The organism is Paraburkholderia sp. EG286A (genome assembly GCF_040965375.1).
Lineage (GTDB): Bacteria > Pseudomonadota > Gammaproteobacteria > Burkholderiales > Burkholderiaceae > Paraburkholderia.
The window spans coordinates 55930-112264 of sequence record NZ_JBFRCB010000002.1; the positions used below are offsets into that span (position 1 = coordinate 55930).

Genomic DNA, 56335 nt, shown 5'->3' on the forward strand with positions numbered 1-56335 from the left:
GCGGATGAAGGCGACGAGTTCCGACGCGTAGCGCAGTTCGCCCACCGCGCCCATGCCCGAGGGCAGGTCGCCGCGCAGCGCCACGATGTGGCGGATGCCGTGCGAGCGGTACTCGCCGAGAATCGCGCGCAGGCTCTCTTTCGAGGAGCCGATGCACGAGAGGTGCGGCGCCGCCTCGATGCCCGCCTTCGCGATATCGACGACGGTGTCGAGCGTGCCCTGTTGCGTCGAGCCGCCCGCGCCGAACGTCACCGAGAAGAACTTCGGCTTGAGCGTGGCAAGTTCCGCCCGCGTCGCGCGCAGCTTTTCCAGGCCGTCCGGCGTCTTCGGCGGGAAGAATTCGAATGAGAGTTCGATCGGTTTCATGTTGATGAGGCCAGTGAGGCCGGGCCGCGCACGTGGGCGGCCCGGGCCCGCGTCAGCCGAGGCTGCGGTTGCCGAAAATCAGCGCCGACAGCAGCCACGACACGATGCTGTACAGGATCGAGCCGAAAAATGCCGACCAGAAGCCCGACACCTCGAAGCCCTTGAGGAGCGACGCCGCCAGCCAGAAGCACAGCGCGTTCACCACGAGGATGAAGAGGCCGAGTGTGAGGATGGTCACGGGCAGCGTGAGCACGATCAGCAGCGGGCGCAGCACGGCATTGATGAGGCCGAGCACGATCGCGACGATGAGCGCGGTGCCGAAGCTGCGAATATGGATCGACGGAACGAGCCAGGTGATGATCAGGAGCGCGAGCGCGTTGATCAGCCAGGTCAGCAGCACGGTCATAAGGACTCCTTTTGCGTCGTTGCTTTTGTATCGCCAGGTGCCGGCGGCGGATGCCGCCCGCGGTCCCCACGCGTTGTGCGCGCAGGGATTGGGGTCAGCATCCGCTTGACCGCTTAAAGCGGGCTTAAAACGGCAGCCCGCTTTGTATCGCGTTGTATCGGCTTAGTAGCGATAGTGGTTCGGCTTGAACGGACCGTTCTTGTCGACGCCGATGTACGAAGCCTGGTCGTCCGACAGCACGGTCAGGTTCGCGCCGATGCGCGCGAGGTGCAGGCGTGCAACCTTCTCATCGAGGTGCTTCGGCAGCACGTACACCTTGTTCTCGTACTTCTTGCCCTGCGTGAACAGTTCGATCTGCGCGAGCGTCTGGTTCGTGAACGAGTTCGACATCACGAACGACGGGTGGCCCGTGGCGCAGCCCAGGTTCACGAGGCGGCCTTCGGCCAGCAGGATCACGCGCTTGCCGTCCGGGAAGATGATGTGGTCGACTTGCGGCTTGATGTTTTCCCACTGGTACTGGCGCGTCGACGCCACGTCGATTTCCGAGTCGAAGTGGCCGATGTTGCAGACGATGGCGTTGTGGCGCATCGCCTTCAGGTGCTCGTGGTTCAGCACGTGGTAGTTGCCCGTGGCCGTCACGAAGATGTCGGCCTTGTCGGCGGCGTATTCCATCGTCACGACGCGGTAGCCTTCCATCGCGGCCTGCAGCGCGCAGATCGGATCGATTTCCGTGACCCACACCGTGGCGCCCAGACCGCGCAGCGATTGCGCGCAGCCCTTGCCCACGTCGCCGTAACCGGCCACGACCGCGATCTTGCCCGCGATCATCACGTCGGTCGCGCGCTTGATGCCGTCCACGAGCGACTCGCGGCAGCCGTACAGGTTGTCGAACTTCGACTTCGTGACCGAGTCGTTGACGTTGATGGCCGGGAACGGCAGACGGCCTTCCTTCTCCATCTGGTACAGGCGGTGCACGCCCGTCGTGGTTTCTTCGGTCACGCCCTGGATGTGCGAAAGGCGCTTCGAGTACCACTGCGGATCGACGTCGAGGTGCGCGGCGATCGACTTGTACAGCGCGACTTCTTCTTCGTTCGTCGGCTTGGCGATGACCGAGCGGTCCTTTTCAGCCTTCGAGCCGAGGATCAGCAGCAACGTGGCGTCGCCGCCGTCGTCGAGGATCATGTTGGCGAACTCGCCGTTCGGCCATTCGAAGATGCGGTGCGAGAACTCCCAGTATTCGTCGAGCGATTCGCCCTTGAACGCGAACACCGGCACGCCGCCCTGCGCGATTGCGGCGGCGGCGTGGTCCTGCGTCGAGAAGATGTTGCACGAGGCCCAGCGGACGTCGGCGCCGAGCGCGGTGAGCGTCTCGATCAGCACGCCCGTCTGGATCGTCATGTGCAGCGAACCGGCGATGCGCGCGCCCTTGAGCGGCTGCTGCGCCTTGTACTCTTCGCGCGTTTGCACGAGGCCCGGCATTTCGGTCTCGGCGATATTGAGTTCCTTGCGGCCCCAGGCGGCAAGCGACATATCGGCGACGATGAAATCTTTGGCTTGATCTTGCGGAACTGCGGCGTTCATCACGCCCTCCTTTCTAAAAGTGACTAGAAATTAAAGACGTGAGCGCCGTTTCAGTGCGGTTGATTCAGTGGAGTCAACCGGATTGAAGCACTTTCGAGCCTGGCGGGTCACAGAAAACCCGTCGCAACGCTCCTCGAAAGCGAGCCGAGATTGTAGCAAATCGGGATGGCGTCCGCGCGCGTGCGCATAGGCCAAAAAAGCGGGCGCGAACGCGCCCGCGGGACTTCAAACCGGCAGGAATCCGAGCGCCGGCGCGAGCAGCACCATCACCACGCCCGCGATCATCATCGTGAGGCTCGCCACCACGCCTTCTTCGCTGCCCAGCTCGCGCGCCTTCGCCGTGCCCACGCCGTGCGCCGCCGCACCGAACAGCGCGCCGCGCGCCAGCCGCGTGCGCAGCGGCACGAGGCCGAGCACCAGTTCGCCGAACAGCATGCCGCATACGCCCGTGGCGATCACGAACAGCGCGGTGAGGTCGCGCGGCGCGTGGATCTTGTCCGATACCGCGAGCGCGAACGGCGTGGAGATCGAGCGCGTCATCAGGCTGCGCTGCAGATCGGGCGAAAGGTGCAGGAGTTTGGCCAGCGCGAGCGAGCCGCCCACCGCCACAATGATGCCGACCGTCACGCCCACGGTGAGCGAGATCCAGTGGCGTTTGAGCAGGTCGCGGTACTCGTAGATCGGCACTGCGAAGGCCACGGTGGCCGGGCCGAGCAGCCACATGAGCCAGCGCGTGTCCTGGAAGTACACGGGGTACGGAATATGGAGCACCAGCACGAACACGCCGAGCACCGCGGGCACCGCAACGAGCGGCGTGAGCCACGGCGAGCGAAAGCGCGCATAGAGCGCCTTCGAGGCGAAATAGAGCGCAACGGTGAGGATGAAGCAGCCGGCGGCGATGAGCCGCGCCGCGTCGTCGGCGAACAGGGACGAATAAAACGTGTTCATGACGGAATCAGCCTCACTCTATTCAGGACGTTGCAGCCTCAAGCCCGCGCCAGATGGCGCGAGTGCCGCGAATCGCGCACGCGGCGCAGCGCGAGGCGCCGCTCGAGCTTGGCGGCCTGTTCGACCGCGAACGCCACGGCCACCATCACCATCAGCGTGCCGCCGACCACGACGAGCGCGAGACGCCAGCCGTCGGCGCGAAACAGGCCGCCATATTTCACGGCGGCCACGGCAGCCGGAATGAAGAACAGCAGCATGTCGGAGAGCAGCCAGTCGGCGCCCGCCTTCACCCAGCGCGGCGTGACGCCGCCGCAAAAAAGCAGCGCGAGCAGCAGCACGAGGCCGACCACGCCGCCCGGCACCGGCAGGTGCGTGAAGCGCGTAAGGGCGTCGGCGGCGTACCAGACGCCCGCGAGCAGCGCCGATTGCACGGTAATGCGGCCGATACGGCGCCCGAAGCTCGCCATGCCGCCCGCTTTGCGCTCGGCGTTTTCGGAGACTTTCGCGGTCGCGGTGGTGGTAGTCATGGCAAACCCTAAGTGACACTGGAATGGAAGTCAGTATAGGGTGCAGCGCAGCATAAACATAATGACTTAAGATCATCTTCTACATTCCATATTGGAATGCACCAACTCCGCGCCCCGCTGAGCGTGCTTCCTGCACATTTGTGGAGTCCCGATCGTGGAACTGCGCGCGCTTCGCTATTTCATCGAGGTGGTGCGGCAACAGAGCTTCACCGCCGCGGCCGAAAAACTGCATGTCACCCAGCCGACCATCAGCAAGATGGTGAAGGCGCTCGAAGACGAGACCGGCACCCAGCTCCTGCTGCGCGACGCGCGCCAGATGGTGCTCACCGACGCCGGGCGCATCGTCTACCAGCGCGGCCAGGACGTGCTCGCCGCGCAAGCGCAGCTGCAGGCCGAACTCGCCGATCTCGGCACGCTCGGGCGCGGCGAGCTCACCATCGGCATCCCGCCGATGGGCGGCTCGCTCTTCACGCCCGCCATCGCCACCTTCCGCCAGCGCTATCCGAAGATCGAGCTGAAGCTTTTCGAGCAAGGCTCGCGCGCCATCGAAGCCGCGCTGATCTCGGGCGAGCTGGAGCTGGGCGGCGTGCTGCTGCCCGTCGATCCCGCACTGATCGACGTCTTGCCGATTTCGCACGAGCTGCTGTGGCTCGTCGCGCGGCGCGGCTCGCGCTGGGACAACAAGCTCGCCGTGCCGCTCGGGGAACTGGCCGGCGAACCGTTCGTGTTCTACGGCGAAAGCCTCGCGCTCAACGACGTGGTGCTGAACGCGTGCCGAACGGCCGGGTTCGTGCCGCAGGTGGTGGGGCGCAGCGGCCACTGGGACCTGATGGCCGCGCTCGTGCTCGCGGGTGTGGGCATTGCGCTGCTGCCCGCGCCGTATGTGCGCCGGCTCGACGCCGAACGCTTCACCTGCCTGCCCGTGAGCGAGCCGCAGATCACCTGGGACATGGCGATCGGCTGGAAGCGCAGCGGCTATCTCTCGCATGCGGCGCGCGCCTGGCTCGACGTCGCGCGCTCGGAATACGGCAAGCCCTTCACGTTTCTCGACGACTTCGTGCATCCGCCGGGGATGGAGAAACAGCCTGGCAAGCCAGGCTGAAACCTGCGATCAGCAAAAGCACCGAAACAGGAAACGCGCAACGTCAGGCGTCGACGCGCTGGGCCGCCATATCGGGCGCGTACTGCGCCTGTGCGATGAAGTCGGCCGCACGCTCGCCGATCATCACGCTCGGCGCGTTCGTGTTGCCGCCGATGAGTGTCGGCATGACCGAGGCGTCGGCGATGCGCAGCCCCGTCACGCCGCGCACGCGCAACTGCGGATCGACGACGGAGCGCGCGTCGCCGCCCATGCGGCAGGTCGCGACGGGGTGATAGATCGTGTCGGCGTGGCGGGCGATCGTCTCGCGCAATTGCGCGTCGCTCTGCTCGCCATGTGTGTAGAGTTCGCGGCCGCCCAGCTGCGCCAGCGCGGGCGCGTCGAGTATGCGCCGCGCGAGGCGCGCGCCCTGCGCGAGGGCGTCGAGATCGCGCGGATCGGAGAGAAAGCGTGGGTCGATCACGGGCGCCACGCGCGCGTCGGCGCTCGCGAGCGTGACCGTGCCGCGGCTCGCCGGGCGCAGCACGCACACGTGCAGCGAATAGCCGTGGCCCCAATGCAGGCGGCGGCTGTGATCGTCGACGAGCGCCGTGCAGAAGTGCAACTGCAGGTCGGGCCGGTCGAGTTCGGGGCGGCTCTTCAGAAAGCCGCCCGCCTCCGCCACGTTGGTCGTGAGCATGCCGCGCCGCCCCCGCAGATACCGCACGAAGCCCGCAGTCATGCGCGCCGCGCCGCGCAGCGAGTAGCCCACGGTGTCGCTCGAATGCACACGCTTGTTGAAGGTGAAATCGATATGGTCGATCAGGTTGCGGCCGACCTCGGGCGCATCGTGGCGCACCGCAATGCCGAGCGCGCGCAGTGCGTCGGCGGGGCCGATGCCCGAACACATCAGCAGCTGCGGCGAGTTGAACGCGCCCGCCGCGAGGATCACCTCGGCGCGCGCCTGCAGGGTCTCGATCGCGCCGCCGCGCGCAAGCTCCACGCCGCTCGCGCGCGCGCCGTCGAAGCGCACGCGCAGGACGGTCGCATCGGCGATCAGATGCAGGTTCGGCCGCTCGCGCCCATACAGATACGCGCGCGCCACGGTGCAGCGTTCGCCGCCGCGCTGCGTCACCTGATAGAAGCCGACGCCCTCCTGTTCCTCGCCGTTGAAGTCGTCGTTCAGGCGAAAGCCCGCCTCGCGCGCGGCCTCGACGAAGCGCGCGGCGACCGGATTGCGCTCGCGCAGGTCGGCTACGCCCAGCGGGCCGCCCGCGCCATGCCAGGCGCTCGCACCGCGCTCGTTGTCCTCGGCGCGCAGGAAGTACGGCAGCACGTCGCGCCACGCCCAGCCCGTGCAGCCGAGCTGGGCCCATTCGTCGTAATCGAGCGGATGGCCGCGCGTGTAGATCATCGCGTTGATGGTGCTCGAGCCGCCGAAGCCGCGGCCGCGTGGCTGGTAACCGCGCCGGCCGGCGAGTCCCGGCTGCGGCACGGTTTCATAGGCGTAGTTGTTTTTCGTGCGAAACGGGACGAGCGCGGCGACGCCGAGCGGCATGTTGACGAACGGATTGCGCGCCGTGTGCGGCCCGGCTTCGACGAGCGCGATGCTCGCCTGCGGGCAACGGTCGGCCAGCCGGCCCGCCAGCGACGCGCCGCCCGAGCCGCCGCCTACGATGATGTAGTCGTATTGCATCGTCTCCGTCCTGTCGGCTTGCCTCTTGCGAGGCCCCGGCGCGCTATTTGCACGCTCGTTCGTTTTCGGCTTCAATGGCGCATTGTAGGAAGCGTCTGATTCCGAGGTCAGCTTTTATGTCAGAGCATCCCCTCTAAACCTGACGGCGGATCGACGCCTATGATGGAAGGCGGTTCAGCCGCCAGCGCTGAAACCGCAAGATTCCAGCGAGCGGCAAAGGGAGCGCTGGAGCGCACAAGAATCACTCACCTCACGGACGCTTCCCATGGAGCGGCCGCTGCGCACGCCTCCCCGTCACGACAGCGAACACAACACGAACGGCCGCGCGTGAGGCACGCCGCGCACCGCAAGCCTTGCATCGGAGACAGGCAGATGAACTCGACGGAAGTCACGCATCGCCCCGGCACGAGCCACGAAGTCACGAACCAGGCGCCGCCGCTCGCCGACTACAACCTCTTCACCACCGACGCGGCGCTCGGCGAGGCCCTCGCGCGCGCAGGCGCGGACTGGCATCGCGAAACGCTCGCGCGCCATGGCGAGACGCTCGGCAAGGCGCAAACGCTCGCGCTCGCCGACCTCGCCAACCGCCACGAGCCCGAACTGCACACGCACAGCCCGCGCGGCGAGCGTATCGACGCGATCGAATTCCACCCCGCCTGGCACGAGCTGCTCGCGCTGCTGCGCGAGCAGGGATTGCACGCGCTGCCCTATTCGGACCCGCAGCCTGGCGCGATGGCCGCGCGCTGCGCAGGCTACTTCCTGCACGCGCAGCTCGAATCGGGGTCGTTGTGCCCGCTGACGATGACGTTCGCGAGCATCGCCGTGCTGCAGCGCGAGCCGGCGCTGTTCGAAACGTTGCGCGCGCCGCTCTACACGCGCGAGCACGACGCGCGCGACCTGCCGCTCGCGCAGAAGCGTTCGATGATGATCGGTATGGGCATGACGGAGAAGCAAGGCGGCTCGGACGTGCGCAGCAACCGCACCGAGGCGCGCCCCGCGGGCATCGAAGCCGGCCGCGGCGCGGCGTATCTGCTGACCGGCCACAAGTGGTTTTTCTCGGCGCCGCAGTGCGACGCGCATCTCGTGCTCGCGCGCACCACGGAGCACGACGGACTCTCCTGCTTCTTCGTGCCGCGCTACCGGCCGGACGGCACCAAAAACGCGGTCAACGTGCAGCGCCTGAAGAACAAGCTCGGCAACCGCTCGAACGCAAGCAGCGAAGTGGAGTTCTTCGATGCGTACGGCGTGATGATCGGCGACGAAGGCCGCGGCGTGCCGACCATCATCGAGATGGCGAACTACACGCGGCTCGACTGCGTGATCGGCAGCGCGGCGCTCATGCGCGCCGCGCTCGTGCAGGCGATCCACCACGCGCGCCACCGCAGCGCGTTCGGCCGCGTGCTCGCCGAGCAGCCGCTCATGCAAAACGTGCTCGCCGATCTCGCGCTCGAATCTGAAGCGGCGACGGCGCTCTTCATGCGTCTTGCGCGCGCCTTCGAAGACAGCGCCGACGCGAAACCCGGCGATACGGACGACCAGTCGCTCGAAGCGCGCGCCTGGCGGCGCATCGTCACGCCCGCGGCGAAGTTCTGGGTCTGCAAGCGCGCGCTCGCGTTCACGGGCGAGGCCATGGAAGTCTGGGGCGGCAACGGCTACGTCGAGGAAGGGCCGATGGCGCGCTTCTATCGCGAAGCGCCCGTCAACTCGATCTGGGAAGGCTCGGGCAACGTGATGTGCCTCGACGTGCTGCGCGCGCTGGAGCGCGAGGCCGACGCCGCCCAGGCGCTGTTTCTCGCGTGGCGGCGCGACGCGCAGACTCACCCGGTTCTGAACGCCGCGCTCGATCGCCTCTCGGTGCTGCTCAACGGCGCGCCGGGCACGCGCGAGGCGAGCGCGCGGCGCATCGCGCAGCAGATCGTGCTGATCGCGCAGGCCATGCTGCTGCGCGACGGCCCGCCGGAGATCGCCGAAGCGTTCATCGCCACGCGCCTCGACGAGCACGACGCCGATTGCGACCGCGTATTCGGCACGCTGCCTGCGCGCTTCGATCACGCCGCGATCATCGAGCGGGCGTTTCCGTCGCGCCCCGTGTGACCCTCTGCGTCACCCGATACGACTAGCCGATTTTTCCGTTCGCCCCCGCGCCACAGCGAGTGCGAACCCCACGAGGAACGACCATGAAGCAGGACCTGCCCGAAGACTTCGCCCGCAACGCCCCCGACGACCCGCGCGCCGCGCTCGACACGCTGCTCGCCGCGCAGCGCGAAGCCTTCCTGCGCGACCCGTTCCCGTCCTGGGACGCGCGTGCGCGCCATCTCAAGGCGCTGCGCGACGTGCTGTTCTCGAATCGCGACGCGCTCGCCGAGGCGATGAACGCCGACTTCGGCCAGCGTTCGAAGGCGGAGGTCGCGCTCGCGGAATTCGTCGTCCTCAAGCAGGAGATCGATGCGGCGCTCAGGCACGGCGCACGCTGGATGAAGCCGCGCCGCAGACCGGTCGGCAAATGGCTGCTGCCCGGGCGCGCGAAGCTGGTGCCGCAGCCGCTCGGCGTGGCGGGGATCGTCGTGCCGTGGAACTATCCGCTGCAGCTGGCCGCGAGCCCGCTCGTGTGCGCGCTCGCGGCGGGCAACCGCGCCATGATCAAGATGTCGGAGCTGACGCCGCGCACGTCCGCGCTGTTCGAGGAACTGATCGGCAAGACCTTCGCGCGCGACCATGTGGCGGTCGTCAACGGCGACGCGTCGGTGGGCGCCGCCTTCAGCGCGCTGCCGTTCGACCATTTGCTCTTCACCGGCTCGACGCGCGTGGGGCACGAGGTCATGCGCGCGGCGGCCGCGAACCTCACGCCGGTCACGCTCGAACTGGGCGGCAAGTCGCCCGTGATCATCGGCGAAACCGCGCGCCTGAACTACGCCGTCGACAGCCTGCTGCTCGGCAAAACGCTGAACGCGGGGCAAACCTGCATCGCGCCCGACTACGTGCTGCTGCCGCGCGGCCAGGAAGAGGCGTTCATCGCCCGCGCGCGCACGCGCTTCGCGCAGCTCTATCCGGACTTCGCGAACAACCGCGACTACACGTCGATCATCTCGGCGCGTCACTTCGAGCGCCTGCAACGCCTCGCCGATGAAGCGCAGGCGAGCGGCGCGCAGCTGCACGCGCTCGGCCCGCACGACGCCGCCACGCGGCGCTTCGCGCCCGTCATCGTGACGAACGCCGGCGCGCAGACGGCGCTCATGCAGGAGGAAATCTTCGGGCCGCTCCTGCCGCTCGTGCCCTACGACACGCTCGACGAAGCGCTGCGCTACGTGAATGCGCGCCCTCGCCCGCTGTCGCTCTACCTCTATGCCGACGACCCGCGCACGATCGAGCGCGTGACGCATGAAACGGTGGCGGGCGGAATGTCGGTGAACGAGACGCTCATGCATATCGCCGCCGAGGGACTGCCGTTCGGCGGCGTCGGCCCGAGCGGCATGGGCGCGTATCACGGCTACGAGGGCTTCGTCACGTTCTCGAAGATGAAGCCCGTCTTCACCCAGGCGCGGCTGAATGCGCGCGGGCTCATCGCGCCGCCCTACGGCAAGCGCGTCGCCTGGCTGATCAGGTTGATGTTGAGGGGTTGAAGGGCAGCGCGGGGCGCGTGCCGCCGATCCTGCGAATGTCGCTGATCTCGCGCGGGGCGCCGCCGCCTGCGCCGCCGGCCGGTGTGGCGGCTTGCGCTTGCGCGGCCGCTTTGGCCTTCGCGTCGTTGTCCGCTTCGAGGCGGTGCAGCCAGGCAAGCAGTTCGGCCACCGCCTGATAGAGCTGCGGCGGAATCTTCGCGTCGAGGTCCACGCGCATGAGCAGCGAGACCATCTCCGGCGCCTCGTGCACGTAGAGGCCCGCTTCCTTCGCGCGTTGCACGATCATCTCCGCGACGAGGCCGTAGCCCTTCGCGACCACGCGCGGCGCGCCGTCGCCTTCGGGCGCGTCGTAGGCGAGCGCGGCGGCGCTCTTGCGGTGCGTGCGGCTCATCACAACTCCCAGTCGTGGTCGTGGCGGTGGTTGCGCTGGTCGGTCGCGTCGGCGCCCGGTCGCGCGGCGGACGCATCCGCGGCGGCGCCAGCCTGCGCCGTCTGCGTGGCGGATGCGGCGGAAGTGGTTTGTGCGGCGTAGGCACTCGCGGCGCTCGCGGCCCTTGCCGCCTCGGCGGGGCTCGCCGCAGCGCCGCTGCCGATCTCGCGGATCGAGAGCCCCGCGAGCGTGAGCCCGAGCGCTTCGAGCCGCCCGCGCAGCGACTCGCTTTCTGCCGTGAGGCGCGCGGCGCCACCCGCGTTCGCCTGCACGCGCACGGCGAGCGTCGAACCTGTGAGCGTGAGTTCCGCGTCGACGGTGCCGAGCTTCGGCAGCGCGAGCGTGAGCCGCGTGCGCCATGGAATGTCGTCGGCGTCCACACCGCCTGCGCCCGGGTGCGGGTCGCGGGCATCGTAGTCGTCCTGCTGGATGCTCCAGTCCACCCGCACGCCCGGCCAGGCCTCGCCGTTCCAGCGAAACTCACCGGTCGCGAGCAGATCGAGCTGCTGGCGCACGAGCGGGATCACGGCCGGATGGACTGTCGGGCCGGCGGCCTGCGCGGCTGCCTCGTGCATGGCGGGCAACAGGGTGTCGGCCAGCGTCGCGCGCGCCTGGGCCTGGCTCGCGGCCGTTTCGCCGTGCAGATCGGCCAGCCCGGGGAAGGCGCGTGCCAGTGCGGCATTGAGCGCGTTTGCCGCGTTCTGGGCATTGCCCGCTTCGCCGCGCGCGGCGCCCGGCGCGGCGGAGAACGTCTCGGTCCACTGCACGTCGTCGATCTCGTCATCTGCCGGGCTCCAGTCGAGCGGCAGTTGCGAGTGCGCGCCGAGCAGACGGTTCTGCGGCTCGTCGGCCAGTTCGGCGGGCGAGAGCTGGCCGCGCAACCATTGCGCGAGGTGGGCTTCGTAGAAGAGTCCGCTCGAGCTCACCGTCTGCGCGAGCGACGCCGCGAGCGCGGCGACCGGGCCGGCCTGTGCGGCGGCGGCGGTTTGCGCTGTTTGAGCCGTTTGGGTGGTTTGTCCGGCCTGCGGGTTTTGCGAGGACGCCGTCTGCGCGGAAGCATCGGTTCCGGCGTCGGCCGCTCCGGCCAGCGCCGCTCCGGCCAGACCCTGGGCCGCGAGCGCCACGTCCGCGAGCAACGCCGCTTGCGCTGCCTGCGCCTGCTCACCGGCGAGACCCGGCAGCGGCAAGGTGGCCGCGCCGCCGGGCGCCGCGTCGGCATCGGGGCTGGCCCAGAGCGGCGCGCGGCCCACCACGGCGGGCGTCGCTTCGCCGCCCGAGCGGATGATGGCGTCGAGCGCCAGCGCGACCGCCGAAAGCACGGTCTCGGTCGAGTCCTGCGTACTGCTGGTGCTGGTTGCGGCGTCGGCGAGCGCGGCGGTGCCCGTGGCGAGCGCGGAGACGCCCGTCTGCGCCGCGCCGGAGGCGCTCTGCGGCCCGACCGGCGTGAGCGCCGCGATGCGGCTCGCGAGGAGCGCGGCGGCTCCGGTGTCGATTCCGTTCATGGTGTTCCGGATCTGCGCACGGCGCTGAGCTGCCGGTTCATGGGGCGTTGCGCGCCGTTGCGTCGCGAGGCGCCACGCGCCGCGCTAGCGGGCTCCGTAGATTTCCTGCAAGACCCGCGCGGGCTGCACGGTGCCGTAAAAGAGCGCCGAAAGCCGTGCCATGCAAGGGCTTGCGAGATCGCGAATGGCGGCGTCGTCGGCGAGAATCTGGCGGATCAGCTCGTACTTGCGCGCCCGTTCGGAAACCGTGAGCCGCACCACGGCTTCGGCGTCCTTCAAGGCATCGACGAGGATCCGGTACTCCTCCTGCAAGCCGATCAGATCGTTCCAGTGCGCATCGCGCGCCGCATGGAGCATCTGCTCCGACACGGCCGCTATCGCTTCGTAGCGGGCGAAGTAGTCTGCTTTTGAACTCATCTCATCAATGAGCCGGACGCTGACGCGGATGCCTGTTCGGCCATCCTCGCCACTTCCGGCGCTATCCCCAACCAGGCTTCTTCGAGCGTAGCCAGCAGTCTGTCGACCTCGACCAGCATGGTCTCGCTCTGTTTAATATTGGCTTCCAGCAGGCGCTTCGTCATGTAGCTGTACAGCGCATTCAGGCGTTGAGCGATCTCGCCGCCCGCCTCGACGTTCAACGCGAGCTGAAGTCCGCTCTCGACAATCCGGATCGCCTTGGCGATCGCCTCGCAACGCGGGCCGACGTTGCCGGCCTGCAAGTGCATACGTGCCTGCGCGATGGCCTGGCGCGCGCCCTGGTACAGGAGCACGATCAGCTTGTGCGGGCTCGCACCCATGACCCCCGTTTCGACGCCCACGCGTGCATAGGCGTTAGCTCCAGATTGGGCAGGGGAAAACATCGGCGCTTCTCCTTGATACGTTTGGCTTGAATGCGGTCGTCCGGCGCGCTGTGCAAGCACGAGCGACGGACTCTTCTAGCCGGGTTATCGGATCGTAGGGGAAGAAGCTTTAGCGCGTCGAGCGGGCGAAGGCTTCGGGCACCGTCACACCTGGATCTGCATGATGTCGGTGTAGGCGGCCACGAGCTTGTTGCGCACCTGCAGGCCGAACTGGAAGCCGATGTTGGCTTTCTGCATGTCGACCATGACGTCGTTGAGCGACACGTTGTTCGCGCCCAGTTCGAACGCCTGCGACTCGCCAACGGCCTTCTGCTGGGCGTCGCTGATCTGGTCGAGCGACGACTTGAGCGCCGCCGCGAACCCGCCGGCCGTGGCCGCGCCCGACTTTTCGTCGGCTGCGGTGGGGCCGCCGGCCGCCTGGGTCGCCATCGACTGCATTTGCGCCAAGGCGGACGTGAGCGGGGATACTGGCACGGTCATGTTTGCTCCACGAAAAGGGGACAGCAGGGTATTCCGGGGACGAGCCCCAGGGCCGGAGTGGCAGCGTTTGCGCAGCAATCCTGCGGGCCCGGCGAGACGGCTCACTGACAGGATGCCGAATCTGGAGGAGAGCATAGCAGCGGGTCTGTTTCGGCAGCCCCGAAACTAGGGGGAAAACCCGGCTCTATTCGCGCAATCGGCTTGTCAGTGGCCCCGGATAATGCGTCTCGTGAAAGTCTCCGCCATGCAAGGCGAGACCTGGAAGCCTCCGGAGATACCCGTCGCATGGATTCGACTGCCAATTCTTTGATCAACCCCGACGCCCGCATGGGCCTCGCCACCTCTGGCGCGGGCGCCGCGCCCGGCGCTGGCGCGGGCGCAGGCCTGGGCGGCGCGGATGACCTCGGCGGCGGCTTCGCGCAACGCCTCGGCTCGCTCTCGTCGCTGCGCAACGTGCGCGGCAACCCGCGCGCGCCGCTCATTTTTGCCGTGGCGGTGCTCGTGGCCGTGGTCGCGGGTCTCGTGCTGTGGTCGCGCGCGCCCGACTACAAGGTGCTGTACAGCAACCTGTCGGACCGCGATGGCGGCGCCATCATTACTGCGCTCCAGGCCGCAAACGTTCCCTACAAGTTCTCGGACGCCGGCGGCGCCATTCTCGTGCCCGCCGAGCAGGTCAACGAAATGCGCCTGCGCCTCGCCTCCCAGGGCCTGCCGAAGAACGGTTCGGTCGGCTTCGAGCTGATGGACAACCAGAAGTTCGGCATCAGCCAGTTCGCCGAGCAGGTCAACTACCAGCGCGCGCTCGAAGGCGAGCTCGAGCAAACGATCCAGTCGATTGCGAGCGTGAAGTCGGCGCGCGTGCATCTGGCCATTCCGAAGCCTTCGGTGTTCGTGCGCGAGCGCGAAGCGCCGTCCGCCTCGGTGCTCGTGAACCTGTATCCGGGCCGCATTCTCGACGACGGCCAGGTCGCCGCGATCACGCACATGGTGGCTTCGGCCGTGCCGGACCTGCCGGTGCGCAACGTGACGGTGGTCGACCAGGACGGCAACCTGCTCACCCAGAGCGCCACGGGCGTGGGCCTCGACGCCTCGCAGCTCAAGTACGTGCGTCAGGTCGAGCACGACACCCAGGCGCGTATCGACGCGATCCTCGCGCCCCTGTTCGGCGCCGGCAACGCGCGCTCGCAGGTGAGCGCCGATCTCGACTTCTCGAAGCTCGAGCAGACCTCCGAAGCCTACGGTCCGAACGCCAATCCGCAGGCTGCCGCGATCCGCAGCCAGCAGCAGAACATTTCGACGGAAATGCAGCAAAGCGGCGCGGGCGGCGTGCCCGGCGCGCTCACGAACCAGCCGCCGCAGCCGGCCTCGGCGCCCGTCAGCGCGCCCGCGGGTGCGAACGGCGCGTCGGCTCCGGTGCCGGTCTCCGATCATCGCGACACCACCACGAACTACGAGCTCGACAAGACCGTGCGCCACTATCAACAGGCGCCGGGCGACGTGAAGCGCCTGTCGGTCGCCGTGATCGTGAACTATCAGCCGAAGCTGGACGCCAAGGGCCACGCCACCATGCAGCCGCTCGACGCGCAGAAGCTCGCGCAGGTCGAGCAGCTCGTGAAGGACGCCATGGGCTACGACGCCAAGCGAGGCGACTCGGTGAACGTGGTGAACGCCGCGTTCCAGACCGAAGTCGACCCGAACGCGAACCTGCCGTGGTGGCGTCAGCCCGACATCCTCGCCCTTGCCAAGCAGATTGCGACGTGGCTCGGCATTGGCGCGGTGGCCCTCTTCCTCTACTTCGTGATGGTGAAGCCGGCGCTGCGCCGCGCGTTCCCGCCGCCCGAGCCGGTTGCGCCCGCGCTGCCCGGTATGGCCGACGGCGAGCCGCTGCTGCTCGACGGTCTCCCCGAAGCGGTGCGCATTGGCGGCACCGGCGCGGAAGGCGAAGACAACGCGGAAAGCGAAGCCGCCCTGCTCGCCTTCGAAAACGAGAAGAACAAGTTCGAACGCAACCTGGAATACGCGCGCAACATCGCGCGCCAGGATCCGAAGATCGTCGCAACCGTCGTGAAAAGCTGGGTGAACGATGAACGCTGAAGGCGCAACCAAGAGCGCGCTGCTGCTCATGTCGATCGGCGAGCAAGAGGCCTCCGAGGTCTTCAAGTTCCTCGGTCCGCGCGAAGTGCAGAAAATCGGCGCCGCCATGGCGGCGCTCAAGAACGTCAAGCGCGAAGAGATCGAAGTCGTGCTGCAGGAATTCGTCAAGGAAGCCGAGCAGCACACCGCCTTCTCGCTCGACTCGAACGACTACATCCGCAACGTGCTCAACAAGGCGCTGGGCGAGGACAAGGCCGGCGCGATCATCGACCGCATTCTGCAAGGCGGCGACACGAGCGGCATCGAAGGCCTCAAGTGGATGGATTCGGGGTCGGTGGCCGAGCTCATCAAGAACGAGCACCCGCAGATCATCGCGACGATTCTCGTGCACCTCGACCGCGACCAGGCCTCGGAAATCGCTTCGTGCTTCACCGAGCGCCTGCGCAACGACGTGCTGCTGCGCATCGCGACGCTCGACGGCATCCAGCCGCAGGCGCTGCGCGAACTCGACGACGTGCTCACGAACCTCCTCTCGGGCAGCGACAACCTCAAGCGCAGCCCGATGGGCGGCATCCGCACGGCGGCCGAAATCCTCAACTTCATGACGAGCCAGCACGAAGAAGGGGTGATCGAGAACGTCCGCCAGTACGACGCGGAACTCGCGCAGAAGATCATCGATCAGATGTTCGTGTTCGAGAACCTGCTCGACCTCGAAGATCGCGCGATCCAGCTGCTGCTCAAGGAAGTCGAGTCGGAGTCGCTCATCATTTCGCTCAAGGGTGCGCCGCCCGCGCTGCGCACCAAGTTCCTCTCGAACATGTCGCAGCGTGCGGCCGAACTGCTCGCCGAAGACCTCGACGCGCGCGGTCCGGTGCGCGTGTCGGAAGTCGAGGCACAGCAGCGCCGCATCCTGCAGATCGTGCGCAACCTCGCCGAGAGCGGCCAGATCGTTCTAGGCGGCAAGGCAGAAGACGCTTATGTCTGACACCAGTTCCGCGAACAGCCATCGCTCGGCGTATCAGCGCTGGGAGATGGCGTCGTTCGACCCGCCGCCTCCCCCGCCGCCGCCGCCCACGCCCGACGAAACCGCGGCGTTCGAGGCCCAGCTCCACGCGCTGCGCGACTCGGCCCACCAGGAAGGGCTGCGCTCCGGCCACGTGGCGGGCCAGGCGCTCGGCTATCAGGCCGGGCACGAACAGGGCCGCCAGCAGGGCTTCGAGCAGGGCCAGGCCGAGGCGCGCGCGCAGGCGGCGCAACTCGCCGCGCTCGCCAGCCGTTTTAGCGACGCGCTCGAAACGGCGCAGGCCGGCGTGGCCGAGACGCTCGTGGAACTCGCGCTCGACATCGCGCAGCAGGTCGTGCGCCAGCACGTCCAGCACGACCCGACGGCGCTCGTCGCGGTCGCGCGCGAAGTGCTCGTGGCCGAGCCGCAGCTGGCCGGTTCCCCGCAGCTCGTGGTGAGCCCCGCCGATCTGCCGATCGTCGAGGCTTATCTGCTGGACGACCTTCAGGCGCGCGGCTGGAGCGTGCGCACCGACCCGACGATCGAGCGCGGCGGCTGCCGCGCGCAGGCCGCGACGGGCGAAACCGACGCCAGCATCCGCACGCGCTGGGAGCGCGTGACGGCCGCGCTCGGCAAGGCACGGCCATGGTGAACCACCCGCAACCGCCGAGCCATCAGACCATCCACACGGGCGGTCTTACACCGCTCGAGCAGGAACTCGCGCTCGCCTCGTTCGGCCCGCTCGCGAGCGACCCGGCACAGCTCGGCGCGCTACTCGTGGGCGACCTCGACATCCCGGGCATTCCTGCCAAACGCGAGGCACGCGAGCTGGGTGCCGCCGACGCGATCGACGCAATCGATGCCGCGCTCGCCGCAGACGCGGCCGATGCGCCGCCAGGCCTGACGAATGACGGTGTGCCGGTCGTGGCCGACGCCCCGAGCGCACCCTACGTGCCGCCGGCGAACTACGACCCGGCCAACCCGTTCCTGACCTCGTGGAACGCGCAACTGCGCAGCGTGCGCGAGCGCAATGCGCTCGCCCTGCCGCTGCGCGGCTGCGGGCGTCTCACGCGCGCGGCGGGCCTCGTGCTCGAAGCCGTGGGGCTGCGCCTCGCCGTGGGCGCCGAGGTGATGATCGAACTGCCGCCGGGCAGCTCGTTGCCGATGGCCGAAGCGGAAGTGGTCGGCTTCGGCGGCGACAAGCTCTTTTTGATGCCGACGACCGAAGTCGCGGGCCTGTTGCCCGGCGCGCGTGTCTGGCCGCTGGAAACCGCGCCGATCGCCGATCCGAAAGCGGGCGCGAAGCGCCTGCCGGTGGGCTGGGGCATGCTCGGCCGCGTGGTCGACGCCTCGGGCCGCCCGCTCGACGGCCTGGGCCCCCTGAATACCGAAGCCGACGCGCCGCTCACCGCGCCCGTCATCAATCCGCTGAACCGCGAGCCGATCCACAAGGTGCTCGACGTGGGCGTGCGCGCGATCAACTCGCTGCTCACGGTCGGGCGCGGCCAGCGCATGGGCCTGTTCGCGGGCTCGGGCGTGGGTAAATCGGTGCTGCTCGGCACGATGGCGCGCGCGACCAGCGCGGAAGTCATCGTGATCGGCCTGATCGGCGAGCGGGGCCGCGAAGTGAAGGAATTCATCGAGCAGATCCTGGGCGTTGACGGCCTGGCACGCTCGGTGGTCGTGGCAGCACCTGCCGACGTGTCGCCGCTGCTGCGCATGCAGGCCGCCGCGTACACCACGTCGCTGGCCGAATATTTCCGCGACCAGGGCAAGCACGTGCTGCTGCTCATGGACTCGCTCACGCGCTATGCGATGGCCCAGCGCGAGATCGCGCTCGCCATCGGCGAGCCGCCCGCGACCAAGGGCTATCCGCCTTCGGTATTCGCCAAGCTGCCGGCCCTCGTCGAGCGCACCGGCAACGGCCCCGAAGGCGGCGGTTCGATCACGGCGTTCTACACCGTGCTCACCGAAGGCGACGATCAGCAGGACCCGATCGCCGACTCGGCGCGCGCGATTCTCGACGGCCATATCGTGCTTTCCCGCGCGCTCGCCGAGGCGGGGCACTATCCGGCCATCGACATCGAGGCCTCGATCAGCCGCGCGATGACCGCGCTGATCGACGACCAGCATCTGAACCAGACGCGCGCGCTCAAACAGATGCTTTCGCGCTACCAGCGCAACCGCGACCTCATCAACGTGGGTGCGTACGTGAGCGGGCGCGACGCCGTGCTCGACCGCGCGATCGCGCTGTATCCGCGCATCGAGGCCTTTCTTCAGCAGGGTTTTCGCGAAACCGCGAACTATGATCAGAGCGTCGAGATGCTCGGCCAGCTGATCGGAGCCAGGACATGACGAAACAGACCGCGCTGCAAACCTTGATCGGCCTCGCGCAAGACGACGTCGACGCCGCCACGCAAAAGCTCGGCCGCGTGCAGCGCGAGCGCGTCGAGGTCGAAAAGCAGCTCGAGGCGCTCATCACCTACCGTGACGAGTACCACACGCGTTTCACCGAATCGGCGCGCAGCGGCATGGCCGCGGGCAACGTGCGCAACTTCCAGGCGTTCATCGACACGCTCGACGCGGCGATCGAACAGCAGCGTCGCCTGCTCGAGCAGGCCACCGCGCGCGTGGAGGCCGCCAAGCCCGAATGGCAGCGCAGCAAGCAGAAGCTCGGCTCGTACGAGGTCCTGCAAACCCGCCACGACGATGTGCAGGCCCGCAAGGACGCCCGCCGCGAACAGCGCGACGCCGACGAGCACGCCGCCCGCGTGCTGCGCATGCGAACGTCGCAACATCCGTAACATGTAATCCGTTTTCGAGGCCGCCAGTATGTCGCTCCTCTCTTCTCTTTCTTCGCTGTTCGGCGCCGCCACGGACGCGGTGTCGGGCAATTCCGCATCGAACGCCGTGTCGAACACGGCATCGAACTCCATCAGCCAGGCCGATGCCGCCAGCCAGGATTTCGCGCAGACGCTGCAACAGCAGATGAACGCGCAAAGCGCGCAGGCGAACCAGAACGCCCAGGCGGCGCAAAGCGCGCAGTCGAATGCGTCTGCGCAGTCGAACTCGAACACGTCGAGCAGCAGCGCCTCGCAAAGCAGCAGCAGCACCTCGCAGACCTCGAGCTCGAGCTCGAACTCGAACCAGGCCACGCAGGGCACGTCGAGCGCCGATCGCCGCGCCGCCGCCGCGCGCACCCAGCAAAAGCAGGCCGCCGACGCAGGCGCGCAAGCCGCCGCGGCTCAAGCCCAGCAGGCGCAGCAAACGCAGCAGGGCCAGCAGACCCAGGACGACACGAGCACCGACGCGAACGCCGACGGCAGCCAGACGAGCAGCGACAGCACGCTCGCGGGCGTCGCCTCCGCCGCGGCGGCAGCGGCCGCCACGGCAGCCGCCGGTGCAACAGGCGCGGCAGGCGACGGCACGGCCACGGGCAGCGCCGCGAGCAGCACCTCGAAGTCGGTGCACGACGCCCTGCAAGCGGCGCTCGCGCAACTGCGCGGCGGCGCGGGTACGCTCGCCACGCATGCGGTGAGCACGGCCGGGTCGGCGGCGAATGGCGCAAGCACGTCCAGCACGGGCTCGGGTTCGAACATCGTCAGCAGCTTCGCCTCGCATTTGAGCGCGACCGCCCAAAGCAAGGCGTTCAGCACGGCCGCGAGCAGCGGCGCGAGCGGCGACGCGGCCAAGGGCGCCACGACGGCTGTCACCGACACCGCGAAGGCCGCCACCGACGCGCTCACGGCAGCGGCGCAGCAGCAGGCCGGCGCCGCCACGCAGACCGACGCCACGGCGAGCACCGCCACGACCGACGCGCTCGCCGCGACCCAGGCCGCAGCGGTCGCCGCCGCGACGGCCGCGCAGGCCCAGGCCGCCCAGGCGGCCAGCGCAAGCACGAATCCGGCGGCGGCAGCCGCCTCCACGTCGATCGCGCCGCAGGTCGGCACGAACGACTGGGAAGACGCGCTCAGCCAGAAGGTCGTGTTCCTCTCGAACGCGCATCAGCAGTCGGCGGAACTCACGCTCAATCCGAAGGATCTCGGACCGCTCCAGGTCGTACTGCAGGTCTCGGACACCCACGCGCACGCCCTCTTCGTCTCGCAGCACCAGCAGGTGCGCGAGGCCGTCGAGGCGGCCTTGCCGAAGCTGCGCGAGGCGATGGAGCAAAACGGCATCGGCCTCGGCAGCGCGAGCGTGAGCGACGGTTTCTCGCGCCAGATGAACCAGCAGGCGCAGCAGGACGGCAGCGGTTCGGGCCGCTCGGGCCGTTCCGGTTCGGGCTCGGGCAGCACGCTCGCCGCAACGGACGCCGTGGACGACACGAGCAGCGTCGCGAGCGTCACGACGCGCTCCGTCGGCCTGATCGACACGTTCGCCTGACCCTTTCTCCCTACCCTGCCTGAACCGCCCGGCGCGTTCGACACGTCATGGGCCACGCAGCCGCACCCAGCGGCTGCGTGCGCTGACATCTCGTCCCCGCGCGCCCGGCTTGCCGCGGCGCGCAACAAAACCACGAGATAGCCGGAATTCCCCCGTCTATTCCTCCCATCGCTGAAAGGCAAAAGCCGGAACAATGCAGCATGCCCGGACTGACCACCAGGTCGGTGCCCCGGACCCTTGCAAGCATCCAGGCTGACTTTTCGACATGGCGACCACCACCGCATCCCAGCAAGCCGCGCCCCAGGGCGCGAAACCCGGACCGATGAAGCGCATTATCGTCATCGCGCTCATTGCGATCCTCGCCGCCGCCGCGGCGGGCGGCGCGACGTGGTTCTTCATGTCGCGCCACGCCCCGAGCGCGCCGGCCGCGCCGGCCGCCGCGCCCCCGGCCGTGTCCGTGTACTACGCGCTCGAACCGATGACCGTCAATCTGCAATCCGACGACGGCGAGTCGCACTACCTGCGCATCGGCCTCACGCTCAAGCTCGACAGCCAGGCCACCCAGGACGCGCTCGTTGCGCGCATGCCCGAGATCCGCAGCCGCCTGCTGCTCGCGCTCTCGAACAAGCATCCGTCCGACCTCGCGCCGCTCGACGGCAAGCGTGCGCTCGCCACGGAACTCGCCGTGCTGATCTCGCAGCCTGCCGGCGCGAACGAGAAGCCGATGCACGTCGACGACGTGCTGTTCACCGAATTCGTCGTCCAGTGAGCGTGACTGACATGATTCCCGCGATGGAGGGCCAGTCATCATGACGATGGGTCACGACGAGTTCATGTCCCAGGAGGAGGTCGATGCCCTCCTCAAAGGCGTCACCGGCGAAGTCGATTCCGACTCGGGCGGCTCCGACAACAAGGGCGTTCGGCCCTACAACATCGCGACGCAGGAACGGATCGTTCGCGGCCGGATGCCCGGCCTCGAAATCATCAACGAGCGCTTTGCGCGCCTGTTGCGCGTCGGCATCTTCAATTTCATGCGCCGCACCGCCGAAATCTCGGTCGGTCCGGTGCGCGTGCAGAAGTACAGCGAGTTCACCCGCAACCTGCCGATCCCGACGAACCTGAACCTCGTGCACGTGAAGCCGCTGCGCGGCACGTCGCTGTTCGTGTTCGACCCGAACCTCGTGTTCTTCGTCGTGGACAACCTGTTCGGCGGCGACGGGCGCTTTCACACGCGAGTGGAAGGCCGCGACTTCACGCAGACCGAGCAGCGCATCATCGGCAAGCTGCTCAATCTCGTGTTCGAGCACTACACGAACGCGTGGAAGAGCGTGCGGCCGCTGCAGTTCGAATACGTGCGTTCTGAAATGCATACGCAGTTCGCAAACGTTGCCACGCCGAACGAGATCGTGATCGTCACGCAGTTCTCGATCGAATTCGGGCCGACGGGCGGCACGCTGCACATCTGCATGCCCTACTCGATGATCGAGCCGATCCGCGACGTGCTCGCCTCGCCGCTGCAAGGCGAAGTGCTCGACGTGGACCGCCGCTGGGTGCGCGTACTCTCGCAGCAGGTGCAGGCCGCCGAAGTCGAGCTGACGGCCGACCTCGCGCAGGTGCCCGTCACGTTCGAGCAGATCCTGAACATGAAGAAGGGCGACGTGCTGCCCATGAACATCGCGGAGCACATCACCGCCAAGGTGGACGGCGTGCCCGTGATGGAGTGCGGCTACGGAATTTTCAATGGTCAATACGCGTTGCGGGTCCAGAAGATGATCAGCGCAGCCGACACGATGAAGGAAGGTGGATATGAGTGACATCAACGGCACGAGCGCAGACGAGCCGGTGCTCGACCCGGGTTTCGAGGCCGCGGCGCAGGAAGCGGGCAGCGACTCGATGGACGACTGGGCGAGCGCGCTCGCCGAGCAGAACAGCAACGACGTGCCGGCCGCGCAACCGACGGCCGTGTTCCAGCCGCTCTCGAAGGTCGATTCGACCAAGACGGCCAACGACATCGACATGATTCTGGACATTCCCGTCCAGATGACCGTCGAGCTGGGCCGCACCAAGATCGCCATCCGCAACCTGCTGCAACTGGCGCAGGGCTCGGTCGTGGAGCTCGACGGCATGGCCGGCGAGCCGATGGACGTGCTCGTGAACGGCTGCCTCATCGCCCAGGGCGAAGTGGTGGTCGTGAACGACAAGTTCGGCATTCGTCTCACCGACATCATCACGCCGTCCGAGCGGATCCGGAAGCTGAACCGATGAAACCCCAGGCTGTTCCCGGCGCTGCTTCTGGCAACCCGGCTGGCAACCCTGCTGGCGCCGCTTCTGGCACCGGCATGCAGCGCACGCGGAAGTCCCGCGGCGCACGCATGCTGCGATTCTCGTGGCGCCTCGCCGTCCACCTCTCGCTCGCCGGCGCCGCCGTTTTCGCGGTCATGAGCGCGCGGGCCGCCGACCTTCAGGCAGTCAACGAAGCGACGCGCGCGGCATCGGGGGCTTCGGCCGCCTCCGCCGTGATCGCCGGCAGCGCGGTCCCCGCGCTCGGCTTCGGCGCGGTCGTGCAGACGGTGCTGGGTCTCGCGCTCGTGATCGCCGTGGTGTTCGGCTGCGCCTGGCTCGCGCGGCGTCTCGGCCTGCAAGGCGGGCCGAAGAACGCGCTCGTGAAGACCGTGGGCGGCGCATCGCTCGGCGGCAAGGAGCGCGTGGCCGTGGTCGAGATCGGCGACACCTGGCTCGTGCTGGGCGCCGCGCCCGGCAACGTGCGCCTGCTCCACACGCTGCCCGCGGGTGAACTGCCCGCAGGCGTCGCGGCAGCCGCTCCCAACGCCCCCGCCCTCTCGGGCACCTTCGCACAGCGCTTTCGTGACGCGCTGAAAAGCGAGGCGAACAAACGCATCAACGCGCGTTTCATGCGTCACGACGGCGGAGCGCAGTAAATGCACGGCAGTTCCCTTCATGCGCCGGGCGCAGGCGGCGATGTCCGCGCGCGCGCGGCTACCCTCGCGAAGATCGCCAGAACGGCGCTCCCGTTCGCGCTGATGCTCGGCGCGGGCGCCTTCGCCCTCGCGCTGCCGCACCTCGCGCACGCGCAGAGCGCGGGCGGCCCGCAAGGCCTCCCCGCCTTCAACACGAGCCCGGGCCCGAACGGCGGCACGACCTACTCGCTGAGCGTGCAGACGATGCTGCTGCTCACGATGCTGTCGTTCCTGCCGGCGATGGTGCTGATGATGACGAGCTTCACGCGCATCATCATCGTGCTCTCGCTGTTGCGCCAGGCGCTCGGCACGACGACCACGCCGCCCAACCAGGTGCTCGTGGGCCTCGCGCTCTTTCTCACGCTGTTCGTGATGTCGCCGGTGCTCGACAAGGCCTACAACGACGGCTACAAGCCGTTCGCGGCCGGCACGATTTCGATGGACGACGCCGTGGCGCGCGGCGTCGCGCCGTTCAAGACCTTCATGCTGCGCCAGACCCGCGAGTCCGACCTCGCCCTCTTCGCGCGCATCTCGCACGCGGCGCCCATGCAGGGACCCGAGGACGTGCCGCTCACGCTGCTCGTGCCCTCGTTCGTCACGAGCGAGTTGAAGACGGGCTTCCAGATCGGCTTCACGATCTTCATCCCATTTCTCATCATCGACCTGGTGGTTGCCAGCGTGCTGATGTCGATGGGTATGATGATGGTCTCGCCCGCGACCATTTCGCTGCCGTTCAAACTCATGCTGTTCGTGCTGGTGGACGGCTGGCAACTGCTGATCGGCTCGCTCGCGCAGAGCTTTACCTGAGGACATAGACATGACGCCCGAAATGGTCATGACGCTCTCCCACGAGGCGATGTACGTGGCGCTCCTGCTTGCCGCGCCGCTGCTGCTCGTCGCGCTCGTGGTGGGCCTGGTGGTGAGCCTGTTCCAGGCGGCCACGCAGATCAACGAATCCACGCTCGCGTTCATCCCCAAGCTGGCCGCCATCGCGGTCACGCTCGTGATCGCCGGCCCGTGGATGCTCACGACGATGCTCGACTACATGCACCGCATCTTCACGAGCATTCCGCAGCTCGCGGGCTAGACGCAGCTCCGGCCGCCCCTCTGCGCTTTCGGCGCACGTCTTTCGGCACACGATGTTTACGGTCACCTACGCGCAGCTCAACGCCTGGCTCACGGCCTTTCTCTGGCCGTTCACGCGCATTCTGGCGCTCGTGGCGGTCGCGCCCGTGGTGGGCAACCGCTCCGTGCCGACGCGCGTGAAGATCGGCCTCGCGGGCTTCATCACGCTGATCGTCGCGCCCACGCTCGGCGCCATGCCGCAGGTCACGGTGTTTTCCGCCGAGGGCGTGTGGATTCTCGTCAACCAGTTCCTGATCGGCGTGGCGCTCGGCTTCACGATGCAGCTCGTGTTCGCGGTCGTGACCGCGGCCGGCGACATGATGAGTCTCGGCATGGGCCTGGGCTTCGCGAGCTTCTTCGACCCGCAGGCCAACACCAGCTCGCCCGCGCTCTCCTCGTGGCTGAACATGATGGCGATGCTCGCCTTCCTCGTGTTCGACGGCCATCTGCAGATGCTCGCGGCGCTCGTCGCCACGTTCCAGACGCTGCCGGTTACGGCGAGCGTGCTCGGCGCCTCGGGCTGGCAGCTGATCGCCAACTATGGCACGACGATCCTCACTTCGGGCCTGCTGCTCTCGCTGCCGGTGGTGGTCGCGCTGCTCATCACCAATCTGTCGCTCGGCATTCTGAACCGTGCGGCCCCGCAAATCGGTATCTTCCAGATCGGCTTCGCGCTCACGATGCTCGTGGGCCTGCTGCTCATCCAGCTGATGATGCCGAACCTGATTCCCTACTTCGCGCGCCTGTTCGACAGCGGTCTCGACCAGATGGGCCGCGTGGCCGGCGCGCTGCGGCCGCACGGTTAAAACGCGCTTCGCACGATGTGCGCGCAGCGCAATAAAAAAGCGGACCGGAGTCCGCTTTTTTTTCGACCGCTCAACGCCTCGCGATCAAGGATTGATGTACTGGAACAGCGAGAGATTTTGCGTTGCCGCGAAGCTCTTTTGCGAAGCCGTGAGCGCGTTCGACAGCTGCTCGAACTGGCTGATCGCGGCCACCGTGTTGGTGCTCATGAGGTCGGTGAGGTTCGACGTGACCTGCAGCGAGTTGGTCGACGTGACCGTTTGCAGCGCCTTCACTTCCTGCTCGCGGCCGCCCACGGAAGCCTGCACCGTGATCACGTTCGAGAGCGAGTTGCCGATCTGCGTAAGGCCCGTGTTCAGCGCGTTGTTGAGGTTCGCGACCGCGGCGGTGGAGCCGCTCGCGGGCGTGTTCAGCGCGGCGATGATGCTGTCGATGCTCGCGAACACGTCCGTGTTCTGCGACGCCGTGGCGGGCGTGACCGAGAACGAGTCGCCCGCGCTGGGCGTACCCGACATCGTCACGCTCATGCCCGAGCCGAGCGAGATTGGATTGCCTTCGGTGTAATTGGCCGGCGTCGTCGTCGTCGCCGGGCTGACGCTGTTGTCGGTCACCGTGTAGGTGAGCGCGCCCGTGGTCGCGTCGGTGGCGAACGCGATCGAGTAGTTGTCGTTGTTGGTCGCCTGGGTCGGGTCCGTCACCGTCACGCCGCTGATCACCCCCGTGCCCTTGTTCGAAGAACTGCCCGAGGCCACGTTGGCCGAACCCACGGCCTGCACGCTCTGGAACACCGTCGTGCCCGTGTCGCCGACCGCGATGTTGCGCGTGCCGGCCACCTGCATCACGCGCTGGCCCGCGTCGCCGTTGTAGGTCACGCCGCCGCCCGACTTGTTCGAGAACACCTGCGAGGTGCTCTGGAAGCCCGAGAAGATGTAGTTGCCCGCGCCGTCCGTGGTATTGGCGAGCGTGAGCAGCTGGTCGCGGTCGCCTTGCATCTGCTGGGCGATCGCCTGGCGCGCCTGGTCCGTGAGCGAGCCGTTCTGCGCTTCGATGATGAGCGAGTGGATGCTCTGCATCGTGCTCGTCACGCTCGAGAGCGTCGTGTCCTCGAGCTGCAGCGCAGTGAGCGCCGTCGTCTGGTTCGACGTGTACTGCGTGAGCGTCGCGCTCGTGGCGGAAAGCGTCACGGCCTGCGCGGCGCCGAGCGGATTGTCGCCCGGGTTCGAAATCGCCACGCCGGTCGAGATCTGCTGCTGGACCTGAAGGAGCTGGGACTGCTGGTTCTCCATCGTCGACAGACTGGAGGAAAAAATCTGGGAAGTCGCGATACGCATGGGTCAGCGCCTCACTGGAAAATGCCGATCAGGGTCTGGAACAGCGATGCCGCCGTCTGGATCACCTTGCTGTTGGCCTGATAGAGCTGTTGGTACTGCAGCAGGTTCGCCGCTTCCTCGTCGAGGTTCACGCCCTGCACCGACTGCTGCTGCGACGTCAGCTGCGTCACGAGTGACTGCTGCGACGTGTTCGACGCCTCCAGCTGGCTGGCGGTGTTGCCGATCGAGTTGACGTAGTTCGCATACGCCGTGGTCAGCGTGGTCGATCCCGTGTACGCCGTGCTCGACGTGAGGTTCGCGAGTGCGAGCGCGTTGCGGCCGTCCTGCGTGCCGCTCTTGTTGCCCGCCACCGTGAAGGTGTCGTTGTTCGAGGGCGTGCCCGTCATCGTGAAGCTCACGTTGGTCGCGGTGGCGTTCGCGCCGGCCGAATCCGTGAGGTTCGTGATGGTGAAAGTCGCACCCGTGGTCGGATCGTAGGGCACGCCGGTCACCGGCGGCGTCGCGGTGCTGCTGATCGTCACGGTGCTGGTGGTGGTCGACCCCGGCGTCGTGATCGTGACGGTCGTGCCGTTGGGCAGGCCGGTCAGCGTGCCGGACGTCGAGTTGTAGGTGAGCGTGACCGGCAGGTTCGTCGTCGAATAGCCCGTGCCCACCGCGCCTTGCGTCACGGTGGCCGTGCCTGCGTTGGTCGTGGACGCCGAAACGACGACCGGCGTGGCCGCCGCGATGGCCGCGGGGTCGCTGGTCGCGACCGAGAAGCTCGCGAGCGCGCCGGCCGTCGGCTGGATCATGAACGAGTCACCCGCGCTCACCGTGCCCGAAGGCGTAATCGAGAAGCCGCCGATCGTGATCGGCGCGGTGCCGTTCGGCTGGGTCGCGACCAGCGAGTTCGTGGTCGTGTCGGTGAGGTTCCAGTTCGTGCCGTCGTAGCTCAGCTTGTAGTTGTCGGTGAGCGGCTGCGTGCTGTTCGTGAGCGTCGCGCTGACCGAGGTCTGCGTGTCGGGGTTCGTCGAGCTGGCCGTGACGAGCGGGTTGCCCACCGTGAACAGATTGCCGCCCGCGCCGCCCGAGAGCGTGAGGCCGAGTGCGTTCTGCGAGTTCACCTGCGCGGCGAAGCTCGTCACGATCGCGCCCAGTTGCGACTCCGCCGGATCGAGCGTGGTCTGGACGAACGAGACCAGGCCGCCCACCGTGCCGCCTTGCAGCGCGGCCGACGACAGCACCTGCGGCGTGCCTTGCGCCGCGGCGCTCGCGCCGTTCAGGCCCTGCCACGTCACGTCCAGTTCCTGCGGGTTGGTGCTCGACGGCTGCGTGCCGAGGTTGTAGCTCTGGCTGCTCACCACGAGCGGCTGGCCGTTGCCGAGGAACACGCTGTAGCCGGTGCTGCCCTGCACGACCTGAACGCCGACCAGCTTCGAGAGGTTGGCCACGGCTTGATCGCGTTGATCGAGCAGCTGGTTCGGCTGCTGGCCGCCCGAGCTCGCGGACGTGATCTGCGCGTTGAGGCTCGCGATCTGCTGCGTGTAGGTATTGATCTGCGAGACCGCGCTCGTGAGCTGCGTGTTCACGCTCTGGCGCATCGCGTCGTACTGCTGGCTCGCGGCGTTGATCTGGGTGGCGAGCGTCTGCGCGTCGGAGAGCACGGTTTGCCGCGCTGCGGTATCCGAAGGCGAATTCGAGACGTTCTGCAGGCCCGTGAAGAAGTTCGTGATCGCGGTGGCGATGCCCGAGGTCGGGCTGCCCACGAGGTTCGAGAGCTGCGTGGCGAGGTTGTAAGAAGCCGTGTACGAGCTGCTGGCCGTCTGCGCATTGTTGACGGCCGTCGTGAGGTACTGGCTGTAGGCGCGCTGCACGGTGGCGGTGGTGACGCCGCTGCCGAGATAGCCGCTCGACGTGTACTGACCCGCCGATTCCTGGTACACCGGCGTCTCGACGGTGTAGCCCGCGGTCGTCGAGTTGCTGATGTTCTCGCCGGTGGTCGAGATACCAATCTGCGCCGCCTGCAGGCCGCTCAGACCGATCGAGAAAATGTTGGACATGCGTGATCCTCGAAAGCGGCCTGCCCCCCTGGCAAACCGCGTGGTGTACTCACGGTATAACGGCAACGGACTGCAAAAATTGAGCGCCCGATGGGGACGAAAACGTTAGCGAGTGGGCGCGTGCGCGGCTGCCGCGCGGCGGGCGAACCGGCGCAGCATGCGCTGCGCCGGCCAGGGTGTGGCGGATCGTGCGGGTGAGGCGGTGCCGCTCAGGCACGCGCGAGCGCGCGGCGCTTCATCTCGAGCTGCGTGATATAGCGCTGCAGCGTGTTTTCGGACGAGCCGGGCAGCGCGTCGAAGCGAAAGCCCATGTGATAGCGGCGGTCGCCGTTGGGCAGATCGATGAAGCGCAGCACGACGAGCGCGAGATCCACGCGCAGCTTGCCGTGCGCGCGCAGGTCGAGCTCGATGTCGGGCAGCACGAGCCCCATGGCGAGGTCCGCGACGCGCTCGTCGGTCGTGCGCAGCCCGAGGCCGCCGAGCGAGAGGTCATGCACCTCGTACGCGAAGCGCGGGCCGCCGCTCGGCAGTTCGCCGCGGCAGATGCACGGCTCGAGCACGGGCGTGTCGACGCGGAAGTACTCGCGCCGCTGAACGTAGAACAGCACTTCGGGGAAATCGGCTTCGAACGCGGGGTGCCCTTCGAACTCGGTGCGCCGCGGCGTAGCGGTCTTGAACTCCACGCGCACGCCGTCGGGCGAGGCGTGGAAGAGGCACTCGGGCGCGGCGAGCACGCCCGTGTTCTGCTCGGGCATCGCGCCCCAGTCGAACACGAAAGTGCGCTCGCGTCCGTTGACGGCCAGAATGCGCGTGACGAGCTGTCCGCCGCGATACTGGAGGGTCAGGAAGTCGCCCCGATTGACGAGATTGCGTAGCTGGACGCCGATCTCGAGCGGATTGCGGCGCCCAAAATCGTGGGAGCCTTCCGCGCCCTCGCCTGCTTCCTGTGGATTCGACTGAACGGTATTCATCGGCCTGCCGGAAATTCGTGAACGTGCCGGCGCGAGAGCGGACCCTTTCCGCACGCGCCGTTCGGGCGGTCTCAGCGCCCGGATTGCTTTTCCATCTCGCCTGCATTAGCGGCAGACATTACGAAAAATTTAGGGATTGGGCGTAAAAAAAATGTGCCTTTTCCCTGCATGAAACACGCGTGTGCAGCTTCTTCCGGCAACGGCGCCGAGGCAACGTTTGCGGCTGCCTAATTGACGTCAACCGCGGCGCCGGCCGTCGAATCGATCGTCAGGCCATCCGCTGCATGATGGTCAGCAGCTTTTTCGCATAGTGCGGGTCGGTGGCGTAGCCCGCGCGCTGCATGCCGTGCGCGAAGCCTTCGGCGCTCTTCGAGCCGTTGATGACCGACGCGTAGCGCGGGTTGTTCTTGAGCAGCGTGGCATAGTCGGTCATCGCGTCTTCGTACGAGTCGTAGGCGCGGAACTTCTCCACCACGCGATGCGGCTGGCCGTTCACGTACTCGGTCGTGACCGTCGAGACGGTCTTGCCGGTCCAGTCCTTGCTGGCCTTGATGCCGAACACGTTGTGGCTCGACGAGCCGTCGGCGTTCTTGATCTCGCGCTTGCCCCAGCCCGATTCGAGCGCGGCCTGGCCGAGAATGAAGCGCGCCGGAATGCCCGTGGTCGAGCTGGCCTGCTGCGCGGCATTCGCGAGCTTGTCGACGAAGGCGTCCACCGAGGCGTCGCCGTTGCCCTTGATCGGCGGCGTGAGCGCGCTGTTGCCGCTGTAGCCCGAGCCGTTGGCGAGTGCGCCGTTGGCGGCCGCGTTGCCGTAGGCGCGGCCGAGCGCGTTGAGCATGGCGAGGTTGCCTTCGCTCGCGTCCTTGCCAGATAGCCCCGAGATCGCGCCCGCCACGCCGCCGCCCGCACCGCCGGCGCCATCGGCACCGGCTGCGCCGCCCATGCTGCGCATGAGCTGCTTGAGCATCGCGTTCGCCACGCCGATGCCCTTGTTCGACATCTGCTGGGCGAGCTGCTGGTCCATCATCGAGGTGAACTGGGCGCCGTCGTGCGAGTCGAGCGGGCCGTCGTCGGGCGTCGCGTCGCGCATGCTCTTGAGCATCATCTGCGTGAAGACCGCGTCGAACTGCTTCGCGGCCATCTTCACGCCCTGCTGGGGCGAGGCGTTCGCCGCGGCGCGCATCGAGTCGAAGCCCTGCACGTCGAGCGCGAAGCGGTTGGTGAGGTCGAGGCTGCCGCCGCCGATGTTCTTCGTATTATCCAAGTTACACCCCTTAGATGATCTCGAGGTCGGCGCGCAGTGCACCCGCCGCCTTCATCGCCTGCAGGATCGACATCAGATCCGCCGGCGTGGCGCCCAGCGCGTTGAGCGCTTTCACGACTTCGGCGAGATTGGCGCCCGCCGTGACGAGCTTGAGCGATCCGTTGTCCTGCTTCAGCTGGATCTGCGACTGCCGCGTCGCCACCGTCTGGCCATTGGAGAACGCGCCGGGCTGGCTCACCGCCGTCTGCGTGTTCACGACGACCGAGAGATTGCCGTGCGCGACCGCGCAGCTCTCCAGCGTCACCATCTGGTTCATGACGATCGAGCCGGTGCGCGCGTTCAGGATCACCTTCGCGGCCGGCGTGGCCGGATTCACGTTGAGGTCCTGGATCTGCGCGATGAAGCCCACCTGCGACGCCGGATCCGCCGGCCCGTGCACCTGGATCGTGCGGCCGTCGAGCGGCGAGGCCGTGCCCGGGCCGAACATGTTGTTGACGGCCGAGACGATGCGCTGCGTCGTGTCGTAGTCCATGTCGTTGACGGTCAGCGTGAGCAGGCCGCCTTGCTGCGAAACCGGCGAGATCACCGCGCGCTCGACGATCGCACCGCCCGCGATGCGGCCCGCGGCGAGCTGGTTCACCTGCACCTTGCTGCCGTTGGCCGAGGCGCCCGCGCCGCCCACCGCCACGTTGCCCTGGGCGAGCGCATAGACCTGGCCGTCGGCGCCCTTGAGCGGCGTGAGCAGCAGCGTGCCGCCGCGAATGCTCTTGGCATTGGCGAGCGACGACACCGTGATGTCGATCTGCTCGCCCGGCCGCGCGAACGGCGGCAGCACCGCCGTCACCATCACCGCGGCGACGTTCTTCAACTGCATGTTGTTGAGCGTCGACGAGGAACCCGACGAGCTCGACGTGTTGTTGATCGAGATGCCGAGGTTCGCGAGCATGTTCGCGAGCGTCTGCGTGGTGAACGGCGCCTGGGTCGTCTGGTCGCCGGTGCCGTCGAGACCCACCACGAGGCCGTAGCCGATCAGCGGGTTGTCGCGCACGCCCTGGAAGGTCGCGAGGTCTTTCACGCGCTCGGCGCGCGCCGGCGTCGCGTAGGCGACGAGCGCACCGCAGGCCAGCACGAAGCCGAACGCCACGCCCAGGGCGGCGAGCACGTCCTTCACGCGCGAGCGGCGCGAATGATGGAAGCGGATCTTTACCATGGCGCGATGTTCAGGAAGAAGCGTTGCAGCCAGCCCATCGTCTCGGCTTCGTCGATCACGCCTTTCGCGGAGTATTCGATCTTCGCGTCGGCGACGTCGGTCGAGAGCACGGAGTTGTCTCCGGCAACAGTGTTCGGATTGACGACGCCGGAGAAGCGCACGTATTCATTGCCCTGGTTGATGAGCATCTGCTTCTCGCCGGACACGACGAGATTGCCGTTGGGCAGCACGTTCGTCACGGTCACGGTGATGACGCCCGTGAACGTGTTCGAGGCGTTCGCGCCGCCCGTGGCGTCGAACTGGTTCGCGCCCGTCGTATTCAGGTTGGCGCGGTTGAAGAAGCCCGGCAGGAAGTTCGCCGTGCCCGAGAAGCTCGCGCTGGTGCCGCGCTTGGTGGCCGCGCCCGACGACTTGGTCGCGTTGATGTTTTCGGAGATGACGATCGTGAGGATGTCGCCGGTATTGCGCGGACGCTGGTCCTCGAAGAGCGGCCGTCCCGCGTAGCCGGGGTTGTAGATCGCGCCCGGCGAGGTGTTCGCGGGCGGCGGGGGCGGCACGGCCGTCATGGGCTGCTGCGTGATCGGCTGCCGGTTGGGTAGGTAGGCGCAGCCCGCCAGCATCGCGAGCGCCACAGCCGCCACGAGCGCCCGGGGATTGCCCGGATGCCGCGCGCGGATGCGAGGATGGTTTCGAACGGACTGCGACATATTCTTCACCGACTTGATTAACCAGGGAGACCTCAGACCTGCATCTGGCTGAGGGTTTGCAGCATCTGGTCAGAAGTGGTGACCGCCTTGCTGTTGATTTCGTAGGCGCGTTGCGTCTCGATCATGTTCACGAGTTCCTGCACGACGTTCACGTTCGACGATTCCACGTAGCCCTGGTTGAGCGTGCCCGAACCGTTCTGGCCCGGCGTGGAAACCGTGGGCGCGCCCGACGATGCCGTTTCCGACAACAGGTTCTGCCCGTTCGACTGCAGGCCGGCCGGGTTGATGAACATGGCGAGCTGCAGCGTGCCGATGGTCGTGTTGTTGGCCGAACCCGGCGTCGTGACCGTCACCACGCCGTCGCTGCCGATGGTGAGCGAGGTCGCGTTGGCGGGCACCGTGATCGCCGGCATCACCTGGTAGCCGCTCGCCGTCACGAGCTGGCCCTGCGCGTTGGTCTGGAACGAGCCGTCGCGCGTGTAGGCCGTGGTGCCGTCGGGCATCTGCACCTGGAGGAAGCCGGCGCCGTTGATCGCCACGTCCTTCGAGTTGCCGGTCTGCTGCAGGTTGCCCTGCGTGTAGAGACGCTCGGTCGCCACCTGCTGCACGCCCGTGCCCACCTGGCTGCCCGAGGGCAGTTCGGTTTGCTGGGTCGAGTTCGCACCCGGCTGGCGCAGCGTCTGGTACATGAGGTCCTCGAACACGGCGCGCGAGCCCTTGAAGCCATTGGTGCTCACGTTCGCGAGGTTGTTCGAGATCACGTCCATCTGCGCCTGCTGGGCGTTCATGCCGGTGGCGGCGATGTAGAGCGATCGGTTCACGGTGTCTTTCTCCCGGTCCGGCCTCGCGCGCGTCGTGCGGCGCGAAGCGGCCTTCATTAACTTGAAATGGCTTAGCTGAAGTTGAGCAGCTGGTTCGCGCTCTGCTCGTTCTGGTCGGCGTTCTGGAGCAGCTTGGTCTGCATCTGGAACTGGCGCGCGTTGGTGATCATCGAGACCATCGCCGCCACCGGGTTCACGTTGCTGCCCTCGAGCGACTCGGTCGCGACCTGCACGGTCTGGTCCGCGTCGGCGGGGTTGCCGTCCGACGTGTGGAACAGGCCGTCGTCACCGCGCGTGAGCGCACCGGCCGGCGGGTTGACGAACTTGATCTGGTCGATCATGGCGATCGCGTTGGCGGGGCTCCCCGGCGCGATGGCCGAAACCGTGCCGTCCTTGCCGATCGTGACCGCCGAACCGGGCGGCACCGCGATCGGGCCGCCGCCGCCGATCACCTGCAGGTTGTTGGCCGTGACGAGCTGGCCGTTTTCATCGACGTGCAGGTTGCCGGCACGCGTATAGGCCTCGTTGCCGTCGGCCGTCTGCACGGCCATGAAACCCTGGCCCTGGACCGCGATATCGAGCGGGTTGCCGGTATGCGAGATCGCACCGGGCGTCATGTCCGAGCCAGGCGTCGCCGAGAGCACGTAGGTGCGCGTGGTCTGGTCGTTCACCGTCGAGCCGTCGCCGAACGACATCGGCACGGCGCGAAAGTTGGCGAGCTGCGCGCGAAAGCCCGTGGTCGAGACGTTCGCGAGGTTGTTCGCGACGACGGCCTGCTGCTCGAGCGCCTGGCTCGCGCCCGTCATCGCGGTATAGATCAGTCGGTCCATGATGTGCCCGGTACGTGGTTAGACGCGTTACATCTGCAGCAGCGTCTGGTCGACGGTCTGCTGCGTCTTGATGGTCTGCGCGTTCGCCTGGTAGTTGCGCTGGGCCGTGATCAGGTCGACGAGCTGGTTCGTCAGATCGACGTTCGACGCTTCGAGCGCGCCGCCCGTGAGCGTGCCGTGGTTCGTGCTGCCCGGCGTGGAGACCTGCGCGACGCCCGATGCCGCCGTTTGCTGGAACTGGTTGCCGCCCAGGTTCAGGAGACCGTTCGGGTTGTTGAAGTTGGCGAGCACGATCTGACCGAGCGCCATGGTCTGGCCGTTCGAGTAGTTGCCGGTGATGGTGCCGTCCGCGCCGATCGAGAAGTTCGACAGCGTGCCGCTCGCGTAGCCGTCCTGGGCGAGGTTGTTCACGCCGTTGGCCGAGCCGTACTGGGTCGTGCCCGCGAGGTCGAGCGTCAGCGACTGGGGCGCCGTGGAGCCGTCCGTCGGGTTAATGCTGAAGGTGAGCGACGTGGTCCCGTTGGTCGATGCCGTGCCCGAGGCCGTGATGCTCTGGAGCGCGCCGGACGAGCTGAACTGTGCCGTGCCGATCTTCGCCACCGAGCCGGCCTGACCTGCATAAACGTCCCACTGGCCGCTCGTCGCGTCTTTCGCGAAATACATGTTGACCGTCTGGGTGCCGCCGAGCGTGTCGTAGGCCGTGACCGACGTCGAATACGTGTAGCTCGACGAGTCCGTTTCGCTGAAGGGCGTCGTGGTCGGCGTCGTGGCCTGCGCGTTCAGGTTCAGCTGCGCCGTGATGTTCTTGGTCGCAACCGGCGCGATGTTGGTGGTCGGCACCTGCAGCGGCACGGTCTGCGCCGTATTGACCACGCCGGTCGAACTGGCGGCATAGCCCATCAGGTCATTGCCCGACGCGTCGGTGATAAAGCCGTTCTTGTCGAGCTGGAACACGCCGTTACGCGAATACGTGATCGTGCCGTTGTTCGACATCTGGTAGAAGCCGTTGCCGTTGATGGCGACGTTCAGCGCCTGGCCCGTCGTGCTGATCGTGCCTTGCGCGAAGTCCTGCTGCACGGTCTGCAGCGAGGCGCCGAGGCCGATCTGGTTGCCCACCGACGTCGCGATGGTGTTCGCGTAGACGTCGGCGAACTGCGCCGTGCTCTGCTTGAAGCCAACGGTGTTCGCGTTGGCGATGTTGTTGCCGATCACGTCGAGGTCGTTCGACGACGCGGCGAGGCCGCTCAATCCTTGCTGGTAGCCCATGGTTGTCTACTCCGCGTTTATCGTGTTCAGAGAATGGCGCCGACGCTCGTAAGCGCGACGGTCTTGCCGTTGGCGAGCGAGAGGCTCGGGGTGCCGTCCGACTTCTGGACCACGCCCTGCACCTGGCTCGCGACGAGCGCGGTTGCCGTGGCGGACTGGCCGTTGGTCGTCGCGCTCGCGGTGATCGTGTAGGTGCCGTCGGCGACCGTGTTGCCCGCGCTGTCCTTGCCGTTCCAGGTGACCGGCACGGTGCCGGCCGACTGCGCGCCGAGGTCGAGCGTGTTGACGACCTGGCCCGACGAGTTGGTGATCGTGAGCTTCACGTCCGAGACCGCCGAAGGCAGCGTCACGCCGAGCTGCGGCGCGCTGCCGCTCGACACGGCGGCGCTGCTGCCCGGGGCGAGCACGGTCGAGCCGATCAGCAGCGCGGCCTGCGCGTTCTGGCCTGCCGAAAGCTGGGTGGAGAGCGACGACAGCGACGTGTTGAGCTGCTGGATGCCCGACACCGTGTTGATCTGGGCGAGCTGCGAGGTCATCTGCGAGCTGTCCATCGGATTGGTCGGGTCCTGGTTCTGCAACTGGGCGACGAGCATCTGCAGGAAGGTGGACTGCAGGTCGCTCGCGCTCGTGCCGCTCGACGACGCCGACGACGAACTCGAGCTCGTGCCGTTCATGGTGTCGAGCAGTTGCTGCGACACGGTGGCGGTGCTGCCGCCAATGGTTGTGTTGCTGGAACTCAACGCGTTCTCCCTCGATTGCGCTTCGTGCTTTGGCGTGTGGTGGTGGCAGGCGCGGTTTCGTTGCGCGCCCGCTGGTCTCTTGTGCTTACTGCCGTCTCTCTTCTTGCTGCGGCGTGCCGTGCTTCCAGGTTTCCCGCTTTACGTTCCGATCGTGAGCGTCTTGAGCATCAGCGTCTTGGCCGTGTTCAGCGTCTCGACGTTGGCCTGGTACGAGCGCGACGCCGAGATCATGTTCACCATCTCCTGCACCGGATCGACGTTCGGCATCGTCACGTAGCCGTCCGCGTTGGCGGAGGGATTGTCGGGGTCGTAGGTCTCTTTCATCGGCGTGGGGTCGTCCACCACGCCGGTCACCCTGACGCCGCCCACCTGCTGGCCCGAGGCCGTGCGCGCGCCGCCGAGCGGGTTCACCGCGAACACGACCTGCTTCGCCTTGTACGGCTGGCCGTCGGGGCCGGTCGTGCTGTCGGCGTTGGCGAGATTGGACGCCGTCACGTTCAGACGCTGCGATTCCGCCGTCATGGCGGAGCCCGCAACGCTGAAGATGTTCATCAGGGATGGCATGGTTTCGTTGACCTCACATCAGGTGCGCGTCACGCGCGCGTTGGTCGTTGATGGCTTCGTTACTGCGTTTTCCGGCTGCGCTGCGTGCGGCGATCAGCTCGAACCCGAGGTGATCGCGGAGAGCATCGTCTTGATCTGCTGCGAGACCACCGTCATGCCCGACTCGAAGTGCAGCGCGTTGTCGGCGAACTGCACGCGTTCGGTGTCGAGATCGACCGTGTTGCCGTCGAGCGCGGGCTGCACCGGCGTGCGGTACATGAGCTGGCTCTTGTATGTGTCGGCCGGGCCGCCCGTCGGGATCAGCTTTGCGTCGCCGGCCATGTGGCCCGACTCCGTGGATGCCATCTGCATGCCGCTCGTCACGCCCGCGGGCTGCGCCATGGCAAGCGGCTGGACGTTGCCGCCCGAGGTGGCCGTCATGCCCACCGTGCCGCCGGCGCCCTGCTGGCGCAGCGCGCCAGCCAGCGACGCCGCGAAGTCCACGTCGCGCGCCTGGTAGCCCGGCGTGTCGGCGTTCGCGATGTTCGAAGAGATCAATGCCTGCCGCGTGGCGCGCACATCGAGCGCTTCGCGCCCGAAGGCGAATTCGGCATCGAGTTTGTCCAGCATCGGGCGTTCTCCGTGAAACGAAAAAGGATTCGACTTGAGCGCGGCGGGCTCGCCATCGGCGAGAAAACCGGCGCAAACGTTAGGCGCGTGGTCCGAAGGCCTTTGCGCATGGAGTGGAATATTAGGCGGGGGTGGCAAGAACCAATCGGACGAATAGCCGGTAAAGCGCCCCTCTATTCGACGCTAGCGCGCGGGGGCCGCCGCCTAGAATGCGAGGCGTGTCAATGCATTCGATGGAGAACGACAATGCCGCAGACTGCCACCTTGCGTAGGCCGCACGCCGGCCTGGAGCGGCGTGTGCGCGCGCTGTCGTGGCGCGCGTCCTGGACGTGCGCGCTTGCCTGCGCCTTTGGCGGAGGGCTCTTTGGCGGCACGCTCGCGCATGCACAAACGCCGGCGCAACCGGAAGCCGCCGGCGGCCAGATCTTCATCGCGGGCCCGGGCGACCGCGCGGGCGCCGACGCCGCGCAGATGAACGCGCTGCTCGCCAGCAATGCGAAGAAGCCCGCCGCGGCTGCGGCCAGCAGTGCTCCCGCCACCGAGGCCGCGCCGCTGCGCGCGGCCAGCTACGCCGATCTGAATTCGCACGGCGTGCCCGAGGATGCGCGCGCGGGTGTCGAGTCGAACGGCATGATCACGATTCCGGGTCCCGGCGAGCGGGCGCCCCAGGGCGACGCGCCGCGCATCGTCACGGTTCCCGCGCCGGGCGCGAGCGCCCAGCCCATGCGCGTGCCGGCGGCCAATGCGAACAACGCGGGCGCGCTGCAGCGCGTGAACCTGTCTACCGCCGCGAACCGCGTCGCCCCGGTGGTCGTGGACGCGGGCGCAGCGGCGCTCGCGGGCGCGAAGCCGGTTGCCAGCGCAAGCACCAGCGCGCCGCCGAACCCCAATACCAGCGCCGTCGCCACGAACGTGCAGGCCACGCCGCCGGGCCAGCAGGACGGCGAATCGATCCGCGCCGTCGCGCTCGCCTTCCTGCAGCAGCAGTCGGCGGGCTTGCCGGGCCACGTGGGCATCACGGTCGCGCCGGTGTTTCCGCGCGGCCTCGCGGCCTGCACCTCGCTCGAGCCGTTCATGCCGCCGGGCGCGCGCACCTACGGACACACGACCGTGGGCGTGCGCTGCATCGGCGCGAAGCCGTGGACGCTCTATGTGAGCGCGCGCATTGCCGTGGACGTGACCTACTACGTGGCCTCGCGCCAGATCGGCGCGGGAGAAGCGCTTTCGGCCGCCGATTTCATGCCGCGCGCGGGCGACCTCGCGAACCTGCCGCAAACCATCATCACCGATCCCAACCAGGCGACCGGCGCCGTCGCGCTCGCGCGTATTTCCGCGGGACTGCCGCTGCGCACCGACATGCTGCGCAGCGCCGCCTCCGTGGTCATCGGACAGACGGTCAAGGTGATCGCCGTGGGCAGCAACTTCACGATCTCCGCCGAGGGCAGCGCGCTCAACAACGCCGAGCCCGGCCAGCAGGTGCGCGTACGCACGAGCGGCGGCCAGATCATCTCGGGCGTGGTCAAGGACGCAGGAACTGTACAGGTGCAGATCTAGGGCCGGTAAGCGCTGGTAAGGGCCGGATCAGGGTGTGCAGAGCCCCGTCCAACGGCCCGATCCGGCCGTTTCCGGCTTGGTGCGCCAGCACACGTAACAGCATGTAACGGTGGGATTTTCGGCTAAAGTTCGGCCCGACCTGTGCCGTTATCAAGGTCAAATCGATCAGGAACGCCCATCGTGAAAGTTGACTCCTCCACCCGCAATGATCCGCGCACGCTGCAGGATGGCCTCGCGCGCTCGCAAGCCGATTCGACCGGCGTAAGCACCGACACCGCGGCCACCTCCGGCGCGGCAGGCAGCACGACCGCCGCCGCTCAAGGCGGCGCGAACGTGAGCCTCTCGTCGCTCTCGTCGACGATGCGCTCGCTCGCGGCGAGCGGTTCGGCCGACATCGACACGGCGCACGTGCAGTCGATCAAGGACGCGATCCGCAACGGCACGTTGCAGATCGACTCCGGCAAGATCGCCGACGGCGTGATCCAGACCGCGCGCGACCTCATGAAGCCGACGTCGGGCAACTGACGCCCGATGCGCGAGCGCCGCGCAAACCTCGCTTTTTTTGGTGCCTTGCAATGAAAGATGCCCTGTTGGCCACACTGATCGACGAACACGCCACGGTCGAGGCGTTCGCGTCGCTGCTCGCCTATGAAGAAAAGGCGCTCGTGTCGGCCGACGGCATGGAAGCGCTGCCGCAGATCGTCGAGCAGAAAACGACGCTCACGCAGCGTCTCGCGGGCCTCGAAAAAGCGCGCGACGCGCAACTGGCCGGCCTCGGCCTGCCGGGCGGCCGCAAGGGCATCGAAATGGCCTGCGACGGCGACGCGCGTCTGGCAAGCCAGTGGGCGCTGCTCAAGGGCTCGACCGAGCGCGCGCGCCGCAAGAATCTCACCATCGGCATGATGATCCGCACGCGCATGGAACATAACCGCCGCGCGCTGTCGATCCTGCGCGGCGAAACGGGCAACGGCTCGATGCTGTACGGTCCCGATGGGCGGCTGCCGGCGTTCGGGCTGTAAGCGCGCACGCACGTCGTTCGCCCAAAGACAAAAGCCGAAGCAGTGATGCTTCGGCTTTTTTGTTTGGGGCGATGACTAGCCTGAATGGCGGATATATGGGGGAGGCCTTCACGCCTGCCTGATCGTCGCGACGGGCAGGAAGAGTCTGCGCGGCGCATCGGTGAACGACTCGAATCCGTATTTCCGATAGAACCCCGCTGCGTTTGCGTCGAGCGCATCGACGAGAACACATTGCACACCTACCGCTTCCGCCGTTGTCAGCACGACATCCAGTGCGTGCATCAGGAGATATTCGCCAAGGCCGTGGCCCCGGTGCCGTGTGTCCACCGCCAATCGGGCGAGCAGGACCGCGGACACGCTCCTCGGCAGTCTCGCTCCCGGCATGCCTTCCGTTTCAACTGCTGTCGCCGCTAGCGCGTAGTAGCCGGTTATCGTGCACGGTGCAGACGATGCCGCGGCAACGTAAGTACGGGACAGATTCTTTTTTTGGTGCTGGCTCGCTACGTGGCGAATCCATTCGTTCATCGAATCGACGCCGCAATCGAAGCTGTTGCGGTCATCGCTCTCCCTGAGCTGACGAATCTGCGTTTTCACCCTTGTTCTTCCTGAAGCGAGCCATCGCACGCTGCAGCGCCTCATTGGGCTTCGGCGGCTCATCCAGCAGCGCGAAGAAGCGCTTCGATTCGTCCATCGTCAGGCGGATGGAACGAATGACCTCTTCCTGCTCGATAACCTGCTCAGCAGCCCTGAGCGCGGCTTGCACAATAAACTGGTTGAGGGTACTGCCCGAAAGATCTGCAGCCAGCTGCAGGATTTCCTGCTTCTCCGCGCTCAACCGGGCAGTGATACGCCCGCGGCTGGAGTTTTCCATACCGTTGTTGATAGCCATTGTTCATCCTTTTTTCGGGCCCGGCACACGCCTACATCGTTCGGCGGACGGCAGTCCGAGGTTCTAAAGCGAGACGTGGGGCGCGGCTTTCCGGCGACAACTCGAATCCGGTTCGGCCGTGTCGACCTCCATCTACGGAATGGAGTCACTATATCACGCATGGTGTCAAATTGGCACCACGCAGTTCGATCCGCGCATCAACAAAAAAGCCGGAGCGCTCTCGCACTCCGGCTCTTTCACCCACCCGGTCCGCGCTGGCAGCCGCGCGGAGCGTCTACCGCCTCAATTCTCCTGGCCGGCCCACGACATCTCGCGCAGCCGCGTGCGCAGGCGCGCCACCGCCTGGCTGTGCAGCTGGCACACGCGCGACTCGCTCACCTCCATCACCGCGCCGATTTCGCGCAGGTTCATGCCGCGCTCGTAATAGAGCGACATGAGCAGCTTCTCGCGTTCGGGCAGCCGGTCGATCGCCTCGACGAGCGCGCCGCGCAGGCTGTCGTCGAGCAGCGCCGAGAGCGGGTCCGAATGATCGACGCAGTAGCGGTCGAGGAACGGTTCGTCCTCGGCGGAACGGTCGAAGTCTTCGTAGTAGATGAGCTGGCTGCCGTGCAGTTCCTGCAGCATGCTCTGATACTCGTCGAGCGGCATGCTCAGATGCTCGGCGATCTCCGTTTCGCTGGCCGAGCGCCCGAGCCGCTGCTCCACCTTGTGCACCGCGCTTTCCACTTCACGCGAGGTGCGGCGCAGGCTGCGCGGCAGCCAGTCGTTGCTGCGCAGCTCGTCGAGCATCGCGCCGCGAATGCGCTGGCTCGCATAGGTCTCGAACTGCGCGCCCTGATCTTCCTTGTAGCGGTTGGCCGCGTCGAGCAGGCCGATCATGCCGGCCTGGATCAGGTCGTCGAGGTCCACGCTCGCCGGCATCTTGGCGACGAGCTGCAAGCCGAGCCGCCTCACGAGCGGCGCGTACTTCGCGAGCACGTCGGCCTGCGAAATCTTTCCTTGAGCGTTATACATCGTGCTCTCCACTTCTCATCTCCCTGATTGGCGTCGTCGTGCGCACGTCAGACGTGCTGCGGCGACGTCCGCTGCGCGGGCGTATCGGTCCGCCAGCCCACATGGGACGACGCGGACGCGGATGTTGCGTTGGGTGCGGGATGCACACCCGTCACGGCCGCAACGAACGAATCTGCGTTCGCGGCGAGCGTGCTGTGTGCGGCGTTTGTTGCATGGGTAGCGTGTGGCTGGACGCCGGCTTGCGGCGCGCCGTCCAGATCGTCGGCGGGTGCGTCGCCCGCCGCTTCATGTTCTTCGTGCGCCGCGCCGAACAACGCGTTGGCGCGCGCCGTGGCCGGCGAGCACGCCGAGACCGCGGGTCGCATCGGCCAGTGCGGCAGTTCGGCGGCCACGTGGCGGAAATCGCGCGCGGCGGCCGTCGACGGAAACGCATCGACGATGCAGCGCGCGAGCCTGAGCGCCTGCGCCATGTGCTGATCGGCGGCGACGCTGCCGGCGCTGTCGAGCGACACGCTCAGGTAGCGGCTCGCCACCCCCGCGAGGTTCTCGATCGCGGCCTGCGCGTCGCTGGCGTTCGCCACATGATTCGCGAGCACGCGAAACTGCGCGATCGCATGCGCGAAGTGCAGCCGTTTCATGCACGCGTAGGCGTCCGTGATCGACTGCGCACCGATGCGCATCACGATCAGCACGTCGTGCGCGTGCATGGCGAGCGGCGAAAGCGCGCCGTCGGCGTCGAGCTGCGCGTCGATCAGGACGATGTCCGCGGGACCCGAAATGACCTTCTGCAGCTGGGCGGCCGTGTACTGCGCACGGTTGTCGCGCGAGGCGGCCAGCACGCCGAAGCCGAGCGCATGACGGCCCACGGCTTCGTCGAGCGTACGCTCGCCGCGCATGACGGCGGCGAAGTTGCCTGCGCCCCGCACACCGCCCACCAGCGCACAGACCGAGCGGGGTCCCAGACACTCGTCGATCACGAGCACGTCCTTGCCCTGCGCGGTGAGCGCCGCCGCGAGATTGACCACCGTGGTCGTGCGCCCGGGCGAACCTGCACCGCCCGTCACCGCGACCACGCGCGAGCCTTCGCGCGCGAGCAGCCGCCGCAGCCCTTCTGCCTGATCGATTACGAACTTATCCAAACCTGACCTCGGGAGCCTGCGAATTCGAACGCGTCGAGAGTGCCGACAGCAGCGCCGGGATATCGTCTTCGTGCGGCACGAACGGCGAACTCTCTCGCGGAATGCAGAAGGCACTGCGGATCAGGAAGCGCCGCGTCGCCACATAAAGGTTCTCGGGGACCTTCTGGCCCGTCGAGACGTAATGCACCGGCAGCTTGTAGCGCAGCACGGTGTCGAGTGCGCTGCCGAGGTTGGTCGCCTCGTCGAGCTTGGTGAGGATACAGCCCGTGAGCGGTGCGTCTTCGCTCTGGTAGGCCTGCACGACTTCGTTGAGCGTGTCGCCGTGGTTGGTCGCCGAGAGCAGCAGCAGGCGCTGCACCGGGCGGCCCGCGCCGCACAGCATGGCGATCTGGTCGGCCACGGCGCGGTCGCGCTGGCTCATGCCGATCGTGTCGATCAGCACGATGTGCTTGTTCTTGAGTTCGGTGAGCGCGAGCTGGAGGTCCGCGCCGTCGCGCACCGCGTGCACCGAAACGCCGAGGATCTTGCCGAAGATGCGCAGTTGCTCGTGGCCGCCGATCCGGTAGCTGTCGGTGGTGAGCAGCGCCACCTTGCTCGCGCCGAAGCGCATCACGCAGCGCGCGGCGAGCTTCGCCGTGGTCGTGGTCTTGCCCACGCCCGTCGGGCCCATCAGCGCGAACACGCCGCCGCGCTCCATCAGCGCTTCTTCGTCTTCGAGCACGGGCAGGTTCGATTCGAGCACCGACTGGAGCCACTCCATGCCGGCCTCTTCGGTCTGCACGTCGGGCAGGCGGTCGATCATCATCTTCACGAGCTGGGCCGAGAAGCCCGCGGCGAACAGCTGCTTGGTGAGCGCGCCCTGCACCGGGCTGCGGCGCTGGCGCTCGCCCCACAGGAGGCCCGCGAACTGCTCTTCCATCATGCCGCGCATGGAAGCGAGCTCGTTCATCACGGTTTCGTTGACGACCTGCTCGATGCGCGCGCGGATCGCTTCGCTCACGGTTTGCGCCGCATCGGCGCCCTGCGCATTGCGAGTGCCGGGCGCGGGGCCGGCGGCTTCCGGACCGTGGCCGAGGCGCTGCGCGGCGCGGCGCGCGGCGACATGAGCGGCCTCGAGCGCCCAGTCGGGCGTGCTGGCGTCGACGTCGGGCGGCAACACCGGGTCGGCGACGCTGCCGAGGCCGCGCGCGGCGGCGGCGGCGGGCGTCATGCCCGGCACGCGCGGCGCGTTCTGCTGGTTCGCGATGCGGCGGGCGTGGTCGATCAGCCAGGGGTTCGATTCGGCCATCGTGCGCGGCGTGTCGCCCGCCGACGCGGCGGCGGCCTGTTCGAGCCGCGCAGCGGCTTCGCGTGCGGCGGCCTGGGCGTTGGCGTTGGCGTTGGCGGCCGGCGCCGTGGACGCAAACGATGGCGCAAAGGCCGACGAGGCGAGCGACTCGGTCGCAGCCTGCAGCGCCATTTGCAGCGGCGAATGCGCATGCGGAACGGCTTGTTGCGATTGTGCCGCCTGCTTCGCGGCTTGCAGCGTCGGCGGCATCGCCGATTGCGCGGCCTGCTGTCCCGCCGCGGCACGCGAAGACGGCGACGAAGCCGAAAGCGGCGCGATGGCGGCCGACGCGGCCGCCGCTTCCTTGCCGAGCGAGACGGCGGTGTCGGCGGCGTGGTCGCCATCGGCATCGGCATCGGCGCTTGCGCCGCCGTTTTCGACGCCCACTTCCGGGCTCGCGCCGAACACCGAGGAGAACACGTCCGGCATGCCGCTCGCGTAGGGGTTGGCACTGCCGACCGGGGCGGCGAGCGCCGCGGGAGCGGCGCCAGGCGCGCTGCGCGGCGCGCGCGACATCGGCGTCATGGCGGCCGAGGGCTGCGCGAACGGGGCGCCTTGACCACCCTGCGCCACGAGGCCACCCAGGCCTTGCGCGGCGGCAGCATCGGCCGGCGCGATCGCCGCGAGATCGCGGTCCGCGAGCGCGACGATTTCGACGCTGCCGTCGTCGAGCGTACGGTTCGACAGAACGACGGCGTCCGCACCCAGCGCTTCGCGTACGAGCCGTAACGCGTCGCGGCTGGTGCCACCGATGAATTTGCGAATGTTCAAGCTAAGCCCCTGATGAGGTGAGCGGCCAATGCCGCCGCCGGTCGTCTGTTGCTGGAATGGCGCTGGATTGCTGCCGGCCTGGCGTCTTACGCAAGGCCTTTTCCGATGTTGGAATTATTTCGAAGGTGAGCCCCCCATGATCGATGGATCAGGGCGGAGAAATGCGGGCAATTCGCGGAATCGGTGACGGGGGTGCGCGCAGGCAAAAATTATGCGCAGAAAGGCTCGCCCACGGCTCGGCTAACGAAAAAGCCCGCAAGAAGCGGGCTTGTTCTCGTCCAGATGCGGCAGCGCGATCAATGCGCCCCGATCACGTTCACCACCTTCACGTTGCGCGTATCCGGCACCTCGGCGTATGAAAGCACCTTGAGCTGCGGCAGGCTGCGGCGCAGGAAGCGCGACAGCATGGGCCGCAGCGCGTGCTGCACGAGCATCACCGGCGCTAGACCGAGCGCCTGCTGGCGCCCCATCGCCTGCTCGGTCTGCGCGAGCAGCGTATGCGCGAGACCCGGTTCGAGGCCGGGGTTCGGGCCGGAGGTGAGCGTCTGCGACAGCACGCGCTCGAGGTTCGCGTCGAGGCCCATCACCTGCATGTCGGCGTTGCCGGGGAACCATTGCTGCGTGATCGCGCGGCCGAGCGCGATGCGCACCGCCGCCGTCAGATCGTGTGCGTCGGTGATGCGCGGCGTGTGCTCCGCGAGCGATTCCATGATCGTGCGCATGTCGCGGATCGGCACGCCCTCTTCCAGCAGGTTCTGCAGCACCTTCTGCAGCGTCGTGACCGGCAGCACCTTCGGCACGAGGTCGTCCACGAGCGACGGCGTGTCCTTCTGCACGCGCTCGAGCAGCGCCTGCACTTCGCGGCGGCCGAGCAGCTCGGCCGCGTGCGTGACGACGAGGTGATTCAGGTGCGTCGCCACCACCGTGCTCGAATCGACCACCGTGTAGCCGAACACCTGCGCCTGCTCGCGCACGTTCGAATCGATCCACACGGCCGGCAGGCCGAACGCCGGGTCCGTGGTCGGCGTGCCGGGCAGCACCGCGCTCACCTGGCCCGGGTTGATCGCGAGCCATTGGCCCGGGTAGGCCTCGCCGTTGCCCACCTCCACGCCCTTCAGCGCAATCCGGTAGGCGTTCGGGCGCAGCTCCAGGTTGTCGCGAATATGGATGACGGGCGGCAGGAAGCCGATTTCCTGCGCGAACTTCTTGCGGATGCTCTTGATGCGTTTGAGCAGCTCGCCGTCGGTGTTCTTGTCGACGAGCGGAATGATGCGGTAGCCCACTTCGAGGCCGAGCGTGTCGATGAGCGCCACGTCGTCCCAGGTCGCCTCGGCGTTTTCGACGGGCGCAAGCGCGGCGGGCGCGGCGTCGGCGATCACGGCGCTCGCCTTCTTCGCCTCGGCGTTCTTCTTCAGCGTGCGGCCGAGCTGGATCGCGCCGCCGCCGAGCAGCAGAAACGCGAAGTGCGGCATGCCCGGAATCAGGCCCATCATGACGATGATCGTGCCCGTGATCATCAGCACGCGCGGGTTCGTGAAGAGCTGGCCGGTGAGCTGCGTGCCGATGTCTTCGTTGGTCGCCACGCGCGAGACGATCACGCCGGCCGCCGTCGAGATGACGAGCGACGGAATCTGTGCGACGAGGCCGTCACCGATGGTCAGCAGCGTGTAGGTCTCGCCCGCCGAGGCGAGCGGCATGCCGTGCTGCACGACGCCCACGATCAGGCCGCCCACGATGTTGATCACCATGATCAGCAGGCCGGCGATGGCGTCGCCGCGCACGAACTTGCTCGCGCCGTCCATCGAGCCGTAGAACTCGGCTTCCTGGGCAATCTCGCTGCGGCGCTTGCGAGCCGCCTCTTCGTTGATGAGGCCCGCGTTCAGGTCGGCGTCGATCGCCATCTGCTTGCCTGGCATCGCGTCGAGCGTGAAGCGCGCGGACACTTCGGCGATACGGCCCGCGCCCTTCGTGATCACCATGAAGTTGATGACCATGAGGATCACGAACACCACGATACCCACGGCGAAGTTGCCGCCCACGAGGAAGTGGCCGAACGACTCGATCACCTGGCCCGCTGCCCCCGGGCCGGTGTGGCCTTCGAGCAGCACGATACGCGTGGAGGCCACGTTCAGCGAGAGCCGCAGCAGCGTGGAGAACAGCAGCACGCTCGGGAACGCCGCGAAGTCGAGCGGCTTCATGGTGTACATGCTGACGAGCAGCACCATCACCGACAGCGCAATGTTGAAGGTGAACAGCAGATCCAGCAGGAACGGCGGCAACGGCAGGATCATCATGCCGAGGATCATGCAGATCAGGATCGGTCCCGCCAGCGCGCGCAGATTCGTGCCTTGCAGCATCTCCGGGCGCCGCGCGAGGAAACCGGTGCGGGCGTTCATTCTGTTGCTCCTTCAGTGCCGTCGCGCGCCGGGTTGTTTTCGGCGCGGCCAGCGGTGTTCGATGCGTTGTTTGCGTTCGTGGAATTTGCCGCGTTCGCGCGACTGGCGGCCTCGGCGGCCGCGCGCTCCTCGGGTGTGAGGGCTTCGTCGGCTTCGCTGGCTTCGTCTTCGTCGCTCATCGCGCCCTTGTCCATTTCGGGTGGCACGTCGAGGTCGGTCGGCTCCATCGGCACGTCGCCGCCATGCTCGCGGAAACGCTTGAGCTGATAGACCCACGCGAGCACCTGGGCGACCGCGCCGTAGAGCGGTCCCGGAATTTCGCGGTTGATGTCGACGTTGTAATAGAGCGCACGGGCGAGCGGCGGCGCTTCGAGCAGCGGCACGTTGTTCTCGACCGCGATCTCGCGGATGCGTGCGGCCACGAGGTTCACGCCCTTGGCGACGACCTTCGGCGCGCGCATCTCGCCATCGGCGTACTTGAGCGCGACGGCGAAGTGCGTCGGGTTGGTCACGACCACGTCGGCCTTGGGCACCTGGGTCATCATGCGGCGGCGCGCGGCGGCGCGCTGCTGCTGGCGAATGCGCCCCTTCACGTGCGGATCGCCTTCGTTTTCCTTGTGCTCGCGCTTCACTTCTTCCTTGGTCATGCGCAGCTTGCGGTAGTACGACCAGAGCTGGTACGGCACGTCGAGCGCGGCGACCACGAACATGCCGGCGACCGTCATGCCGCAGCACACGCCGATCAGATGCATCGCGTCGGCGAACGCGCGCGGCGCGGGCTGCATGGCGAGCCCGAGAATCTCGTCGCGCCGGCTCCACAGCGCCCAGCCGCCGATCACGCCCACCACGAGCGTCTTGGCGAGCGACATGCCGAGCTGGATCGGCCCGTTCACGGAGAAGATCCGCCCGAGCCCCGACACCGGATTGAGGCGGCCGAAGTTCGGCTGCAGCGCCTTCGTGGAGATGAGCCAGCCGCCGAGCGCCATCGGCGCGAGCAGCGCGGCGAGCCCCGTGAGCGCGAGCACCGGCATCAGCGCCATGAGGCCCTCGCGCGCGGCGACGCCGGCACCGATCAGCATGCGGCTGGTTTCGAACGCGCCCGCGTGATTGAACGTGAACGCGCCGCGCATCATGGCCTGCAGATGCTCGCCGATCGTGCCGGAGAGCAACCACGTGCCATAGAAGCCCGCCGAGAGCAGCGCGAACGTCGCCAGCTCCCGGGAACGCGGAACCTGCCCCTCCTCCCGCGCCTTTTCGAGGCGCTTGGGAGTGGCGGATTCGGTTTTCTCGAGGTCGCTGTCCTCAGCCACGCATGCTCCGGTCGCGGGCACGCGCCGCTCGTCGCGGCTGCGCGGCTGGCGCGCGCCCTTTTTCAGTGACAGCGATTATTGCCGCGCAAGCCAAGCACCGATTGACGGAGTAGGACGGGGAAATCAGGGTATTTCGGCCGATGGAACCGGGGCGGCATCATCGGCGAACGCCGGCCCGCGATGCGCGCACGCGCTCGCGGGCCGCAAACTTCACGGCAAACGCACCCGGAGCGCCTGCAATTTCAGAACGCGACGTACGGCGCCTTGCCCCCGGACGCGGTCATGTCCATGCCGTAGTAGACGTAGCGGCCATAGAAGAACGACAACCCCAGGTCGAGGTCCGCCGACGACCCGAACTGCCCTGCCAGGTTGTTGGCCGCGTAGTTCGCGCCGCTGCCGAGCAATGCGCTCGCGTTCGCGACATTGAAGGTCGCGGTGCCTGTCGTTGCGCCGTTATTGGACACGAGCGCCGCGCTGAAGGACTGCGTGGACGTCGGGCAGTAGAACGTGCCGAGATTGCCGCCGCACTGCGGCAGGGCGCTGTCGACGAAGAAGATCGCATTCGAACCCGAGTCGAGGAAGGTCTGGAGCGTGCGCCCGTTGAACGTGGAGCTGAGCCTGCCCCAAGAGTCCGTGTTGTAGCTTTGCGAGGCGGTCATCGCGTTGTTCGATTGCGTGCCGATGCCGAACACGAGCGTGCCCGACGCGCTGGGCGCGCCGCTATCGGACACGGGGGCCATCTCGAGGATCACGCCGTTGCCGTCCGTGCCGAATTTGGGCACGGGGTTGGCCACCAGCTGGGTTTGCGCGACCGTTGCGGTGGAGCAGTTCGTGCCGCCGGGGCACGAGTAGTACGCGCCGATGTTGTCATAAGGCGCAACGCCGATACCGAGAATGCCGTTCGCGCCCAGGTCCTGCACCGTGTCCTGCGCGTTGCCGAAGCCCGCGCAGGCCGACGGCACCGAGCCCAAGTCGCCGATCACCTGGATCGGGATATTGGACGCCGTCTCGCCGCCGATCTTGACGTCGGCGGAACGCACTGTGCCCCACGTGTAACCATCGGCGAAGGCCGTGCATTCGGCGAGCGTGCCGCCGTTGCTGGCCGTGACGGGGGACAGCAAGCTCAGCACATTCGACTGCCCTGTCACATTCGCCGACGCGAGCAGGCGCAGGCCGAATGACGCCGTATCCACCTGAACGTTGTCGACGGTCCCGCAGGTCGTCGTGCCGGCCTTGCAAACCGTCACGCTGACGGTCGGAATGTTCGGCAGCGTACCCGTCAACCCACGGTTCACGACGACGCCCACGGTATTCGCGGCGGTGGCCGCGGTGGGCTGCTGGGTGGGACTGGGAACCGCGGAGCCGCTGCCGCCACTGCTGCCGCTCGAGCTGCTGCTACTGCTACCGCTGCTGCCACCCCCGCCTCCGCAGGCGGCGACGAGCGAAACCAGGGCAACGAGCGCGGCGCCCGAAAGGAACCGGAAAGGGCGCAGCCACACGCTGCGCGAATGGCGTGAAGTCAGCACTGAAGTCAGCACGTTCGGCCTCCGCTCGTCACTGGATATCGGAGGCGCTGACGCCCGCAGGCAGCGCCTGCGGCAGCCATGCCTGCCCGGAGAAGGCGCCCATGTGGCCGCCCGAATGCACCACGACGTTCGAGTTTTCGACCACGCCCGGCCCGCGCACACGACCGGCGGCGTGGCTCGCCTTCACGCCGGCCGTGTACTGGGGAAAGTAGCTGCCCAGCAGCGTGGCGAGATTGGGCATCTGCGGGCCGTCCCAGGCGACGCCGAATACGGTGCCGGCCTGCGAGAGGTACTCGCGCACGACGGTGCCGTTGGCGAGCGTGGTCTGCTGAACGGTGTAGGCAGGGGTCGTGGAAGCGCCAGAGGCCGCGCCTTGCACCGCTGCGCGCGCAACGGCCGAGGCGTTGCCGGCCGCGGCTGCCGCCGAAGCGGCGCTCAGGGTGCTGACGTTCGCGCCCGCCGGCGTGGGCATAGGCGCACCGCCCAGCGCGGCGTGAGCCGCCGGCGCCGCGAGCAGCGCGCAAAGCAGGGAACCGAGAAGCGCCGCGCCGGGCGCGCAGCTGGGTGCGGCGCGGTGCGCAAACGAGCGCACCGCCTTGCCACAGAACGATGTGTATGGATACAAGGCGTCCCCTCCCTCTTGCGATGGCGCGTTGCACCATACGCTGTCGGGGCCGCGCAGGAACGTCGCGGCGGGACGCAGCAGGACGGGCAACGGCTGGCTATGCTTCGCCGCCCCACCGCGACGCTTTTCGCGGCAGGGTACGAAGGCATGAGCAGTAGTATGCCCGCCTTGGACTACATGCGGCAGCTAACCGAACGGTTAGCTGCACGTTAGGGGTCAGAACCCGAGACTTGCGAGCAGATCGTCGACCTGCGCCTGGTCCTGCACGACGTCGGTCTTGCCTTCCGGATTGATCTGCGGGCCGTTGAGCAGGCCTTCGGGGCTGCCCGTGCTGCTCTGGGTCTCCGCGAGCGCCGCCGCCGTTGCCGCGAACTGCTCGCGCCGCTCCGGCGCGATGTTCTCGACCAGCACGGTGAGCAACTGCTGCTCGATCAGATAGACCACGTCCATGATCTTCTTGATCACCTGGCCCGTCAGGTCCTGGAAGTCCTGCGCGAGCATGATCTCGAGGAGCTGCTGGTTGGTCGCCGCGGTGGCTTGCGGCACGCCATCCACGAAGGCCCGCGTGTCGTCCATCAGCTGGCGCACTTCCGCGCGGCCGATCGGCGCGTCGTACCAGGTCGCCCAGCGGCTCGTCAGTTCCTTCGCGTCGCGTTCGAGCGTTTCCTGCAGCGGCTTGGCGATGTCGATCGCGGTCAGCACGCGTTCGGCAGCCTGCTCGGTCATGTTCGCGACATAGCGCAGCCGGTCGCGCGCGTCGGGCACCGCCTCGGCGGCGCGCTCCACGTGCTTGTCGAGGCCGAGTTCGCGCATCGAGTCGCGCAGGCTGCGCGTCAGGTGTCCGATGCGCGCGAGGATACGGTCCGTCGCCAGCTCGCTGGCCTCGCCCGCGGCGGGCGGCGCGAAGTCGAACTCGGGCGGCTGCGGAAGCGGCTCGATGCCATCGGCTTCCGGCCACTCACCGGAATGAGCGCCGGACGGCTCACTGATGGGCTCGTTCACGTCAGCTCCCCGTCTTGGCCATCTTCTCGAGAATCTTGTTGAGCTTCTCGTCGAGCGTGGCGGCCGTGAACGGCTTCACCACATAGCCGCTCGCGCCAGCCTGCGCCGCCGCGATGATGTTCTCCTTCTTCGACTCGGCCGTCACCATCAGCACCGGCAGGTGCGTCAGGTTGGCGTCGGCGCGGATCTCCTTGAGCATGGCGAGACCGTCGAGGTTCGGCATGTTCCAGTCGGAGATCACGAACTCGTAGTTGCCGCCGCGCAGACGGGCGAGGCCCGCAGCACCATCTTCGGCTTCGTCGACGTTCGAGTAGCCCAGTTCCTTGAGCAGGTTGCGGACAATCCGGCGCATCGTCGGAAAATCGTCCACCACCAGAATCTTCATTCCCTTATCCATCACGTTCCATTCCTCCAGGCGAAAACCCGGGCAATTATCCAGAGAAGCGCACTGCCTATCCAGATAAATTAATCGCGAGCGATCGAGCAAGCGTTTGCGGCCTGCATGATCTCTCTATATCGGCAATTTCTTAGACGCGCTGAACCCGGTCGCCCATCGAGGCGAGTCGGGTCATCACGCGCCGGCTCATGTCGGAGAGCGAGGCGATCTCGTCGGCGCCGCCCATGGCAATGGCTTCGCGCGGCATGCCGAACACGATGCAGCTCGCTTCGTCCTGCGCCAGCGTGTACGCACCGGCCTGGCGCATTTCGAGCAGCCCGGCTGCGCCGTCGCGGCCCATGCCCGTGAGAATCACGCCGATGGCGTTCTTGCCCGCGTGCAGCGCCGCCGAACGAAACAGCACGTCGACCGACGGACGGTGCCGGTTGACCGGCGGGTCGTCGGACAGATGTGCGATGTAGTTCGCGCCACTGCGTGCGAGCAAGAGGTGTGCGTGGCCCGGCGCGATGTAGGCGTGGCCGGGCAGCACACGTTCGCCGTGCTCCGCTTCCTTGACGGTGATACGGCACAGCCCGTTCAGGCGCTGTGCGAACGACTTCGTGAAACCGGGCGGCATGTGCTGCGCGATCAGCACCGCGGGCGCGTCGGGCGGCAGCGGCTGCAGCACTTCGCGGATCGCCTCGGTGCCGCCCGTCGACGCGCCGACGATCACGAGCTTCTCGGTCGAGACGAGCGGGTTGTTGATCATCGGCGCCGGGCCCGCGGGGTGCGCAGCGGCGTGGCCGTGCGCGTGCGCTGCCGCGCCCGCCGGTGCGGCAGCGGGTGCGTGGTGCGCACGCACGCGGGCGCGCGCGGCGGCGCGCACCTTGTCGGCGAGCTTTTCCGAGTATTCGAGCATGCCGTCGCGAATGCCGACCTTCGGCTTCGTCACGAAGTCGACGGCGCCCAGTTCGAGCGCGCGCAGCGTGATTTCGTTGCCGCGCTCGGTGAGCGACGACACCATCACGACCGGCATCGGCCGCAGGCGCATCAACTTCTCGAGGAAGTCGAGGCCGTCCATGCGCGGCATTTCCACGTCGAGCGTGAGCACGTCGGGGTTGTGCTGCTTGATCAGCTCGCGCGCGACGAGCGGATCCGGCGCGGTGGCGACGACCGTCATATCGGGCTGACTGTTGATGATTTCCGTCATCAAACTGCGGATCAGCGCCGAATCGTCGACGCAGAGAACCTTGATTTTTTGCACAGCGTTCACGCCTCCTCTACTGTCCTGGCGTTGTCTTGACCGGATGCGCGCAGCGCGGACGACACGCTCGAGCCGAACAGCTCGATGCGAGGGCGCGCGCCCTGCGGCTGGGATTGGGAAATCTGGGGCGCCTGAGCGTTTGCCGCATGAGCCGGCGCCGTGGCGCCCGGGCCCGCGCGACCGGCGCTGCCGACGCCGAACAGCTCGACGCGCGCCCGCGCCCGCGCGAGCCGTTCGGCGCGCGCTTCGGCGGTTTGCGCGGCGAGCTGCTGCTCGCGCTCGGCCACGCTCGTGTCCTGCGAGAGGCGCAGCTTCTTGACCATCACCTGGCCCGTGCGCGGCAGGAATGCCACCTTGCGCGGATGCGAGCCTTGCAGGTCCTCGGCCACGATGCGGATGTTCTCGGTCGCGAGATAGCGGCGCACGAACGCGGCGTTGCGGTCGCCGATGTTCATCGTCGTCATGCCCGCGAGCACCGCCGCGCCGCCGAACACCTTGGCCTCGAAGCGCTCGCGCCGGCCGCCCGCCTTGATCAGCTCGTTGATGAGCACTTCCATCGCGTAGGCGCCGTAGCGCATCGCGTCGGAGGCGCCGGTGAGCGCGTGGGCGGAGTCCGCGCCGTCGTCGGGGAGCATGAAGTGGTTCATGCCGCCGATGCCCGCGGTGCGGTCCTGAATGCAGGCCGCCACGCACGAGCCGAGCACGGTGACGAGCACCATGTCCTCGCCCGTCGTGTAGAACTCGTTGGGCAGCAGCTTGACGCCGGGGCGCTGGAAATGCGCGTCGAAATAGCGGTTCGTCGCGATCGGGAGGCGGGCGCTCATGCGGGCACTCCGATCGCGTCGTTCGCGCGGCGCGGCGCGGCACTGGCCGTGGCGCCGCGCGTGAGTTCGTACACCGTCTGGCCGCGCAGACGGAACGCCTGCGTGACGTAGGTGAAGTTCTCCGAGTGGCCCGCGAACAGCAGGCCGTCCGGCTTCATGAGCGGCTCGAAGCGCGTGAGGACCTGTGCCTGGGTCGGCTTGTCGAAATAGATCATCACGTTGCGGCAGAAGATCGCGTCGAACGTCGTGCGCAAGCCGTAGTCGGCATCGGTGAGATTGAGCTGCTCGAACTTGATCATCGCGCGCAGCTCCGGGCGCACCTTCACGAGTCCCGAGTGCGAGCCGGTGCCCTTGAAGAAGAAGCGCTTCAGACGCTCCGGCGACAGATGCTTGACCTGGTCGAACGAGTAGACGCCCGCGTCGGCCTTGGCGAGCACCTGGGTGTCGAGGTCGGTGGCGAGCACGCGCGCCTCGCGCGCGGCGCGGTCGCCGAGCGCTTCGACGAGCGTCATCGCGATCGAGTACGGCTCTTCGCCCGTGGAAGCCGCCGAGCACCACACCGAAACCGGATTCGAACCCCGCCGCTTCACGAAATCCGCGAGGATCGGGAAGTGATGCGCCTCGCGGAAAAACGCCGTGAGGTTCGTGGTGAGCGCGTTCGTGAACGCTTCCCACTCGGTCGCGTCGTTGCGCGCTTCGAGCTGGTCGAGGTACTCGCGAAAACTGTCGAGGCCGAGCGTGCGCAGACGCCGCGCGAGGCGGCTGTACGCCATGTCGCGCTTGTGGTCCGAGAGCGAGATGCCCGCGCGGCGGTGAATCAGCGCGCGAATGCGCTCGAAGTCCGCCGAGGTGAAATCAAAATCGCGGTTGCTCTCCACGCCCGAACCGCCCGTCTCGCCGGCGTCCTGGCGCGTATTTCGCAGCGCTTTCATGCTGATGCTCCTTCGCATTGCGCGCCGCCCACTGCATGGGATACCGCGGCGCAGGACTGCTGCGCGCCGCGCCTGCCCGGTTGCAATGCGTGCGGCGCATGGGCGGCCTGCGCAGCGCGCGCGGGCTTGCGGGC

54 protein-coding genes, 2 pseudogenes and 1 riboswitch (1 of these 57 cut by a window edge) are annotated in these 56335 nt (G+C 67.6%); of the genes and pseudogenes, 19 read left to right on the forward strand and 37 right to left on the reverse strand.

What is annotated here, in order from left to right:
• The 5 genes from metF to AB4Y35_RS06960 form a co-directional block, all read right to left on the reverse strand.
• On the reverse strand, positions 1–366 hold the 5' end (the start) of the coding sequence (gene metF / locus AB4Y35_RS06940) for a methylenetetrahydrofolate reductase [NAD(P)H] (protein WP_368703909.1). It extends 465 nt beyond the left edge of the window; 366 of the gene's 831 nt are visible here — the first part of the coding sequence; its start codon is at positions 364–366; its stop codon lies off the left edge, out of view.
• 52 nt (positions 367–418) lie between these two features.
• On the reverse strand, positions 419–772 hold the full coding sequence (locus tag AB4Y35_RS06945) for a phage holin family protein (protein WP_028203399.1): 354 nt from the start codon (positions 770–772) through the stop codon (positions 419–421).
• A gap of 162 nt (positions 773–934) precedes the next feature.
• The gene (gene ahcY / locus AB4Y35_RS06950; RefSeq protein WP_368703910.1) at positions 935–2353 is read right to left on the reverse strand and encodes an adenosylhomocysteinase; all 1419 of its coding nucleotides are present in this window, start codon (positions 2351–2353) and stop codon (positions 935–937) included.
• Between the two features lie 33 nt (positions 2354–2386).
• Positions 2387–2494: riboswitch (S-adenosyl-L-homocysteine riboswitch) on the reverse strand.
• 84 nt (positions 2495–2578) lie between these two features.
• Complete coding sequence (locus AB4Y35_RS06955; RefSeq protein ID WP_324148900.1) at positions 2579–3301, reverse strand: LrgB family protein; 723 nt, start codon at positions 3299–3301, stop codon at positions 2579–2581.
• Between the two features lie 38 nt (positions 3302–3339).
• Entirely contained in the window at positions 3340–3768 is a 429-nt protein-coding gene (locus AB4Y35_RS06960; RefSeq protein WP_035512721.1) for a CidA/LrgA family protein, read from the reverse strand.
• A 214-nt stretch (positions 3769–3982) separates the two neighbouring features.
• On the opposite strand from AB4Y35_RS06960, the gene AB4Y35_RS06965 reads away from it, so the two are divergent.
• Positions 3983–4930, forward strand: a complete 948-nt coding sequence (locus AB4Y35_RS06965) for a LysR substrate-binding domain-containing protein (protein ID WP_368702247.1) — start codon at positions 3983–3985, stop codon at positions 4928–4930.
• A 43-nt stretch (positions 4931–4973) separates the two neighbouring features.
• Here the strand turns inward: AB4Y35_RS06965 and AB4Y35_RS06970 are convergent, their stop codons facing one another.
• Positions 4974–6602, reverse strand: a complete 1629-nt coding sequence (locus AB4Y35_RS06970) for a GMC family oxidoreductase (protein ID WP_368703911.1) — start codon at positions 6600–6602, stop codon at positions 4974–4976.
• A gap of 372 nt (positions 6603–6974) precedes the next feature.
• Between AB4Y35_RS06970 and AB4Y35_RS06975 the strand changes: the two genes are divergently transcribed.
• Complete coding sequence (locus AB4Y35_RS06975) at positions 6975–8696, forward strand: isovaleryl-CoA dehydrogenase (RefSeq protein WP_368703912.1); 1722 nt, start codon at positions 6975–6977, stop codon at positions 8694–8696.
• 83 nt (positions 8697–8779) lie between these two features.
• Positions 8780–10222, forward strand: a complete 1443-nt coding sequence (locus tag AB4Y35_RS06980) for a coniferyl aldehyde dehydrogenase (protein WP_368703913.1) — start codon at positions 8780–8782, stop codon at positions 10220–10222.
• Here the strand turns inward: AB4Y35_RS06980 and AB4Y35_RS06985 are convergent.
• The 5 genes from AB4Y35_RS06985 to fliE all read right to left on the reverse strand — a co-directional run bounded on the left by AB4Y35_RS06985 (position 10200) and on the right by fliE (position 13494).
• The gene (locus AB4Y35_RS06985) at positions 10200–10613 is read right to left on the reverse strand and encodes an EscU/YscU/HrcU family type III secretion system export apparatus switch protein (protein WP_368703914.1); all 414 of its coding nucleotides are present in this window, start codon (positions 10611–10613) and stop codon (positions 10200–10202) included. The genes AB4Y35_RS06980 and AB4Y35_RS06985 overlap by 23 nt on opposite strands.
• The gene (locus AB4Y35_RS06990) at positions 10613–12154 is read right to left on the reverse strand and encodes a flagellar hook-length control protein FliK (protein WP_368703915.1); all 1542 of its coding nucleotides are present in this window, start codon (positions 12152–12154) and stop codon (positions 10613–10615) included. The genes AB4Y35_RS06985 and AB4Y35_RS06990 overlap by 1 nt, the downstream gene beginning before the upstream one ends.
• An 84-nt stretch (positions 12155–12238) precedes the next feature.
• Positions 12239–12571: a flagellar protein FliT gene (locus tag AB4Y35_RS06995; protein WP_028203389.1), complete on the reverse strand. Its 333-nt coding sequence runs from the start codon at positions 12569–12571 to the stop codon at positions 12239–12241.
• On the reverse strand, positions 12568–13014 hold the full coding sequence (gene fliS, locus AB4Y35_RS07000) for a flagellar export chaperone FliS (RefSeq protein ID WP_368692320.1): 447 nt from the start codon (positions 13012–13014) through the stop codon (positions 12568–12570). Before fliS ends, AB4Y35_RS06995 begins: the two co-directional genes overlap by 4 nt.
• A 144-nt stretch (positions 13015–13158) precedes the next feature.
• Positions 13159–13494 carry a flagellar hook-basal body complex protein FliE gene (gene fliE / locus AB4Y35_RS07005; protein WP_069264308.1) on the reverse strand — a complete coding sequence of 112 codons (336 nt, stop codon included), beginning with the start codon at positions 13492–13494 and terminating at the stop codon, positions 13159–13161.
• A gap of 285 nt (positions 13495–13779) precedes the next feature.
• Between fliE and fliF the strand changes: the two genes are divergently transcribed.
• The 13 genes from fliF to fliR all read left to right on the forward strand — a co-directional run bounded on the left by fliF (position 13780) and on the right by fliR (position 25883).
• Positions 13780–15588: a flagellar basal-body MS-ring/collar protein FliF gene (fliF, locus tag AB4Y35_RS07010; protein WP_368703916.1), complete on the forward strand. Its 1809-nt coding sequence runs from the start codon at positions 13780–13782 to the stop codon at positions 15586–15588.
• Positions 15578–16573, forward strand: coding sequence for a flagellar motor switch protein FliG (gene fliG / locus AB4Y35_RS07015; RefSeq protein WP_042269052.1), 996 nt, complete (start codon positions 15578–15580; stop codon positions 16571–16573). Before fliF ends, fliG begins: the two co-directional genes overlap by 11 nt.
• Positions 16566–17243 carry a flagellar assembly protein FliH gene (gene fliH, locus AB4Y35_RS07020; RefSeq protein ID WP_324141103.1) on the forward strand — a complete coding sequence of 226 codons (678 nt, stop codon included), beginning with the start codon at positions 16566–16568 and terminating at the stop codon, positions 17241–17243. Before fliG ends, fliH begins: the two co-directional genes overlap by 8 nt.
• Entirely contained in the window at positions 17237–18946 is a 1710-nt protein-coding gene (gene fliI / locus AB4Y35_RS07025) for a flagellar protein export ATPase FliI (RefSeq protein WP_368703917.1), read from the forward strand. The genes fliH and fliI overlap by 7 nt, the downstream gene beginning before the upstream one ends.
• Positions 18943–19395, forward strand: coding sequence for a flagellar export protein FliJ (gene fliJ, locus AB4Y35_RS07030; protein WP_254318723.1), 453 nt, complete (start codon positions 18943–18945; stop codon positions 19393–19395). Before fliI ends, fliJ begins: the two co-directional genes overlap by 4 nt.
• 28 nt (positions 19396–19423) lie before the next feature.
• Positions 19424–20974: a flagellar hook-length control protein FliK gene (locus AB4Y35_RS07035; RefSeq protein ID WP_368703918.1), complete on the forward strand. Its 1551-nt coding sequence runs from the start codon at positions 19424–19426 to the stop codon at positions 20972–20974.
• 265 nt (positions 20975–21239) lie between these two features.
• Positions 21240–21743, forward strand: a complete 504-nt coding sequence (gene fliL, locus AB4Y35_RS07040; protein WP_368692325.1) for a flagellar basal body-associated protein FliL — start codon at positions 21240–21242, stop codon at positions 21741–21743.
• Between the two features lie 46 nt (positions 21744–21789).
• On the forward strand, positions 21790–22788 hold the full coding sequence (gene fliM, locus AB4Y35_RS07045; protein ID WP_368692332.1) for a flagellar motor switch protein FliM: 999 nt from the start codon (positions 21790–21792) through the stop codon (positions 22786–22788).
• Positions 22781–23239: a flagellar motor switch protein FliN gene (gene fliN, locus AB4Y35_RS07050; protein WP_342920371.1), complete on the forward strand. Its 459-nt coding sequence runs from the start codon at positions 22781–22783 to the stop codon at positions 23237–23239. The genes fliM and fliN overlap by 8 nt, the downstream gene beginning before the upstream one ends.
• Before the next feature lie 173 nt (positions 23240–23412).
• Entirely contained in the window at positions 23413–23913 is a 501-nt protein-coding gene (gene fliO, locus AB4Y35_RS07055; RefSeq protein WP_368704623.1) for a flagellar biosynthetic protein FliO, read from the forward strand.
• 102 nt (positions 23914–24015) lie between these two features.
• The gene (gene fliP, locus AB4Y35_RS07060; protein ID WP_368692334.1) at positions 24016–24759 is read left to right on the forward strand and encodes a flagellar type III secretion system pore protein FliP; all 744 of its coding nucleotides are present in this window, start codon (positions 24016–24018) and stop codon (positions 24757–24759) included.
• Positions 24760–24769: 10 nt separating this feature from the next.
• The gene (gene fliQ / locus AB4Y35_RS07065; protein ID WP_028203375.1) at positions 24770–25039 is read left to right on the forward strand and encodes a flagellar biosynthesis protein FliQ; all 270 of its coding nucleotides are present in this window, start codon (positions 24770–24772) and stop codon (positions 25037–25039) included.
• Positions 25040–25091: 52 nt separating this feature from the next.
• A complete protein-coding gene (gene fliR, locus AB4Y35_RS07070) occupies positions 25092–25883 on the forward strand; it encodes a flagellar biosynthetic protein FliR (RefSeq protein ID WP_368703919.1) in 792 nt (263 codons plus the stop codon).
• A gap of 84 nt (positions 25884–25967) precedes the next feature.
• Here the strand turns inward: fliR and flgL are convergent, their stop codons facing one another.
• The 12 genes from flgL to AB4Y35_RS07130 form a co-directional block, all read right to left on the reverse strand.
• Positions 25968–27212, reverse strand: a complete 1245-nt coding sequence (gene flgL, locus AB4Y35_RS07075) for a flagellar hook-associated protein FlgL (protein ID WP_368703920.1) — start codon at positions 27210–27212, stop codon at positions 25968–25970.
• 11 nt (positions 27213–27223) lie between these two features.
• Positions 27224–29251: a flagellar hook-associated protein FlgK gene (gene flgK / locus AB4Y35_RS07080; protein WP_368703921.1), complete on the reverse strand. Its 2028-nt coding sequence runs from the start codon at positions 29249–29251 to the stop codon at positions 27224–27226.
• Positions 29252–29460: 209 nt separating this feature from the next.
• Complete coding sequence (locus tag AB4Y35_RS07085) at positions 29461–30222, reverse strand: flagellar brake protein (RefSeq protein ID WP_368703922.1); 762 nt, start codon at positions 30220–30222, stop codon at positions 29461–29463.
• Between the two features lie 268 nt (positions 30223–30490).
• Positions 30491–31486, reverse strand: a complete 996-nt coding sequence (gene flgJ / locus AB4Y35_RS07090; RefSeq protein ID WP_368703923.1) for a flagellar assembly peptidoglycan hydrolase FlgJ — start codon at positions 31484–31486, stop codon at positions 30491–30493.
• Between the two features lie 10 nt (positions 31487–31496).
• Positions 31497–32696 carry a flagellar basal body P-ring protein FlgI gene (locus tag AB4Y35_RS07095; protein WP_368703924.1) on the reverse strand — a complete coding sequence of 400 codons (1200 nt, stop codon included), beginning with the start codon at positions 32694–32696 and terminating at the stop codon, positions 31497–31499.
• Positions 32690–33403 carry a flagellar basal body L-ring protein FlgH gene (locus AB4Y35_RS07100; RefSeq protein ID WP_368703925.1) on the reverse strand — a complete coding sequence of 238 codons (714 nt, stop codon included), beginning with the start codon at positions 33401–33403 and terminating at the stop codon, positions 32690–32692. The genes AB4Y35_RS07095 and AB4Y35_RS07100 overlap by 7 nt, the downstream gene beginning before the upstream one ends.
• A gap of 32 nt (positions 33404–33435) precedes the next feature.
• Positions 33436–34224, reverse strand: a complete 789-nt coding sequence (flgG, locus tag AB4Y35_RS07105) for a flagellar basal-body rod protein FlgG (protein ID WP_368703926.1) — start codon at positions 34222–34224, stop codon at positions 33436–33438.
• Positions 34225–34295: 71 nt separating this feature from the next.
• Entirely contained in the window at positions 34296–35054 is a 759-nt protein-coding gene (gene flgF / locus AB4Y35_RS07110; RefSeq protein ID WP_324155033.1) for a flagellar basal-body rod protein FlgF, read from the reverse strand.
• Positions 35055–35081: 27 nt separating this feature from the next.
• Positions 35082–36320: a flagellar hook protein FlgE gene (gene flgE, locus AB4Y35_RS07115; protein WP_368703927.1), complete on the reverse strand. Its 1239-nt coding sequence runs from the start codon at positions 36318–36320 to the stop codon at positions 35082–35084.
• A 26-nt stretch (positions 36321–36346) separates the two neighbouring features.
• Positions 36347–36994 carry a flagellar hook assembly protein FlgD gene (locus AB4Y35_RS07120; RefSeq protein ID WP_368704624.1) on the reverse strand — a complete coding sequence of 216 codons (648 nt, stop codon included), beginning with the start codon at positions 36992–36994 and terminating at the stop codon, positions 36347–36349.
• Positions 36995–37198: 204 nt separating this feature from the next.
• A complete protein-coding gene (gene flgC / locus AB4Y35_RS07125) occupies positions 37199–37624 on the reverse strand; it encodes a flagellar basal body rod protein FlgC (protein ID WP_028203363.1) in 426 nt (141 codons plus the stop codon).
• A gap of 93 nt (positions 37625–37717) precedes the next feature.
• On the reverse strand, positions 37718–38233 hold the full coding sequence (locus tag AB4Y35_RS07130) for a flagellar basal body protein (RefSeq protein WP_368703928.1): 516 nt from the start codon (positions 38231–38233) through the stop codon (positions 37718–37720).
• A 246-nt stretch (positions 38234–38479) separates the two neighbouring features.
• Between AB4Y35_RS07130 and flgA the strand changes: the two genes are divergently transcribed.
• The 3 genes from flgA to AB4Y35_RS07145 all read left to right on the forward strand — a co-directional run bounded on the left by flgA (position 38480) and on the right by AB4Y35_RS07145 (position 40806).
• Positions 38480–39787 (forward strand): flagellar basal body P-ring formation chaperone FlgA, encoded by a 1308-nt coding sequence (flgA, locus tag AB4Y35_RS07135; RefSeq protein WP_368703929.1) that lies wholly within the window; start codon positions 38480–38482, stop codon positions 39785–39787.
• Between the two features lie 180 nt (positions 39788–39967).
• Positions 39968–40312, forward strand: coding sequence for a flagellar biosynthesis anti-sigma factor FlgM (flgM, locus tag AB4Y35_RS07140; RefSeq protein ID WP_324149884.1), 345 nt, complete (start codon positions 39968–39970; stop codon positions 40310–40312).
• 50 nt (positions 40313–40362) lie between these two features.
• Positions 40363–40806 (forward strand): flagella synthesis protein FlgN, encoded by a 444-nt coding sequence (locus AB4Y35_RS07145; protein WP_069264359.1) that lies wholly within the window; start codon positions 40363–40365, stop codon positions 40804–40806.
• A 108-nt stretch (positions 40807–40914) separates the two neighbouring features.
• Here AB4Y35_RS07145 and AB4Y35_RS07150 read toward each other — a convergent pair whose 3' ends face one another.
• The 14 genes and pseudogenes from AB4Y35_RS07150 to AB4Y35_RS07215 form a co-directional block, all read right to left on the reverse strand.
• Positions 40915–41400, reverse strand: coding sequence for a GNAT family N-acetyltransferase (locus tag AB4Y35_RS07150; RefSeq protein WP_368703930.1), 486 nt, complete (start codon positions 41398–41400; stop codon positions 40915–40917).
• The gene (locus AB4Y35_RS07155) at positions 41363–41695 is read right to left on the reverse strand and encodes a DUF1778 domain-containing protein (RefSeq protein ID WP_368703931.1); all 333 of its coding nucleotides are present in this window, start codon (positions 41693–41695) and stop codon (positions 41363–41365) included. Before AB4Y35_RS07155 ends, AB4Y35_RS07150 begins: the two co-directional genes overlap by 38 nt.
• A gap of 282 nt (positions 41696–41977) precedes the next feature.
• The gene (locus AB4Y35_RS07160) at positions 41978–42709 is read right to left on the reverse strand and encodes an RNA polymerase sigma factor FliA (RefSeq protein WP_028203358.1); all 732 of its coding nucleotides are present in this window, start codon (positions 42707–42709) and stop codon (positions 41978–41980) included.
• A 356-nt stretch (positions 42710–43065) separates the two neighbouring features.
• Positions 43066–43848 (reverse strand): annotated as a pseudogene (locus AB4Y35_RS07165) (MinD/ParA family protein); the annotation flags it as partial.
• On the reverse strand, positions 43841–45946 hold the full coding sequence (flhF, locus tag AB4Y35_RS07170) for a flagellar biosynthesis protein FlhF (protein ID WP_368703932.1): 2106 nt from the start codon (positions 45944–45946) through the stop codon (positions 43841–43843). The gene flhF and the pseudogene AB4Y35_RS07165, both read right to left, overlap by 8 nt.
• A 296-nt stretch (positions 45947–46242) precedes the next feature.
• The gene (gene flhA, locus AB4Y35_RS07175; protein ID WP_368703933.1) at positions 46243–48342 is read right to left on the reverse strand and encodes a flagellar biosynthesis protein FlhA; all 2100 of its coding nucleotides are present in this window, start codon (positions 48340–48342) and stop codon (positions 46243–46245) included.
• A 149-nt stretch (positions 48343–48491) separates the two neighbouring features.
• Positions 48492–49652 (reverse strand): annotated as a pseudogene (gene flhB, locus AB4Y35_RS07180) (flagellar biosynthesis protein FlhB); the annotation flags it as partial.
• Positions 49653–49894: 242 nt separating this feature from the next.
• Positions 49895–51151, reverse strand: a complete 1257-nt coding sequence (locus tag AB4Y35_RS07185) for a DUF3443 family protein (RefSeq protein WP_368704625.1) — start codon at positions 51149–51151, stop codon at positions 49895–49897.
• A 55-nt stretch (positions 51152–51206) separates the two neighbouring features.
• Complete coding sequence (locus tag AB4Y35_RS07190) at positions 51207–51707, reverse strand: DUF2844 domain-containing protein (protein WP_368689585.1); 501 nt, start codon at positions 51705–51707, stop codon at positions 51207–51209.
• 312 nt (positions 51708–52019) lie between these two features.
• Complete coding sequence (cheZ, locus tag AB4Y35_RS07195) at positions 52020–52742, reverse strand: protein phosphatase CheZ (RefSeq protein WP_342920435.1); 723 nt, start codon at positions 52740–52742, stop codon at positions 52020–52022.
• 64 nt (positions 52743–52806) lie between these two features.
• Positions 52807–53202 carry a chemotaxis response regulator CheY gene (gene cheY / locus AB4Y35_RS07200; RefSeq protein ID WP_028203354.1) on the reverse strand — a complete coding sequence of 132 codons (396 nt, stop codon included), beginning with the start codon at positions 53200–53202 and terminating at the stop codon, positions 52807–52809.
• A 130-nt stretch (positions 53203–53332) separates the two neighbouring features.
• On the reverse strand, positions 53333–54454 hold the full coding sequence (locus AB4Y35_RS07205; RefSeq protein ID WP_342920355.1) for a chemotaxis response regulator protein-glutamate methylesterase: 1122 nt from the start codon (positions 54452–54454) through the stop codon (positions 53333–53335).
• Positions 54451–55269: a chemoreceptor glutamine deamidase CheD gene (gene cheD, locus AB4Y35_RS07210; protein WP_368703934.1), complete on the reverse strand. Its 819-nt coding sequence runs from the start codon at positions 55267–55269 to the stop codon at positions 54451–54453. The genes AB4Y35_RS07205 and cheD overlap by 4 nt, the downstream gene beginning before the upstream one ends.
• Positions 55266–56201, reverse strand: coding sequence for a CheR family methyltransferase (locus AB4Y35_RS07215; RefSeq protein ID WP_368703935.1), 936 nt, complete (start codon positions 56199–56201; stop codon positions 55266–55268). The genes cheD and AB4Y35_RS07215 overlap by 4 nt, the downstream gene beginning before the upstream one ends.
• Positions 56202–56335 lie beyond the last annotated feature (134 nt).

Coding starts and splice junctions, on each gene's coding strand:
- AB4Y35_RS06945 (WP_028203399.1), bottom strand. CDS start 772: ATGACCGTGCTGCTGACCTGGCTGATCAACGCGCTCGCGCTCCTGATC.
- ahcY (WP_368703910.1), bottom strand. CDS start 2,353: ATGAACGCCGCAGTTCCGCAAGATCAAGCCAAAGATTTCATCGTCGCC.
- AB4Y35_RS06955 (WP_324148900.1), bottom strand. CDS start 3,301: ATGAACACGTTTTATTCGTCCCTGTTCGCCGACGACGCGGCGCGGCTC.
- AB4Y35_RS06960 (WP_035512721.1), bottom strand. CDS start 3,768: ATGGCGAGCTTCGGGCGCCGTATCGGCCGCATTACCGTGCAATCGGCG.
- AB4Y35_RS06970 (WP_368703911.1), bottom strand. CDS start 6,602: ATGCAATACGACTACATCATCGTAGGCGGCGGCTCGGGCGGCGCGTCG.
- AB4Y35_RS06975 (WP_368703912.1), top strand. CDS start 6,975: ATGAACTCGACGGAAGTCACGCATCGCCCCGGCACGAGCCACGAAGTC.
- AB4Y35_RS06980 (WP_368703913.1), top strand. CDS start 8,780: ATGAAGCAGGACCTGCCCGAAGACTTCGCCCGCAACGCCCCCGACGAC.
- AB4Y35_RS06985 (WP_368703914.1), bottom strand. CDS start 10,613: ATGAGCCGCACGCACCGCAAGAGCGCCGCCGCGCTCGCCTACGACGCG.
- AB4Y35_RS06990 (WP_368703915.1), bottom strand. CDS start 12,154: ATGAACGGAATCGACACCGGAGCCGCCGCGCTCCTCGCGAGCCGCATC.
- AB4Y35_RS06995 (WP_028203389.1), bottom strand. CDS start 12,571: ATGAGTTCAAAAGCAGACTACTTCGCCCGCTACGAAGCGATAGCGGCC.
- fliS (WP_368692320.1), bottom strand. CDS start 13,014: ATGTTTTCCCCTGCCCAATCTGGAGCTAACGCCTATGCACGCGTGGGC.
- fliE (WP_069264308.1), bottom strand. CDS start 13,494: ATGACCGTGCCAGTATCCCCGCTCACGTCCGCCTTGGCGCAAATGCAG.
- fliF (WP_368703916.1), top strand. CDS start 13,780: ATGGATTCGACTGCCAATTCTTTGATCAACCCCGACGCCCGCATGGGC.
- fliG (WP_042269052.1), top strand. CDS start 15,578: ATGAACGCTGAAGGCGCAACCAAGAGCGCGCTGCTGCTCATGTCGATC.
- fliH (WP_324141103.1), top strand. CDS start 16,566: ATGTCTGACACCAGTTCCGCGAACAGCCATCGCTCGGCGTATCAGCGC.
- fliI (WP_368703917.1), top strand. CDS start 17,237: ATGGTGAACCACCCGCAACCGCCGAGCCATCAGACCATCCACACGGGC.
- fliJ (WP_254318723.1), top strand. CDS start 18,943: ATGACGAAACAGACCGCGCTGCAAACCTTGATCGGCCTCGCGCAAGAC.
- AB4Y35_RS07035 (WP_368703918.1), top strand. CDS start 19,424: ATGTCGCTCCTCTCTTCTCTTTCTTCGCTGTTCGGCGCCGCCACGGAC.
- fliL (WP_368692325.1), top strand. CDS start 21,240: ATGGCGACCACCACCGCATCCCAGCAAGCCGCGCCCCAGGGCGCGAAA.
- fliM (WP_368692332.1), top strand. CDS start 21,790: ATGGGTCACGACGAGTTCATGTCCCAGGAGGAGGTCGATGCCCTCCTC.
- fliN (WP_342920371.1), top strand. CDS start 22,781: ATGAGTGACATCAACGGCACGAGCGCAGACGAGCCGGTGCTCGACCCG.
- fliO (WP_368704623.1), top strand. CDS start 23,413: ATGAGCGCGCGGGCCGCCGACCTTCAGGCAGTCAACGAAGCGACGCGC.
- fliP (WP_368692334.1), top strand. CDS start 24,016: ATGCTCGGCGCGGGCGCCTTCGCCCTCGCGCTGCCGCACCTCGCGCAC.
- fliQ (WP_028203375.1), top strand. CDS start 24,770: ATGACGCCCGAAATGGTCATGACGCTCTCCCACGAGGCGATGTACGTG.
- fliR (WP_368703919.1), top strand. CDS start 25,092: ATGTTTACGGTCACCTACGCGCAGCTCAACGCCTGGCTCACGGCCTTT.
- flgL (WP_368703920.1), bottom strand. CDS start 27,212: ATGCGTATCGCGACTTCCCAGATTTTTTCCTCCAGTCTGTCGACGATG.
- flgK (WP_368703921.1), bottom strand. CDS start 29,251: ATGTCCAACATTTTCTCGATCGGTCTGAGCGGCCTGCAGGCGGCGCAG.
- AB4Y35_RS07085 (WP_368703922.1), bottom strand. CDS start 30,222: ATGAATACCGTTCAGTCGAATCCACAGGAAGCAGGCGAGGGCGCGGAA.
- AB4Y35_RS07095 (WP_368703924.1), bottom strand. CDS start 32,696: ATGGTAAAGATCCGCTTCCATCATTCGCGCCGCTCGCGCGTGAAGGAC.
- AB4Y35_RS07100 (WP_368703925.1), bottom strand. CDS start 33,403: ATGTCGCAGTCCGTTCGAAACCATCCTCGCATCCGCGCGCGGCATCCG.
- flgF (WP_324155033.1), bottom strand. CDS start 35,054: ATGGACCGACTGATCTATACCGCGATGACGGGCGCGAGCCAGGCGCTC.
- flgE (WP_368703927.1), bottom strand. CDS start 36,320: ATGGGCTACCAGCAAGGATTGAGCGGCCTCGCCGCGTCGTCGAACGAC.
- AB4Y35_RS07120 (WP_368704624.1), bottom strand. CDS start 36,994: ATGAACGGCACGAGCTCGAGTTCGTCGTCGGCGTCGTCGAGCGGCACG.
- flgC (WP_028203363.1), bottom strand. CDS start 37,624: ATGCCATCCCTGATGAACATCTTCAGCGTTGCGGGCTCCGCCATGACG.
- AB4Y35_RS07130 (WP_368703928.1), bottom strand. CDS start 38,233: ATGCTGGACAAACTCGATGCCGAATTCGCCTTCGGGCGCGAAGCGCTC.
- flgA (WP_368703929.1), top strand. CDS start 38,480: ATGCCGCAGACTGCCACCTTGCGTAGGCCGCACGCCGGCCTGGAGCGG.
- AB4Y35_RS07145 (WP_069264359.1), top strand. CDS start 40,363: ATGAAAGATGCCCTGTTGGCCACACTGATCGACGAACACGCCACGGTC.
- AB4Y35_RS07155 (WP_368703931.1), bottom strand. CDS start 41,695: ATGGCTATCAACAACGGTATGGAAAACTCCAGCCGCGGGCGTATCACT.
- AB4Y35_RS07160 (WP_028203358.1), bottom strand. CDS start 42,709: ATGTATAACGCTCAAGGAAAGATTTCGCAGGCCGACGTGCTCGCGAAG.
- flhA (WP_368703933.1), bottom strand. CDS start 48,342: ATGAACGCCCGCACCGGTTTCCTCGCGCGGCGCCCGGAGATGCTGCAA.
- cheY (WP_028203354.1), bottom strand. CDS start 53,202: ATGGATAAGGGAATGAAGATTCTGGTGGTGGACGATTTTCCGACGATG.
- cheD (WP_368703934.1), bottom strand. CDS start 55,269: ATGAGCGCCCGCCTCCCGATCGCGACGAACCGCTATTTCGACGCGCAT.
- AB4Y35_RS07215 (WP_368703935.1), bottom strand. CDS start 56,201: ATGAAAGCGCTGCGAAATACGCGCCAGGACGCCGGCGAGACGGGCGGT.